The organism is Streptomyces sp. NPDC046866 (assembly GCF_040704625.1).
Taxonomy (GTDB): Bacteria; Actinomycetota; Actinomycetes; order Streptomycetales; family Streptomycetaceae; genus Streptomyces.
In genome coordinates this window covers 342620-395952 of the sequence record NZ_JBEYXN010000004.1, presented here as the reverse complement: position 1 = coordinate 395952, position 53333 = coordinate 342620, and the positions used below count along the sequence as shown (strand labels likewise).

Below are 53333 nucleotides of genomic sequence, written 5' to 3'. Positions count from 1 at the left end.
CTCTTTCCCTCCCCGACGCTCTTCCGATCTGGAGGCCGGCGCAGCCGGATGCCGGCGCAGCCGGATGCCGGCGCAGCCGGATGCCGGCGCAGCCGGATGCCGGCGCAGCCGGATGCCGTGGGGCGCTGCCCCACACCCCGCGCCTCAAACGCCGGCGGGGCTGGATCTGCCCGCCCCCCGCTTCGATGGCAAAGCCACCGCTGCGCAATCCGGCCGCCTCGCGAGCCCGCCGACGGTCTCGGGGCCGGCACTTCCGGCCCCGTCGGCGGGGCGGGGCGGGGCCCCGGGGTTACTGCGGGGGTGTGACGACCGTGGCCGTGGCCGTCGGGCTGGTGGACGGGGACTGGGACGGGGACGGCGACGTCGACGGGGTCGTCGGGTGGGACGGGCTCGCCGGGCCCGACGGCACGGTCGGCGTCGAGCCGGTCGGGGACGACGCCCCCGACGACGGCCGGCGGGAGGGGCCGCCGGGCGAGGGGGTCGTGCCGGGTGCCTGCCCCGGCTCGGCGGCCTCGGACGGCTCCGCGGACCCCGCCCCCGGCTGCGGAGCAGAATCGTTCCCGCCCCCCGGCACGCCCGGCACGGCCGCCTCCCCCGACGCGTCCGGCGCAGCCGGCGCCGGCGTCGACGAGGTCGCGGGCCCGCTGCCGGCCCCCTCGGAGTCCGAGGAGGACATCGCCAGCCCGATCACCGTGCCCAGCACCGCCACCGTCAGCGCACCGGCCACCGCCAGCAGCACCGGCTTGCGGCGCTGCTGCTGCTGCCACGCCGGGGCAGAGGCCGGGGCCGGGGCCGGGCCGGCCGCAGGGGTCGGCTTCGGGTCGAGGGGGAACGCATCCTCGAACACCTCCGACAGCGAGCTCGGCGCCACGGCCCGCCGGATCACCGGCACGGCGGTGGTGGCCGCCTCGGAGCCGGCCGGAGCCACGGGCAGCGGGGTCGTGGCCCCCTCGGCCGCGGCCTTCACGGGAGCCGCCTTCACGGGAGCCGCCTTCACCGGAGCGGGCTTCACCGGAGCGGGCTTCAGGGGCGCCGCCTTCGCCGGAGCCGGCTTCGCCGGAGCCCCCTCCGCCGGCGCCGCCAACCGCAGCGGCGGGGACGCCGGCGCCCCGGCGGCCTCCCGGTCCGTGACCAGCGCCAGCGCCCTGCGCCCGGCCACGGTGCCCCGCTTGTCCGCCAGCGCCCCCTTCAGCCCGATGGACGCCTCCAGCTCGGCCCGCGCCCGACCCAGCCGCCCCTCGCACAGCGCCAGCACGCCGAGCTCGTGGTGGAAGTACGCCTGCTCCGCGACCTCCCCCGCCTTGCGCGCTGCCTCGGCCCCCGCCCGCAGCACCCGCCCCCAGGCCTCCCACTGCCGCGAGGCGGCGAACGCGGGTGCGGCGGTGCGGGCCAGCAGCACGGCGGCGACCACATCGGCGCCGGCGAGCGCAGCGAGCACCGCGTCGGCCTCGGCCGCGATCCGCTCGGGGGTGACGGAGGCGTGTCCGGTCCACCAGGCGTAGTGGCGGGCGGCCGTACGGGCCTCCTCGGCGGCGGTGTCCCCGTATCCGGCCTCCTCCAGCTGGCGGGCGACCCCGGCGGCGAGCCGGTAGCGCGGCCCGACGGGGGTGATGAGTCCGGCGGCGAGCAGTTCGGCGACGGCCGCATCGGCGTGGGTGTCGCCGACCAGGGCCGGCAGGTGCGCGGGGTGCGGCAGCTCGCCGCCGAGCGCGCACGCGATCCGCAGGGCGGCCCGCGCCGACTCGCTGACCCGGGCGGCGAGCAGCTCGGCCGGGGCGGCGCCCTCGGCGAGGGTCGGCATCGGCGTCGGGGCGGCGTCGCGCGGCCGCTCCTCGAAGACGCCGGGCTCGTCCTCGTCCTCGTCGTGGTGCGCGGCGGCGGCCCGGTTGAGCTCATCGCGCCGGCGCAGCAGCGCGGCCGCCTGGACGAAGCGCAGCGGCAGCCCGTCGGAGGCGAAGCGGAGGTCCTCCGCCCAGGCGGTCTCCTCGTCGGTCAGCGGCCGTCCCAGGCGGGCTTCGAGCAGTTCCCGGCAGTCGGCCCGGCCGAGGCCGCCGAGGACGACCTCGTCCAGGGCGGCGTCGTCGGGGCCGCGGCCGTCCTCGGCCGTGCCGGCCAGCACGTAGGCGCACTCGGGGGTGGCCCGCAGCAGCTCGTCGAGGGCGGCGGGGCCGAGTTCGAGGTCGTCGAGGAGCACGATCGCGCCGATGTCCCGTACGCGGGCGAGGAGTTCGATCCGGTCGGGCCGTTCCGAGGAGGCCTCGAAGACGGTGCCGTACAGCGTGTGCAGCAGCTCGCCGGGCTGCTGGTGCCCGTGGCCGCTGAGGCGGACGACGCCGTCGGGCGCGAGGCCGGCGCAGTCCGCGGCGACCGCGTCGAGGAGGGCGGTGCGGCCGGAGCCGGCCGGGCCGGTGAGCCGTACGGAGCGGCCGCGGCTCAGGAGCCGTACGAGGCGGGCGCGTTCCTCGTCGCGCGCGAGCAGCGGCGTCCGGGGGGCGCCCGCGGAGCCGGGCAGAGCGGGCGGCCGGAGGGCGGCCTCGGCGGCCCGGCGCGAGGCCGCGTCGCGCTTGGCGGGACGGGCGGCGCCGGTACCGGGGCGGCGGGGGGCGATCTCGCTGCCGTCGACGGGGTTGACGGTGAGGGTGTAGTCCCCTGCGGTGAGGGTGGCGATCCGGGCCACGGGGGTGGAGGCGGATGCCGGGTGCGGCCCGCCGGCCGCCGTGGACTGCTCCACCGGTTCGGCCTGCCCCTGTGTGCGGTCCATGACCAAGTCCCCCGATCGCGTCGTGCGCCGTTGCCGTGTTGCCCCGGCCTTCGCACATTCCGCTGTCGCTACCGGTCCGGTTTCCGCCCGACCCTAGACGGTGGCCGGCCGTGCACGGAACCGCAGGGGGGCGTCCACCACCGGACCGTTACGTTTCCGCAGGAAATGCGGAGGACTGCTGTTCAGACCCTCGGGAGGGATTCCGCTTCCAGGCCGCCCTCGATGGCGAGGATGCGGTGGAGCCGGGTGGCGACGAGCAGCCGCTGCATCTGCGGGGGCACTCCGCGCAGGACGAGGCGGCGGCCGGCCCGGCCGGCCCGCCGGTGTGCGCCCATGATCACCCCGAGGCCGGTGGCGTCCCAGGAGTCGAGCCCGGTGAGGTCGAGCACGAGGTCGCCGTGGCCGTGATCGAGGGCGCTGTGGAGGGCCGTACGGGCGTCCGCCGCGCTGCGCACGTCGAGGCGGCCCCCGACAGCGAGTTCGGCGTGGTCGCCCCTGATGTGCATATCCGCTCCCGGCAGTCCTTGCGTCGTATGGGCCGTGTGGTCCGTGTGGCCTCTGTGGTCCGTCTGTTCCGTCCGGGCCGTCTGATCCGTCTGATCCGTCTGATCCGTCTGATCCGACCGGTCCGTGGTCGGCAACTTTCACTGCAACTGACTGCCGCGCGGGCAGTGAAGTTGCCGACCGTGAGCGAACCGATACCTAATTCACCCGAGGGGATGGATGGGCGAACTGGCGATCGGGCCCGGCGCCCCGGTGGCGGCCCCGGCCGAAGCCGCGGCCGCGATGCCTCAGTGCTTGTAGAAGCCCTGGCCGGTCTTGCGGCCGAAGTCGCCCGCGTCGACCATGCGGCGCATCAGCTCCGGCGGCGCGAACTTCTCGTCCTGGGACTCGGTGTAGATGTTGCTGGTGGCGTGCAGCAGGATGTCGACGCCGGTCAGGTCGGCGGTGGCCAGCGGCCCCATCGCGTGGCCGAAGCCGAGCTTGCAGGCGATGTCGATGTCCTCGGCGGAGGCGACGCCCGATTCGTACAGCTTCGCGGCTTCCACGACGAGCGCGGAGATCAGACGGGTCGTCACGAACCCGGCGACGTCGCGGTTGACGACGATGCAGGTCTTGCCGACCGACTCGGCGAACGCGCGCGTCGCGGCGAGGGTCTCGTCGCTGGTCTTGTAGCCGCGGACGAGCTCGCACAGCTGCATCATCGGGACGGGCGAGAAGAAGTGGGCGCCGACGACGCGCTCCGGACGCTCCGTCACGGCCGCGATCTTGGTGATCGGGATGGCGGAGGTGTTGGACGCCAGGATCGCGTCCTCGCGTACGAGCTTGTCCAGAGAGCGGAAGATCTCGTGCTTGACCTCGAGCTTCTCGAAGACGGCCTCGACGACGATGTCGACGTCGGCGACCGCGTCCAGGTCGGTCGTGGTCGTGATGCGGGCGAGGGCGGCCTCGGCGTCCTCGGCCGTCATCTTCCCCTTGGAGACGAACTTGTCGTACGAGGCCTTGATGCCGTCGGTGCCCCGGGTCAGCGCGGCGTCGGTGACGTCGCGCAGCACCACGTCCCACCCCGCCTGCGCGGAGACCTGAGCGATTCCGGAACCCATCAGCCCCGCACCGATGACGGCGAGCTTCCCAGCCACTGCACACCCCTCGTTCTTGAAACGGCTCAGTCTCGTAGCCTCTCGGCCGGAGACTAGCGGTCGTGAGGGGCACTGTGACCGGGAAGTAACACGCGTCACGTCTCAGATGACGGACATCACACCGGGACGGCCCACCGCCCGGCGCCCGCCGCGGAGTTCACCCGCCGTCACTCCCCGCCACCGCGGGCCCTGCCGAGGACACGCTCCTCCAGCTGACGCAGCCGGCCGGCCTCGCGCTCCGCGGCGGGCACATGGCACAGGTCCAGGGCCATCCGGCCGCGGGCGACGAGGTAGTGCACGTCCTCGTGGTCCGAGGCGGTCAGGGCCGGGTCCGCGCACAGCCGGCGGGAGACCACCGACAGCGTGATGTGTGCGTGGAACAGTGCCTCCTGCTCCTCCCACCCCGGCCGCTCGGCGGCCGGCTCCCGGGCCACGAGGTCCTTGAGGTAGTCGCGCACCTGCGCGTCCTCCTCGGCGGGCCGCACGACCCCCGGGGCGTACGGCGCGTCCGCCAGTTCCACCGCCCGGATCCGCAGCCAGAGCGCCTCATCGGAGTCCGCCGCACAGGGCTCGCCCCGCTCCAGCGCCTCGTGGACGGCGCGGGCCCGTGCCAGCACCTCGGCGTGCTCGGCGGAGTCCCGGGGATGGCGCGCGGCGAGGAAACCGGCGGTCACATCGACCCACTTGGCCGTCTCGGCCCGCTGCCAGAGGGTGAAGATGTCGGTCAAAGGTGCGTTTCTCCCGCTTCCGGGCCGGACGTCGGCCCCCGGCCGGAACGATAGGCCGGGGCGGCGCAGGACCGCGCGGAATTTTTCCGGCGGGGCTCATTACGCTGGCCGCATGGTGAACCTCACGCGCATCTACACCCGCACCGGCGACAAGGGCACGACCGCGCTCGGCGACATGAGCCGCACGGCCAAGACCGACCTGCGCATTTCGGCCTATGCCGATGCCAACGAGGCCAATGCGGCCATCGGCACGGCGATCGCCCTCGGCAGCCTGCCGGAGGACGTCGTGAAGGTGCTCGTCCGGGTGCAGAACGACCTGTTCGACGTGGGCGCCGACCTGTGCACCCCGGTGGTCGAGAACCCCGAGTACCCGCCGCTGCGCGTCGAGCAGTTCTACGTCGACAAGCTGGAGGCGGACTGCGACCGCTTCAACGCGGAGCTGGAGAAGCTGCGCAGCTTCATCCTGCCCGGCGGCACCCCCGGCGCGGCCCTGCTGCACCAGGCGTGCACCGTGGTCCGGCGGGCCGAGCGCTCCACCTGGGCGGCGCTGGAGGTGCACGGCGAGGTGATGAACCCGCTGACCGCCACCTACCTCAACCGCCTCTCCGACCTGCTGTTCATCCTGGCCCGTACGGCCAACAAGGAGATCGGGGACGTGCTCTGGGTCCCGGGCGGCGAGCGCGGCTAGGAACGGCGCCCCCTCCCGGCCAGGGGTGCTTCCGCAGGACCGCCTTCCGAGGAGGCCGCGTCCGCGCTCCCGCCCGCCCCGGCCGGGGCCTTGCGGGGCCAGATCGTGTAGGTGACGGCCACGACGGTGTGGATGGCCAGCGCGCGCAGCGCGCCGAGCTCCCAGCCCCGCAGTCCGGAGGTGTCCGCGGCGTCGCCCACGTACCGGATGGCGCCCTCCAGCAGCCCTAGGGCGACGGCCGCGGCGACCAACGTCCGGATCCACAGCTTCCACTCGTGCCGGGCCCGCTCCTTGCCGTACGTGGGGCCGGGCGGCTTCGGCCCGCCGGCCAGCCGGTGCGCGGCGTGCCGGTCGAGCCACTTCACCGTGTAGTGGCCGTATCCGACGGTGTAGCCGATGTAGAGGGCGGCCAAGCCGTGGGTCCAGCTCGGCTCGCCGCCGTTCTTCAGGTCCCAGGTGGTGACCGCGAGCAGCACCAGCTCCAGCAGCGGTTCGCACAGCAGCAGCGCTGCGCCCAGCCGGGGCATGTGCGCGAGGTAGCGCAGCGCCAGTCCGGCGGCCAGCAGCACCCAGAAGCCGATCTCGCAGGCGATGATCAGGGCGACGAGCACGAGGGCTCTCCCTTCCGCTCGGTTCGCAGCGGTTCGCATGACGGGTTTCCCCAAGCCTCCCGTCCGATCCGCTCCGCCTCGTCGTCGCCGGTGACGAACCGCGGCTGCATCCTTCGGTGTACTGCGGACCGCCCGGCAGTCAGCCCCGGCGGCGAGGCCCGCACCCGCTCGACCGTGTTGGATGGAGCCGTGACCGAGGCCGCGCCCACCCCGAACCGCCCGAACCCCCCGGACCCCCGCTTCCCGCGCCCGCACCGCGACGACGTGCTCCTCGCGGTGGTCAGCGTGCTCGCCGGCGTACTGCTGTGGTCCCTGGGCGTCTACAGCACGAACAACCGGCACTTCTTCCCCGCCTGGGCGGCCCTGGTGCCTCTGCTCGCCATCGGGCCGATGGAGCTGCTGCGGCGCAGCGCGCCCGGCCTCACGCTGGCCGTCGGCACCGCCGCGGTGATCGCCGACCAGTTCACGGTGGGCAACCTGGGCACCGTCATCATCTTCACCGACCTGATGTACGCGGCCGTCGTCTACGGCAAACCGACCATGGCCCGGCGGCTGCCGATCAGCACGGGCCTGGTCACGGTCGTCGTCACCGTCGCCTCCGTGGCCTGGTTGCGCACCCCGCAGGCCCTGATGATCGGCGTCATCACCGGCATCGTCAGCTTCGGCCCGGCCCTGACCGGCGCCACCCTGCGCAACCAGCGCGAGGCCGCCGAGGCCGCTCGGCTGCGCGCCGAGCAGACCGCGCTGCTGGCCGAGATGGACCGTACGCAGGCCGTGGCCTCCGAACGGGCCCGGATGGCCCGCGAGCTGCACGACATGGTCGCCAACCACCTGTCCGCGATCGCCATCCACTCCACCGCGGCGCTCTCCATCGACTCCCCCGCGACCAGCCGCGAGGCCCTCGGGGTGATCCGCGAGAACAGCGTGCAGGGGCTGGCCGACATGCGCCGGCTGATCGGGCTGCTGCGGGCGGCGGGCGCGGAGCAGGAGGCGGTCGCCACTCCCTCCCTCGACGGGCTCGACGCCCTCCTGGAACAGGCCCGGACCAACGGCACGGCGAGCGGGCTGGACTTCGTCCTGCACGACGGGCGCCCGCCCGGGCAGCCGCTGCCCGCGCCGGTGGAGCTGGCGGCGTACCGGATCGTGCAGGAATCCTTGACCAACGCCCTCAAGCACGCCGCCCCGGGCACCGTACGGGTCCGGGTCTCCCGGGCCGACGGCCTGCTGACCGTGGGCGTGGACTCCCCGTACGGCGGGCAGCAGCCGGGGCCGCGCGCCCCGGGCTCGGGGGCCGGGCTGATCGGCATGCGGGAGCGTACGGAGCTGCTCGGCGGGGAGTTCACGGCGGGCCCGGCGGGCCCGCTCTGGCAGGTGCGGGCGGTCCTGCCCGCGGAGGAGAAGGCGGTGGCCGGATGACGATCCGGGTGGTGGTGGCCGAGGACCAGAGCGCGGTACGGGCCGGGCTCGTGCTGATCCTGCGCAGCGCCGGCGACATCGAGGTCGCGGGCGAGGCGGCGGACGGCCAGGAGGCGGTGCGCCTGGCCCGGGAGCTGAGGCCGGACCTCGTCCTCATGGACGTGCAGATGCCGCGGCTCGACGGGGTGTCGGCGACGCGGCAGGTGGTGGCCGAGCAGCTGGCCGACGTCCTGGTGCTGACCACCTTCGACCTGGACGAGTACGTGTTCGGCGCGCTGCGCGCGGGGGCGGCGGGCTTCCTGCTGAAGAACGCGGAGGCCGCCGAGCTGATCGAGGCGGTGCGGACGGTCGCGCGCGGCGAGGGGCTGATCGCCCCGGCGGTGACCCGGCGGCTGATCGCGGAGTTCGCGGCTCCGCAGACCGTACGGGAGCCGGTGGCGCCGCAGACGGCCGCCGCGGTGGCCTCGCTGACGCGCCGGGAGCGGGAGGTGCTGGGCTGCCTGGGCGAGGGGCTGTCGAACGCGGAGATCGCGGTCCGGCTGGAGATGGCGGAGGCGACGGTGAAGACGCACGTCAGCAGGCTGCTGGGCAAGCTGGGGCTGCGCAGCCGGGTGCAGGCGGCGGTGCTGGCGCAGGAGCTCGTCCTGTAGCCGCACACGGGAGACCGGCGCGGAGTCCGTACCGGAACCGCGCCGGAGCGGTCCTGGAGCACACCACTGCCTCAGGTCTGGACCTCTTGACGCTTGGTCCAGACCTTTCTACGCTCACCGCTACTGTGGTGAGCATGCCATGACAAGCATGCTCACGGGCGGCGCAGGTCCCACCCCCATGTCGTGGTCGGCCCCACGGCCGCGACGGACCTCCGGAGGAGCACCCTTGAGCACAGCACCCCCACCCCGCACGCGTCTGTTCAGGAGGCTCGCCGCCGCCGCGGCCGCCTTCGCCCTGCCCGCCGCCGGCCTCGTGGCCCTGGCCGGCCCCGCACAGGCCGCCGGATCGGCGACGGCGACGTACACGAAGGTCTCCGACTGGGGCTCCGGCTTCGAGGGCAAGTGGACGGTGAAGAACACCGGCACGACCACCCTCACGAGCTGGACCGTGGAATGGGACTACCCCGCCGGCACCGCGGTCACCTCCGCCTGGGACGCCGACGTGACCGGCTCGGGCACCCACTGGACCGGAAAGAACAAGTCCTACAACGGCACCCTCGCCCCCGGCGCCACCGTCAGCTTCGGCTTCAACGGCACCGGCTCCGGCGCCCCCGCCGGGTGCAAGATCAACGGAGCGCCCTGCGAGGGCGGCACCACCCCCGCCGACAACCCGCCGTCCGCCCCCGGCACCCCCACCGCGAGCGGGGTCACCGAGACCTCCCTGACCCTCGGCTGGAGCGCCGCCACCGACGACAAGGGAGTGAAGAACTACGACGTCTTCCGCGGCGGCGTCAAGATCGCTACGGTCACCGGGACGAGCTACACCGACACCGGCCTGACCAAGGCCACCACGTACGGCTACAGCGTGACCGCCCGCGACACCGCCGACCAGACCGGCCCGGCCTCCGGCACCCTGTCGGTCACCACGGCCGGCGGCGGCACCACACCCCCCGACCCGGGCGGCAGGGTCAAGCTCGGCTACTTCACCGACTGGGGCGTCTACCAGCGCAACTACCACGTGAAGAACCTGGTGACCTCCGGCTCGGCCGCGAAGATCACCCACATCAACTACGCCTTCGGCAACGTCCAGGGCGGCAAGTGCACCGTCGGCGACGCCTACGCCGACTACGACAAGGCCTACACCGCCGACCAGAGCGTCGACGGCAAGGCCGACACCTGGGACCAGCCGCTGCGCGGCAACTTCAACCAGCTGCGCAAGCTCAAGGCCCAGTACCCGAACCTGAAGGTCCTGTGGTCCTTCGGCGGCTGGACCTGGTCCGGCGGCTTCGGCCAGGCCGCCGCGAACCCCGCCGCCTTCGCCGACTCCTGCTACAGCCTGGTCGAGGACCCGCGCTGGGCCGACGTCTTCGACGGCATCGACATCGACTGGGAGTACCCGAACGCCTGCGGACTGTCCTGCGACACCAGCGGCGCCGCCTCCCTGAAGAACCTGCTCTCCGCCCTGCGCGCCAAGTTCGGCGGCAGCAACCTGGTCACGGCCGCCATCTCCGCCGACGGCTCCAACGGCGGCAAGCTCGACCTCGCCGACTACGCCGGCGCCGCCCAGTACGTCGACTTCTACAACGTCATGACCTACGACTTCTTCGGCGCCTGGGACGCCAAGGGCCCCACCGCCCCGCACTCCCCCCTCACCTCCTACGCGGGCATCCCGATCGCCGGCTTCAACTCCGAGGCCGCCATCACCAAGCTCAAGGGCAAGGGCATCGCCGCGTCCAAGCTCAACCTGGGCATCGGCTTCTACGGCCGCGGCTGGACCGGCGTCACCCAGGACGCCCCCGGCGGCACCGCCACCGGACCGGCGCCGGGCACGTACGAGCAGGGCATCGAGGACTACAAGGTGCTGAAGGGCAGCTGCCCCGCCACCGCCACGATCGCCGGCACCGCGTACGGCCGGTGCGGCAGCAACTGGTGGAGCTACGACACCCCCGCGACCATCGCCGGCAAGATGGGCTGGACCAAGAGCCAGGGCCTCAGGGGCGCCTTCTTCTGGGAGTTCAGCGGCGACACCGCGAACGGCGAACTCGCGAACGCGATCCACACCGGGCTCCAGTGACCCCCACGCACTGAACCGGTGGACGACGAAGCCGGGGAGACGGGGTCCGCCCCCCGTCTCCCCGGCTTCTCACCTGTACGGCCGGCCGGCCTACGGCCTCAGGCCACATTCACCCGCTGGCCGGGCGGCGCCGCCTCCAGCCACGCCAGGAACCCGGTCAGCGCGTCCTCGCTCATCGCCAGCTCCAGGCGTGTCCCCTGGTGGAGACAGCCGAGCACGACGGCGTCGGACAGCAGGGCCAGCTCCTCCTCGCCCTCCGGGGCGCGGCGGGCGACCACCTCGATCGAGGCGCGCTCCAGCAGCCGGCGCGGCCGGGGCGAGTACGAGAAGACGCGGAACCACTCGATGCGGTCACCGCTGTAGCGGGCGACCCCGTACACCCAGCCCTTGCCGGAGACGTCGGGCTCCTCGGAGACGCCCCAGCGCAGGCTGCAGTCGAAGGTGCCGCCGGAGCGCTGGATGAGTCTGCGGCGCAGGCCGAACACGAACAGCCCGATCACCACCAGGGCTACGACCAGGCCGCTCACAAGCAGAGCGAGGAGCATCTTCACCGACCTCCTCGCTCATCGACAAACCGCAGACGACTGTGTCCCCCACCGGACGGATCCCGTGGCGGACCTACATCGCCTCAGCCGCGACCCGTCCCGGGAAATTCCGGAACGGACCGCGGCTGAGGTTTCAAACCTGTTCGGTTACGGGGCTCAGTGCCCCGCGACCGCGCGCAGCCGGACATCCGCGCGACGCTCGGCGGCCGCGTCGGCCTCCGCCTTCGCGCGCTCCAGTGCCCGCTCCGCACGCTGGACGTCGATCTCGTCCGCGAGCTCGGCGATCTCGGCCAGCAGGGACAGCTTGTTGTCCGCGAACGAGATGAATCCGCCGTGCACCGCGGCGACGACCGTGCCGCCCTCGCTGGTACGGATGGTCACCGGGCCCGATTCCAGCACACCGAGAAGCGGCTGGTGACCGGGCATGACGCCGATGTCGCCGGACGTGGTGCGGGCGACGACCAGGGTGGCCTCGCCGGACCAGACATTGCGGTCCGCCGCGACCAGCTCGACGTGCAGCTCAGCAGCCAAGGTGGCTCCTCGGGTCACCACCCGGCGGGTCAGCCGGGTGTTGGGTCAAATTCTAATGGGCGTGGGGAGAGGGACGGGACACACCCGTCCCTCTCCGGGGGAATCCAGCGAACCGGGAGCGCTCCGGGAGGAGCGCGCCGGATCAGGAGACGCCCAGCTCCTTGGCGTTGGCCTTCAGGTCCTCGATGCCACCGCACATGAAGAACGCCTGCTCGGGGAAGTGGTCGTACTCACCGTCGCAGATCGCGTTGAACGCGGCGATCGACTCGTCGAGCGGAACGTCCGAACCGTCCACGCCGGTGAACTGCTTGGCGACGTGGGTGTTCTGCGACAGGAAGCGCTCGACACGACGGGCACGGTGGACAACGAGCTTGTCCTCCTCGCCCAGCTCGTCGATACCGAGGATCGCGATGATGTCCTGGAGGTCCTTGTACTTCTGGAGGATCCCCTTGACGCGCATCGCGGCGTTGTAGTGGTCCTGCGCGATGTAGCGCGGGTCCAGGATCCGGGACGTGGAGTCCAGCGGGTCCACGGCCGGGTAGATGCCCTTCTCGGAGATCGGACGGGACAGAACCGTCGTCGCGTCGAGGTGGGCGAAGGTGGTCGCCGGCGCCGGGTCGGTGAGGTCGTCGGCGGGGACGTAGATCGCCTGCATGGAGGTGATCGAGTGACCACGGGTCGAGGTGATGCGCTCCTGGAGGAGACCCATCTCGTCGGCCAGGTTCGGCTGGTAACCCACCGCGGAGGGCATGCGGCCGAGCAGGGTCGACACCTCGGAACCGGCCTGGGTGTACCGGAAGATGTTGTCGATGAAGAACAGCACGTCCTGCTTCTGCACATCGCGGAAGTACTCCGCCATGGTCAGACCGGCCAGGGCGACGCGCAGACGGGTGCCCGGGGGCTCGTCCATCTGGCCGAAGACCAGCGCGGTCTTGTCCAGAACGCCGGAGTCCGACATCTCCTCGATGAGGTCGTTGCCCTCACGGGTGCGCTCACCGACGCCCGCGAACACCGACACACCGTCGTGGTTGTTGGCGACGCGGTAGATCATTTCCTGGATCAGAACGGTCTTGCCGACACCGGCACCACCGAACAGACCGATCTTTCCACCCTTGACGTACGGGGTGAGGAGGTCGATGACCTTGACGCCGGTCTCGAACATCTCGGTCTTCGACTCGAGCTCGTCGAAGTTCGGGGCCTTGCGGTGGATCGCCCAGCGCTCGGTCACCTCGGAGTTGGCCTCCGGGTAGTTGAGCACCTCACCCAGGGTGTTGAAGACCTTGCCCTTGGTGAAGTCGCCGACCGGGACGGTGATGCCCGCACCCGTGTCGGTCACCGCGGCCTGGCGGACCAGGCCGTCGGTGGGCTGCATCGAGATCGTGCGGACCAGGCCGTCACCCAGGTGCTGGGCGACCTCGAGGGTCAGCGTCTTGAGCGCGCCCTCCTCGGCCGGGTCGGCGACCTGGACGGTCAGCGCGTTGTAGATGTCGGGCATCGCGTCGACGGGGAACTCCACGTCGACGACCGGGCCGATGACCCGGGCGACGCGGCCCGTGGCGGCGGCCGTCTCAACAGAGGTCGTCATTACTTGTCACTCCCCGCGGTCGCGTCGGCCATGGCGCTCGCGCCACCGACGATCTCGCTGATTTCCTGGGTGATTTCGGCCTGGCGGGCCGCGTTGGCAAGCCGGGAGAGGCTCTTGATGAGCTCACCGGCGTTGTCGGTCGCCGACTTCATCGCGCGGCGGCGGGCGGCGTGCTCGGAGGCAGCGGCCTGCAGCAGTGCGTTGTAGATACGGCTCTCGACGTAGCGCGGCAGCAGGGCGTCGAGGACGTCCTCCGCCGACGGCTCGAACTCGAACAGCGGAAGGATCTCGCCCTTCGCGCCGGTCTCCTCCGCAGCCTGGTCGAGGCTGAGCGGCAGCATCCGGCTGTCCACCGCGTTCTGCGTCATCATCGACACGAATTCCGTGAAGACGATGTGCAGCTCGTCGACACCGCCCTCGGCCGTCTCCAGCTGGATGGCCTCGATCAGCGGCGCCGCGACGCGCTTGGCGTCGGCGTACTCCGGCCTGTCGGTGAAGCCGGTCCACGAGCCCGCGATCTTGCGCTCACGGAACCCGAAGTACGCGACACCCTTGCGGCCGACGATGTACGTGTCGACCTCCTTGCCCTCGCTGCGCAGCCGCTCGGTGAGCCGGTCGGCCTGCTTGATGGCGTTCGAGGAGTAGCCGCCGGCCAGACCGCGGTCGCTCGTGATGAGCAGGACCGCGGCGCGGACCGGCGCCTCGACCTCGGTGGTCAGGGCGTGCTTGGTGTTCGAACCGGTCGCCACCGCCGTCACCGCACGGGTGAGCTCGGTCGCGTACGGCATGGAGGCCGCCACCTTGCGCTGCGCCTTGACGATGCGCGAGGCGGAGATCATCTCCATCGCCTTGGTGATCTTCTTGGTCGCCGTGATGGCACGGATGCGACGCTTGTAGACCCGGAGCTGCGCTCCCATGAGTCAGGTCCCTTCCGTCGTCACTTGGAGACGTTGACGGCCGGTGCGTCCTCGCCCAGAAGCTTGCCGTCCGAGGTCTCGAACTGCCGCTTGAAGCCGGCGATGGCGTCGGCGATCGCGGTCAGGGTGTCGTCGGACATCTTGCCGCCCTCGGCGATCGAGGTGAGGAGGTCCTTGCGCTCGCGGCGCAGGTGCTCCAGCAGCTCCGACTCGAAGCGGCGGATGTCGGCGACCGGGACGTCGTCCATCTTGCCGGTGGTGCCGGCCCAGACGGAGACGACCTGCTCCTCGACCGGCATCGGCTGGTACTGGCCCTGCTTCAGCAGCTCGGTCATGCGCTTGCCGCGCTCCAGCGCGGCCTTCGACGCGGCGTCCAGGTCGGAACCGAAGGCGGCGAACGCCTCCAGCTCGCGGTACTGGGCCAGGTCGACGCGCAGACGGCCGGAGACCTGCTTCATGGCCTTGTGCTGCGCGGAACCACCGACGCGGGAGACCGAGATACCGACGTTCAGGGCCGGGCGCTGGCCGGCGTTGAACAGGTCGGACTCCAGGAAGCACTGGCCGTCGGTGATGGAGATGACGTTGGTCGGGATGAACGCCGAGACGTCGTTGGCCTTGGTCTCGACGATCGGCAGACCGGTCATCGAGCCGGCGCCCATGTCGTCGGAGAGCTTGGCGCAGCGCTCCAGCAGACGCGAGTGCAGGTAGAAGACGTCACCCGGGTAGGCCTCGCGGCCCGGCGGGCGGCGCAGCAGCAGCGACACGGCGCGGTAGGCGTCGGCCTGCTTCGACAGGTCGTCGAAGATGATCAGGACGTGCTTGCCGGCGTACATCCAGTGCTGGCCGATGGCGGAACCGGTGTACGGCGCCAGGTACTTGAAGCCGGCCGGGTCGGACGCCGGGGCGGCGACGATCGTCGTGTACTCGAGCGCGCCGGCCTCTTCGAGGGCGCCGCGGACCGACGCGATGGTCGAGCCCTTCTGGCCGATGGCGACGTAGATGCAGCGGACCTGCTTGTTCACGTCGCCCGAGCGCCAGTTGTCGCGCTGGTTGATGATCGTGTCGACGGCCAGAGCGGTCTTGCCGGTCTGACGGTCACCAATGATCAGCTGACGCTGGCCGCGGCCGATCGGCACCATCGCGTCGACGGCCTTGTAGCCGGTCTGCATGGGCTCGTGGACCGACTTGCGGACCATGACGCCGGGGGCCTGCAGCTCGAGGGCGCGGCGGCCTTCGGTCGCGATCTCGCCGAGACCGTCGATCGGGTTGCCGAGCGGGTCGACAACGCGGCCGAGGTAGCCCTCGCCGACGCCGACGGAGAGGACCTCGCCGGTGCGCTGCACCGACTGGCCCTCCTCGATGCCGCTGAACTCGCCGAGGACGATCGCACCGATCTCGCGCTCCTCGAGGTTGAGGGCGAGGCCGAGGGTGCCGTCCTCGAACTTCAGCAGCTCGTTCGCCATGGCGGAGGGCAGACCCTCCACCTTCGCGATGCCGTCGCCGGCAAGGCTGACCGTGCCGACCTCCTCGCGCGAGGCCGCGTCCGGCTTGTACGACTGGACGAAGTTCTCCAGTGCGTCCCGGATCTCCTCCGGCCGGATCGTGAGCTCCGCCATCTGGGTTCCCTGCTCTCCTTGTTGGGCCTGAAGCTTCTTAGGGGTCTGGGGGTGACCCCCAGGAATCTTCTGCAAGTTCTGCACGGCCCAACCGGGCCGCTAGGAATGCTTTGTTCTGTTGCCGGCCGGTCAGCCGGCCATGCGGCGGGACGCCTCGGAGAGGCGCTCCGCGATGCTGCCGTCGATGACCTCGTCGCCGACCCGCACCACGATCCCGCCGAGGACCGCGGGGTCCACGTCCAGGTTCAGGTGCATCTCACGGCCGTACAGCTTGGCCAGCACCGCGCCCAGGCGGTTGCGCTGGGCATCGCTGAGCGGAACCGCGGAGGTCACGGTGGCGACCATGCGGTTGCGGCGCTCGGCGGCGAGCTTGGACAGGGCCTCGAGGCCCCCTTCCAGGCTACGTCCCCGCGGGTGCGTGACGAGACGCGCGATCAGGCGCTCGGTCGCGGCGTCGGCCTTGCCGTCGAGCAGGCTGTGCACCAGCGTGCCCTTGGCGGAGGCGGAAGCCTTCCGGTCGGTCAGCGCGGCGCGCAGGTCGGTGCTGGTGGCGAGGATCCGGCCGAACCGGAAGACCTCGTCCTCGACGCTGTCGAGAGCACCGCTCTGCTGGGCCGCCGTGAGGTCGGCGGTGTCCGCCAGCTCCTCCAGGGCGTCCACCAGGTCGCGGGACTGCGACCAGCGGGAGCGGACCATGCCCGCCACCAGGTCGAGGGTCTCCCCGCCGACCTGGCCGCCCAGCAGGCGCTGCGCCAGCTCGGCCTTGGCCTCGGCGGGCTGCGCCGGGTCGGTGAGGACCCGGCGCAGCGAGACCTCACGGTCGAGCAGCGCGGTGACGGCAGCCAGCTCACCGGCGAGCTTCGCCGCGTCGACGGACGTGTTGTCCGTCAGCGCGTCGAGGCGCTCGCGCGCGGAGGCCAGTGCCTCGCGGCTCGCTCCGTTCATCGGGCCGCCTCGGCCTTCTCCTCAAGCTCGCTGAGGAAGCGGTCGATGGTGCGGCTCTGTCGCGCGGCGTCCTCGAGGGACTCCCCGACGAGCTTGCCGGCGAGGTCGGTGGCGAGCTTGCCCACGTCCTGTCGCAGCGCCTGAGAGGCGGCCTTGCGGTCGGCAGCGATCTGGGCGTGGCCGGCAGCGATGATCTCCTCACGCTGCCGCTGGCCCTCTGCGCGCAGTTCTTCCTTGAGCGCAGTGCCCTGCTCCAGCGCTTCCTGGCGCAGACGCGCGGCCTCGTGCCGGGCCTCGGCGAGCTGGGCCTTGTACTGCTCCAGCACGCTCTGAGCCTCGGTCTGAGCGGCCTCGGCCTTCTCGATACCGCCCTCGATCTGCTCGCGGCGCTCGTCCAGAACCTTGTTGATGTTCGGGAGGAGCTTCTTCGCGAGGAAACCGAAGACGATGACGAAGGCGATCAGACCGATGACGAGCTCGGGGATCGGCGGGACGAGCGGGTTTTCCGTCTCGGCCGCGAGAACCAGGAGGTTCACATCAGTGCCTTTCGTCTAATCGGACTAGTGGTCGGCTCGTCTTAGTAGACGAACGGCATGACCAGACCGATGAGGGCGAGCGCCTCACAGAAGGCGAAGCCGAGGATCTGGTTGGCGCGGATCAGACCGGCAGCCTCGGGCTGGCGGGCGAGGGCCTGCGTACCGTTACCGAAGATGATGCCGACGCCGACGCCCGGGCCGATGGCCGCGAGGCCGTAACCGATGGAGCTGAGGGAACCGGTGACGCCTTCGGCGGCAGCAAGGATCTGGGACATGCCAGTTCTTCCTTCTCTTTCACGGACCGGTGGGGGTTGGCCACCGGACGACAGGGGGATGGGGGTGGGCGGTCTGGCTCAGTGGTGCTCGGCGAGCGCGCCCTGGATGAAGCTGCAGGCCAGGAGGACGAAGACGTACGCCTGGACAGCCTGGATGAAGAGCTCGAAGGCGGTCATCACGATGACCATGACGAACGAGACGCCGGCGTAGGCGATGCCGATCCCGTTCAGCAGGTACCAGCTGGCGATCGTGAAGAGCAGCAGCAGCGTGTGACCGGCGAACATGTTCGCGAAGAGTCGGACCGCGTGGGTGAACGGGCGCACCAGGACGTTCGAGAAGAACTCGATGACCATGACCAGCGGGAGCACCGGGCCGAGCGACTTGTCGTAGCCGGTCAGGTTCTTCAGACCGCCGACGAAGCCGTGGCGCTTGAACGTCACCGACATCCAGATGAAGTACACGATCGCGGCCAGGATCGCCGGGTACGCGATGATCGCGGTCACCGGGAACTGGGCCACGGGGACGATCGACCAGACGTTCAGGATCCACACGAAGAAGAACAGCGAGACCATGAAGGGGACGTACTTCTCGCCCTCCTTCTTGCCGAGCGTCTCGTAGACGATGCCGCGGCGAACGAAGTCGTAGCCGCTCTCGGCGATCATCTGCAGCTTGCCGGGTACGACCTTCGGCTTGCCGAAGGCGGCCCAGAAGAAGGCCACGATGATGATCGAGCCCAGGAGGGCCAGCAGCATCGGCTTGTTGAAGTACGGGCTCGTCAGGCCGGCTTCGCCCCACAGCGGCTCGAAGAGGAACGAGTGCAGGCCCGGACCGGGGAAGCCACATCCGTCGAAGATGTGACAGTCGGTCTCGAAAGCGAGGACCTGCGTCGGGTCAGCACTCACCGCGGGCTCCTTCAGCGTGGCGCATAGGTACGGCAACCTCATCGTGTCGGCGCGGCGTACGGCCGCGGTTCGGCACTGGACTGGTGTAACGGGTGTGGGGGCGGCGATCAGGCATCGAGCCTCGCGATGGAACAGGCGTCAGCTCAGATGCCCGCGCCCGCAATGCCGCAGTTGGAACCGGACGATAGCAGCATCTCGAACGCTCACTTATCCCGGCCCTACCCCTCACGACTTCGGCCCCGGATTTTCGGGCTTGTCGCCCTTCGTCGAGTCCGGTTCGACATACAGGATCTTGGCCTTCATGTGCGTACGCGTCTGTGCGCCGATCCACACGAGGGTGGTGGCGACGAGCGTGATCGCGAAGGCCTTGGGGTTGAACAGCGTCGTGTTCTTGAACACGGCGACGAAGATGAAAAGCAGCAGCAGCTGGGCCGTGTAGAGCATCAGCCCCATGGCCTGAAACAGCTGCGGCAGGGACTTGGCGGTGCGCTGGAGCACGAAGAGCCCGAGCCCCATGAACACGATCACGATGAGCGTGGCGACGGCGGCGCCGATCGCGCCCTTGCCGCCCGCGAGCACACCGCTGACGGCCGCGGCGACGGCGCCGGCGGCAGCAGTGGGCACGACGATGGGCAGCAGGGATCGGGCGTCATCAGACCGCATGGCGCTTGGCTCCGCATGATGGTGGGGGCACGGACTCGTACGGGACTCGTACGGGACGAGCGTAAGCCCGGTCCGAGAGGGAACCTCGGGCCAATGGACCGTCGCACTACGGTCCTTCGGCTCTGTCGCCGGGTCTAGTGAACGGTATCACAAACTATTTGATGAGAGCTTTACCTGGGTGGTGTGCTCACTGTCACACATGAGAGCTAACCCGCCCGTGTGTGCAGGACAGCCCGGCATCTCGTGTGCTAAAGGGACGGCATGTCGGACTTGCGCCGTCGGCGTCAGCGCGCCGATCCGGCCTTACGCCGGTCGGGGAAGCGCGAACGGGGGCCCACGGCAGTCGCTCCGTTGACGCCGGAGACACCGACGGTGACGGGCCTCGCGGGCTCCGGCTCCCGCGCCGAGGCGTCCTGCGCCGCGGCCTCCGCGGCCCGCTCGGCGTGCCGGTAGCGCGGCGGGACGAGGAACTCCGCCCAGCGCGGCGCACGCGGCGTGAACCGCGGCAGGAGCAGCAGGACCAGGCCCACGGCGCTCAGCAGGGCGATCGCCAGCACGATCCACATCGAGGCGGAGTGCACGGAATAGGCCACCGCGCCGAAGGCGATCAGCCCCGACCAGAAGTACATGATCAGCACGGCCCGGCTGTGCGAATGCCCGAGTTCCAGCAGCCGGTGGTGCAGGTGTCCGCGGTCGGCCGCGAACGGCGACTGGCCCTTCCAGGTGCGCCGCACGATGGCCAGAATCAGGTCGGCCATCGGGATGGCGATGATCGTCAGCGGCAGCAGCAGCGGGATGAAGACCGGGAGCATCGCGTGCGTCGCGTTGCGCTCACCGCCGGCGAAGAGGGCCATCGTGTCCGGGTCGACCTGCCCGGTGATCGAGATGGCGCCCGCGGCGAGGACCAGGCCGATGAGCATCGAGCCGGAGTCGCCCATGAAGATCCGGGCGGGATGCATGTTGTGCGGCAGGAAGCCCAGGCACATGCCCATCAGGATCGCGGCGAACAGGGTCGCGGGCGCGGCCGGCTCGATGCCGTAGCCGTACCAGATGCGGTAGGCGTACAGGAAGAACGCCGCCGCGGCGATGCAGACCATGCCGGCGGCCAGGCCGTCGAGGCCGTCGACGAAGTTCACCGCGTTGATGGTGATCACCACCAGCGCCACGGTGAGCAGGTTGCCCTGCCACTGGGTGAGCGCGACCGTCCCGATGCCCGGGACGGGGATCCACAGGACGGTCAGACCCTGCATGACCATCACACCGGCGGCGATCATCTGGGCGCCGAGCTTGATCAGCGCGTCGATCTCGAACTTGTCGTCGAGCACGCCGATCAGCCAGATCAGGGCCGCCCCCGACAGCAGGGCCCGCGGTTCGTTCGACAGCTCGAAGACGCCGTTGAGGTTCTTCAGGTGGTCTGCGACCAGGAGCCCCGCGCACAGCCCGCCGAACATGGCAATGCCGCCGAGCCGCGGAGTGGGCTCGCGGTGCACGTCGCGGGCGCGGATCTCCGGCATCGCGCCGGCCGCGATCGCGAACTTCCGCACCGGTCCGGTCAGCAGGTAGGTCACCGCGACCGTGACGCAAAGCGTCAGCAGATATTCACGCACGGGCTGCCCCAGATGTATCGCCGGCCATCTCAGCCCCACACATTAGCTGCGATGTCCCCCTGCCCGAGGACGCGAGGGGCCCCTTGAACGGTTGCGGTAAACCCCTTTCATCCTGCTTGTTCCGGATACGGCGCAAAGGCCCGTGCCAGCTCGGAGGCCTCCGCACGGGTCCGCCCCGGCTCGCCCTGCAGCGCGGAGGCGAACAGGGCCGCGATGCGGGCCATCTCCGGCTCCCGCATGCCCTGCGTGGTGACGGCCGCCGTGCCCAGCCGGATGCCCCGCTGGTCCCCGTACGGCAGTGCGCAGGTGTCCAGCACGATTCCCGCCGCGGCGAGCCGCCCGCGGGCCGTCGGGCCGTCGATCCCGAGCGGCGCCGGATCGGCGGTGATCAGATGGGTGTCGGTCCCCCCGGTCGTCACGGCGAACCCCTGCGCGGCCAGCGCGTCCGCGAGCGCCCTGGCATTGGCGACCACCCGGTGGGCGTAGGTGGTGAACGCCGGCCGGGCGGCCTCGCCGAAGGCCACCGCCTTCGCGGCGATGGTGTGCATCTGGGCGCCGCCCTGCGTGAACGGGAACACCGCCCGGTCGATCCGCTCGGCGAACTCCCCGCCGCACAGCACCATGCCTCCGCGCGGCCCGCGCAGCACCTTGTGCGTGGTCGCGCACACGATGTCGGCGTACGGGACGGGGCTGGGCGCGGCCCCGCCCGCGACGAGCCCGATCGGGTGTGCGGCATCCGCGATGAGGTACGCGCCGACCTCGTCGGCGATCTCCCGGAACACCGAGTACTCGGGGTGCCGCGGGTAGGAGATCGACCCGCACACGATCGCCTTCGGCCGGTGCGCCCGCGCGAGGTCCTGCACCTGCCGGTAGTCGATCAGACCGGTCTCGGCGTCGACCCCGTACCCGACGAAGTCGAACCAGCGTCCCGAGAAGTTGGCCGGTGAGCCGTGGGTGAGGTGCCCGCCGTACGCCAGCCCCATCGCCAGCACCGTGTCGCCGGGCCGCAGCAGCGCCGCGTACGCCGCCAGGACGGCCGCGGAACCCGAGTGCGGCTGCACGTTGGCGTGCTCGACCCCGAACAGCGCGCGCGCCCGCTCCACCGCGGTCTGCTCGGCGAGGTCGGCGTACTCGCAGCCGCCGTGGTAGCGGCGGCCCGGATAGCCCTCGGCGTACTTGTTCGCGAGGGTGGAGCCGAGGGCCGCCAGGACGGCGGGCGAGGTGAAGTTCTCGGCGGCGATGAGCTGCAGCGAGGCGGCCTGCCGCTGCGCCTCCCCGGCGAGCACGTCGGCCATCTGCGGATCCTGCTGCCGCAGGACGTCCGCGGCCTGGGTCATGACGCTCATGGCGCGACTCCCGCGCAGTGGGGTACCGGTACCAGCCACTGTAGGCCGCACCGGCCCGTCCCGCCCTGCGACGTGCCACGGCCCACGACGCGCCGTGCCCCGACGGCGCCTGCGGCGGCCCGCGGGCACCGCCGGCACAAGAAGGCTCCGCGCAGCTCCGCCCAGCGGGAAGGGGGCGTCAGCGCGACGCCGTGACCCCCGTCAGGGCGGTGACGACGGGATCCAGCGCCTGGCTGATCTCGTCGCCGATCGACCGGAAGAACGTGATCGGCGCCCCGTACGGATCGTGCACCTCATCCGCATCCGCAGACGGCGCCAGCAGCCACCCCCGCAGCGCAGCGGCGGCCCGCACCAGCGCCCGGGCCCGCTCCGCCACCCCGTCGTCCAGCGGCGGCAGCGTGGCCGGATCTATCGCCCGTACCAGCCGCGTGAACTCCTTCAGCGTGAAGGTCCGCAGCCCGGCAGAGTGCCCCATCGAGATCACCTGCGCCCGGTGGTCGCGGGTGGCGGTCAGCACCAGGTCGGCCCGTATGACGTGCTCGTCGAGCAGCTCCCGCCCGGTGAACCCGGAGGCGTCCGCGCCGAAGTCGGCCAGCACGGCCGCCGCGTTGGCCTCCATCGGCGCACCCTCGTGGCCCCACGTGCCCGCGCTCTCCACGATCAGGCTGCTCGCGGGTATGTCGCCGAGCCGGCGGGCCAGCGCATGCCGGGTCAGCCGCTCGGTGATGGGCGAGCGGCACACGTTGCCGGTGCTGACGTGGAGGATGCGAAAGGTGTCGCCCCCGGCCACCGCTTCGGCCGGAAGGGGTTCGCTTGCTATGCCACGCCCCCGAGGGCTCACGGGGCCACCTCGAGGTCGGGTACGACCTCCCGCAGCTGCTCGGCGGTCAGCGCCCCCGCACGCAGCAGGACGGGAACCTTCCCGGTGACGTCGACGATCGACGACGGCTGGATCCCCGGCGTCGGGCCGGCGTCGAGGTACACCGACACCGAGTCGCCGAGCATCGCCCGCGCGGCGTCGCAGTCCTCGGGCGCCGGGTGGCCGCTCAGGTTGGCGGAGGACACGGCCATCGGGCCGACCTCGGTCAGCAGCTCGATCGCGACGGGGTGCAGCGGCATGCGCACGGCGACGGTGCCCCGGGTCTCCCCCAGGTCCCAGGCCAGCGACGGCTGGTGCTTGGCCACCAGCGTCAGCGCACCCGGCCAGAAGGCGTCGACGAGCTCCCACGCCTGCTCGGAGAAGTCGGTGACCAGCCCGTGCAGGGTGTTCGGGGAGCCGATCAGCACCGGGGTGGGCATGTTGCGGCCGCGCCCCTTGGCGGCGAGCAGGTCGCCGACCGCCTCGGCGCTGAAGGCGTCGGCGCCGATCCCGTACAGCGTGTCGGTCGGCAGCACGACGAGTTCGCCGCGGCGGACGGCGGATGCCGCTTCACGCAGACCCGTCTTGCGGTCCGTCGCGTCGTTGCAGTCGTATCGCCGTGCCATCAGCGGGCCTCCTCGTGGTGCAGGTGGGTGGCGGGAAGGGGGGCGCTCACGGCAGGGCCTTGCGGGCCGTGGCGAAGCGCGGGCGGTTGTTGAGGTCGGGGTGGTCGGCGGCGTCGGCCCAGCCCCGCTCCTCCGCGAAGATCCACGGGACCTGGCCGCCCTGCGTGTCGGCGTGCTCGATGACGACGATGCCGCCGGGCCGCAGCAGCCGGTGCGCGGTGCGCTCGATGCCGCGGATGGTGTCGAGGCCGTCCTCACCGGAGAACAGGGCCATCTCCGGGTCGTGGTCGCGGGCCTCGGGGGCGACGTACTCCCATTCCGTGAGCGGGATGTACGGCGGGTTGGAGATGACCAGGTCGACCTGGCCGTCCAGCTCGGGCAGCGCCTCCAGCGCGTCGCCCTGGTGGACGGTGACCCGCGAGCCCTCGGCGTTCTTGCGGGTCCAGCGCAGCGCGTCCTCGGACAGCTCGACGGCGTGCACGCGCGAGCGCGGCACCTCCTGCGCCATGGCCAGCGCGATCGCCCCGGACCCGGTGCACAGGTCGACGATCAGCGGCTCGACGACGTCCATCGCCCGGACGGCCTGTATGGCCCAGTCCACCACCGACTCGGTCTCGGGGCGGGGCACGAACACCCCGGGCCCGACCTGGAGCTCCAGGTACCGGAAGAAGGCCCGGCCGGTGATGTGCTGGAGCGGCTCGCGCGCCTCGCGGCGGGCGACGGCCTCCCAGTAGCGGGCGTCGAAGTCGGCGTCCTTGACGTGGTGCAGTTCCCCCCGCTTGACGCCGTGGACGAAGGCCGCGAGCTCCTCCGCGTCGAAACGCGGTGAGGGAACGCCTGCGGCGGCCAGCCGCTGGGTGGCCTGGGCCACCTCGGCAAGCAGCAAGTTCACGCTGGTCCTCCGGGCTGCTGTCGTACGAGGGGGTGACGGGGGGAGGTCAGGTCAGTTCTGGTTCGCGGCCGCGAGCTTCGCGGCCGAGTCCGTGTCGACGCACGCCTGGATGACCGCGTCGAGGTCGCCGTCGAGCACCTGGTCCAAGTTGTACGCCTTGAAGCCGGTCCGGTGGTCCGAGATCCGGTTTTCCGGGAAGTTGTACGTACGGATCTTCTCGGAGCGGTCCACGGTGCGCACCTGGCTGCGGCGGGCGTCCGCGGCCTCCTGCTCGGCGGCCTCCTGCGCCGCGGCCAGCAGGCGCGAACGCAGGATGCGCATGGCCTGCTCCTTGTTCTGGAGCTGGCTCTTCTCGTTCTGGCAGGAGGCGACCACGCCGGTCGGCAGGTGCGTGATGCGCACGGCCGAGTCGGTGGTGTTGACGGACTGGCCGCCGGGGCCCGACGAGCGGTACACGTCGATGCGCAGGTCGTTGGGGTTGATCTCGACCTCGACCTCCTCGGCCTCCGGGGTGACGAGCACGCCGGCGGCGGAGGTGTGGATGCGGCCCTGGGACTCGGTGGCCGGCACGCGCTGGACGCGGTGCACGCCGCCCTCGTACTTCATGCGCGCCCACACGCCCTGGCCGGGCTCGGTCGCGCCGTTGCCGCCCTTGGTGCGCACCGAGACCTGGACGTCCTTGTAGCCGCCGAGCTCGGACTCGGTGGAGTCGATGATCTCGGTCTTCCAGCCCACGCGCTCGGCGTAGCGCAGGTACATGCGCAGCAGGTCGCCGGCGAACAGCGCGGACTCGTCGCCGCCCGCGCCCGCCTTGATCTCCAGCAGCACGTCCTTGTCATCGCTGGGGTCGCGCGGGACGAGCAGCAGGCGGAGCTTCTCGGTGAGCTCCTCGCGGTGCGCGCTGAGCTCCTTGACCTCGGCGGCGAAGTCGGGGTCGTCGGCCGCGAACTCCTTCGCGGTCTCGATGTCGTCCGCGGACTGCTTCCACGCCCGGTAGGTCGCGATGATCGGGGTCAGCTCCGCGTAGCGCTTGTTGAGCTTGCGCGCGTTGGCCTGATCGGCGAAGACCGAAGGGTCGGCGAGCTTCTTCTCGAGGTCGGCGTGTTCGCCGACCAGTTCCTCGACCGCCTCGAACATCGGGGGCTCCTGGGGTGAAAAGTACGAAAAAGGGCTGCGGGACGACAAAGGCGCCGGCCCGGCCGCCCCCGCATGAGCGGGGTGCAGCCGGGGTCCGGCGCCGTGGGCTCGCTACTTCGAGCCGGCAGCCTTGCCGAAGCGGGCCTCGAAGCGGGCGACACGGCCACCGGTGTCGAGGATCTTCTGCTTGCCCGTGTAGAACGGGTGGCACTCGGAGCAGACCTCGGCACGGATGGTGCCCTCGGTCAGGGTGCTACGGGTGGTGAACGACGCGCCGCAGGTGCAGCTGACCGCGGTCTCGACGTACTCGGGGTGAACATCGCGCTTCAAGGTGTCTCCTAGATTCGGGAGGGCGCCGGGTCGCAGGGGCCGAATTGCGCACTGCGTGAACCGGGGCCGACAGACCAGTCTGCCAGGACCGGGCTGCCTGACAAAATTCCGGGAACGCCCTCCTCAACGAGCGGGGTCGGGCATCTATTCCGGGCCCCGACAGAACGCCTGTGACCAGGCCTTTCACCGCGGGGGCGGGTCAGCGCACGATCTCCCCCGCCGAGCTCTTGTCGCCGGCGGACCGCGCCGTGGCCTCGGCGGGGACCGGCTGCTCGGCCAGCAGCGCGTCCCAGACCATCTTGGACTCCTTGGTGAGCGGCACGACCCGGTCGGGGTCCAGCGGGTCCGCGGCCACCGGCAGCGTGATCATCTGCATGTTCTGGGCGTCGATGCCCTGCAGGCTCTGGGCGAAGCCGAGCAGGGACTTCACGTCGCCGAGCGACTTGTCCGTGGTCAGGGACTTGGTGCCGGTGTCGGCGAGGTCCATCAGCCGCTTGGGGTTGTCGAAGATGCCGATGCCCTTGACCTGCTTGATCAGCGCCTTCATGAACGCCTGCTGGAGCTGTATTCGGCCCAGGTCGCTGCCGTCGCCGACGCTCTTGCGGGTGCGGACCAGGCCCAGGGACTGCTCGCCGTTGAGGTGGTTCTTGCCGGCGGGCAGGTCGAGGTGGCTGGAGCCGTCCTTGATGGGCTTGGTCGTGGTCACCTCCACGCCGCCGAGGTTGTCGATGATCTTCTTGAAGCCCGTGAAGTCGACCTCGATGTAGTGGTCCATGCGGATCCCCGACATCTTCTCGACGGTCTTGACCACGCAGGCCGCCCCGCCGATGGTGAACGCCTCGTTGAACTGCTCGCGCTGGCGCCCCTTGTCCGTCTTGCCGTTGGGCAGGGTGCACGGCGGCCGGCTGACCATGGTGTCGCGCGGGATCGAGATGACGCTGGCCTTCTTGTGGCCGTCGTACAGGTGGATGATCATCGCCGTGTCGGAGCGGGCCGAGCCGCCGTCGTCGCGGCCGTACTCGGAATTGGCGCCGCCGCGGGAGTCGGAGCCGAGGACCAGGATGTCCATCGAGCCGTTGTCCACGTTCTGCGGGCGGTCCTTGCCGAGCGCACCGTCGATGTCGACCGTCTTCAGGTTCCCGTTCAGCTTGAAGTAGAACCAGCCGAGGCCCGCACCGCCGAGCAGGACCACGCCCGCCGCGCTCCACGCGACGATCGTCAGCGCCTTGCGGCTCTTCGCGGGCTTCCGCCGGCGCCGGGCCGCGGCACGCCCGCCGCCGCCCCTGCTGTCCTCGCTCATGCTCTCCTCAGTCCTGGACATACGGTTTCCGGCCATCCGGCCCGACCTCCCCCGCTCCCCCTCGCCCCCCTGACACAGACGGGGGAACACCCTCCAGGGTTCCACGGGCCTGCGGCGGGCCCCGACCGGGGTGGCCGGGCGGCCTGGGCCGCACGGCCCCGCGCGCCGCACACCGGCCGCCCGCACCGCCCGGGCCGGGGGCTTTCCCCCGGAAGGACGCACGCGGCCGCCCCGCGGTTCACCACGGGCCGGGTGTGGCGGAACCCGCACGCGCCGGGCCCGGGCGGGCGGAAAACGCGGGACCGCCCCCGCCGCGGCTGCGGTGGGGGCGGTCCCGGTGTGGGCCGTACGACGGCTCCGGACGCGAAGGACGTCAGTCGTCGTTCTTGCCGGCCGGCGTCGTCTTGGCGATCTGCATCAGGAACTCGGCGTTCGACTTGGTCTGCTTCATCTTGTCGAGCAGGAGCTCGATGGCCTGCTGCGAGTCGAGCGCGTGCAGCACCCGGCGCAGCTTCCAGACGATGGAGAGCTCCTCGCTGTTGAGCAGGATCTCCTCCTTGCGCGTACCCGACGGGTCGACGTCGACGGCCGGGAAGATGCGCTTGTCGGCGAGCTTGCGGTCGAGCTTGAGCTCCATGTTGCCGGTGCCCTTGAACTCCTCGAAGATCACCTCGTCCATGCGCGAGCCGGTGTCGACCAGCGCGGTGGCCAGGATGGTCAGCGAGCCGCCGTCCTCGATGTTGCGCGCGGCACCGAAGAAGCGCTTCGGCGGGTACAGCGCGGTCGAGTCGACACCACCGGACAGGATGCGGCCGGAGGCGGGCGCCGCGAGGTTGTACGCGCGGCCCAGGCGGGTGATGGAGTCCAGCAGGACGACCACGTCGTGACCCAGCTCGACGAGGCGCTTGGCGCGCTCGATGGCCAGCTCGGCGACGGTGGTGTGGTCCTCGGCCGGGCGGTCGAAGGTCGAGGAGATGACCTCGCCCTTGACCGACCGCTGCATGTCGGTGACCTCTTCCGGACGCTCGTCGACCAGGACGACCATCAGGTGGCACTCGGGGTTGTTCGTGGTGATCGCGTTGGCGATCGCCTGCATGATCATGGTCTTGCCGGTCTTCGGCGGGGCCACGATCAGGCCGCGCTGGCCCTTGCCGATCGGCGACACCAGGTCGATGATGCGCGTCGTCAGCACGCCCGGGTCGGTCTCCAGGCGGAGCCGGTCCTGCGGGTAGAGCGGGGTCAGCTTCTGGAACTCCGGGCGGCCGCGGCCGGATTCGGGCGCCATGCCGTTGACGGAGTCCAGGCGCACCAGCGCGTTGAACTTCTCGCGGCGCTCGCCGTCCTTGGGCTGGCGCACGGCACCGGTGATGTGGTCGCCCTTGCGCAGACCCGCCTTGCGGACCTGGGCGAGGGAGACGTACACGTCGTTCGGGCCGGGCAGGTAGCCCGAGGTGCGGATGAACGCGTAGTTGTCGAGGATGTCGAGGATGCCCGCGACGGGGATCAGCACGTCGTCGTCGGCGACCTGCGGCTCGCCCGGGGCGAACTCGTCGCGGCCGCGACGGCCGCGGCGGTCGCGGTAGCGGCCGCGACGGCCGCGACGGCCGCCCTCGTCGTCGAAGTCGTCCTGCGGGCCGCTGTCCTGCCGGCCCTGCTGGCCCTGCTGGCCCTGGCCGCGGCCGCCCTGCTGGCGGTCGCGCTCCCCACGGCCGCCGCCCTGGCCGCCCTGGGTGCCCTGGCCCTGCTCGTCGGCCTTGGTGCCCCGCTCGCGGCGGTCGCGCTGGCGCTCCCCGCGGTCGCGGCGGTCGCGGCGGCTGCGGGCCTCGCCCTCTTGGCCGGCCTGGGCGGGCGCGGAGACGGCGGTGGCGGCCTCGGCCTTGGCCTCGGCGGGCGCGGGGGCGGTGGCGGTGTCGGCCTTGGCCTCGACCACGACGGTGGCGGCCGGGGCCGCGGCCTCCGGGCTGCCGGAGGGGGCCGTGGCGCGGCGGCGGCGGCGCTCGGCCGCCGGGGCGTCGGCGCCGGCCGGCTGGCCCGGGATCTCGATCTGCGCGGGCGCGGCGGCCTTCTCGGCGGGCGCCTCGGCGGCGGCCTCGCCCGTGCGGGCCTTGCTGGTGGCCCGGCGCTTCGGCTTGGTCTCGGCGGCGTCCGCGGCGGGGGCCGCGGCCTTGGGGGCACTGCCGCCCGCCTGCGCCTCCTTGATGACCTCGATCAGCTGGCTCTTGCGCATCCGCGCGGTGCCCCTGATACCGAGGCCCGACGCGACCTGCTGCAGCTCGGCCAGGACCATGCCCTCGAGGCCGGTGCCGGAGCGGCGACGCCTGCTGGCAGTGCCTGCCGCGGCGGCCGCGGCGGGGGCGCTGGTGTCGACAGAGGTGTCGGCAGCGCCCATCAGATCGGTGGTGTCGCTCACGAAGGGTCCTTCCCTGGAGCGGACGTCGGCCTGTCTGGCTCGGCGACCGGTTGTGCTGTCCGACAGCGGGCCATGACTTGGTGGGTCGTGGACCGCAGCCGGGGCGGTGGTCCGCCGATAGAGATACGGCGGAGAGAAACGTGCATGAGTGGTTCCGGCGAGAGGCCCCCGAGCTGGAAGCGTGGGATGTTCACGCCGATTCCGGAGCGTGCTCGAGACTGCTGGCGACGATCAAAGCAGTCGGGGAGGCTCCCGGAAGAAAGGTGGTCCCGGATGGGGACACTGAGCACCGAGCCATGGCGGCTTCGGCTGCGCACTTGAGAGTAACACTACCGGATCCAACAGATATTCCCCCTCTCAATCACCGGCAATCGCGCCATCCGCGCGGGCGGCCTGCCCTGACCACCCGCCCCTGGCGGCTTCGCCCCTTAGGACTGGCCGCCCTGGGTGGCCAGCGGAAGGACGCTCGCGCCCGCGGCGTCGAGGGCGAGCCGGTTGGCCGCCCACCCCTCGCCGGCGAGCTGCGCGACCTTGTCGGCCGCGTCGTTGTCGGCCAGCGCGAGGACCGTGGGTCCCGCGCCGGAGATGACCGCGGGGATGCCGTCCGCCCGCAGTCGGTTGACGAGTGCCACGCTCTCGGGCATCGCCGGGGACCGGTACTCCTGGTGGAGCCGGTCTTCGGTGGCCGGCAGCAGCAACTCGGGACGCCTGGTCAGGGCTTCGACGAGCAGCGCCGCACGGCCGGCGTTGGCGGCGGCGTCCACGTGCGGGACGGTGCGCGGCAGCAGGCCGCGCGCGGTCTCCGTCAGGACGGGCTTGGACGGCACGAAGACCACCGGAACGATGGAACGGGACGGCTCCATGCGGATCGCCCTGCCGCTGCCGCCCTCCATCCAGGCCAGGGTGAAGCCGCCGAGCAGGCAGGCGGCGACGTTGTCGGGGTGGCCCTCGATCTCGGTGGCCAGTTCCAGCAGGGCTGTGTCGTCGAGCCGGGCCTCGCCGCCTATGGTCACGGCGCGGGCGGCGACGATGCCGGCGCAGATGGCGGCGGAGGAGGAGCCGAGGCCGCGGCCGTGCGGGATGCGGTTGGCGCAGACGACCTCGAGGCCGCGCGGCTGGCCGCCCAGCAGGTCGAAGGCGGTGCGCATGGAGCGTACGAGCAGGTGGCTCTCGTCGCGCGCCAGGGTCTCGGCGCCCTCGCCGGCGATGTCGATGTTCAGGCCGGAGTCGGCCACCCGGACGACGACGTCGTCGTAGAGCCCCAGGGCCAGGCCGAAGGCGTCGAAGCCCGGGCCGAGGTTGGCACTGCTGGCGGGGACGCGCACCCGTACGGCGGCGGCGCGGAACGCTGGACCGGCCATCGTCCGATGACACTCCTTGTGACTGTGCGAGACGAGATGTTCGCTGGCTCGCTGTGAATGTACTGGAGAACGTACGACACCCGAAGGCCCCCTGGGCAGCACCACGGTCATATGCGCGGTGGCGGATGTCCGTACAGCGTATCGAAGGAAGGTTCTCCCGCGACATAGGGCGCACGGGAGGCGCACGGTGCGTGTCGCGGTCTTCGACCCGAATTCTGCTGGTTCTTGACGGGGTGCGGGCCTTGCGGCCGGGTTCCGGATGGCTCCGGAACCCGGCCCGGGGCGCGGGTTTGCCGCCGGATTCCCGTCAGGCTCCCGCCCGTCTCCCGGCGGGCTCCTGCCGGGCTCTCGGCAGGCTCTCGGCGGTCTCTCGGCGAGCTCTCGGCAGGCTCTCGGCGGGCTCTCCCCGCCCTCCCGCCGGGCTCTCCCGCCGGGGTCAGACCAGGCCGAGGCGGACGGCCGCGGCCTCCGCGTCCACCGGCACGGTGACCGGCTGCGGGGCTCCGGCGACCGCCCAGTCGGGGTCCTTGAGGCCGTTGCCGGTGACGGTGCACACGATCCTCTGGCCGGGGTCGACCAGGCCCAGCTCGGCGGCCTTGAGCAGGCCGGCCACGGACGCGGCCGAGGCGGGCTCGACGAAGACGCCCTCCTGCGCGGCCAACAGCCGGTAGGCCGCGAGGATCTGGCGGTCCGTCACCTCGTCGATGAAACCGCCCGACTCCTCGCGCGCGGCGAGCGCGTACTCCCACGAGGCCGGGTTGCCGATGCGGATCGCCGTGGCGATCGTCTGCGGCTCCTTGACGACCTCGCCGCGCACGATGGGCGCGGAGCCGGAGGCCTGGAAACCCCACACGCGGGGCGTACGGGAGGCCAGGCCGTCGGCCTTGTACTCCTTGAAGCCCTTCCAGTACGCCGTGATGTTGCCGGCGTTGCCGACGGGCAGCACGTGGATGTCGGGGGCGTCGCCGAGCGCGTCCACGATTTCGAACGCAGCCGTCTTCTGGCCCTCGATGCGCACCGGGTTGACGGAATTGACCAGCGCCACCGGGTAGTTGTCGGACAGCGCACGGGCGAGGTCCAGGCAGTCGTCGAAGTTGCCGTCCACCTGGAGGATCTTCGCGCCGTGCACGAGGGCCTGGCCCATCTTGCCGAGCGCGATCTTGCCGCGGGGCACGAGGACGGCCGAGACCATCCCGGCGCGCACCGCGTACGCGGCCGCCGAGGCCGAGGTGTTGCCGGTGGAGGCGCAGATGACCGCCTTGGCGCCCTCCTCCTTGGCCCTGGTGATCGCCATGGTCATGCCGCGGTCCTTGAAGGACCCCGTGGGGTTCGCGCCCTCGACCTTGAGGTGCACCTCGCAGCCGGTGCGCTCGGAGAGCACCTGCGCGGGCACGAGGGGAGTGCCGCCCTCGCGGAGCGTGACCACCGGCGTCGTGTCCGTGACCGGCAGGCGGTCCCGGTACTCCTCGATGATGCCGCGCCACTGGTGGGTGCGATTGCTGCTCATGGGTCCTTACTCCCCTTCAACGCGCATGATGCTGGCGACACCGCGGACGGTGTCCAGCTTCCGCAGCGCCTCGACGGTCCCGGAGAGGGCGGCGTCGGGCGCGCGGTGAGTGACGACGACGAGGGAGGCCTCGCCGTCCTTTCCCTGCTGCCGGACGGTGTCGATCGACACTCCGTGCTCCGCGAAGCAGGTCGCCACCTGGGCGAGGACACCCGGCTTGTCGGCCACATCGAGGCTGATGTGGTACCGGGTGACGACGTCGCCCATGGGGCTGACCGGCAGCTGGGTGTACGCCGACTCGCCGGGCCCCGTTGCCTCGGCGAGCTTGTTGCGGCAGACGGCGACGAGGTCGCCCAGGACCGCCGAGGCGGTCGGCGAACCGCCCGCGCCGGGCCCGTAGAACATGAGCCGCCCGGCGGCCTCCGCCTCGACGAAGACCGCGTTGTACGCCTCGCGGACGGAGGCGAGCGGGTGGCTGAGCGGGATCATCGCGGGGTGCACGCGCGCGGTGACGGACTCGCCGTCGGCGGCCCGCTCCAGGATCGCGAGGAGCTTGATGGTGCAGCCCATGCGCTTGGCGGAGGCGAAGTCCGCGGCGCTGACCTCGGTCATGCCCTCGCGGTAGACGTCGTCGAGGCGGACGCGGGTGTGGAAGGCGATGCCCGCCAGGATGGCGGCCTTGGCGGCCGCGTCGTAGCCCTCGACGTCGGCGGTCGGGTCGGCCTCGGCGTAGCCGAGGGCGGTCGCCTCGTCGAGCGCCTCCTGGTAGCCCGCGCCGGTGGCGTCCATCTTGTCGAGGATGAAGTTCGTCGTCCCGTTGACGATGCCCATCACCCGGTTGATCTTGTCGCCGGCCAGGGATTCGCGCAGCGGGCGCACGAGCGGGATGGCGCCGGCGACGGCGGCCTCGTAGTACAGGTCCAGCCCGGCCTGCTCGGCCGCCGCGTGCAGGGCGGCGCCGTCCTGGGCGAGGAGCGCCTTGTTCGCCGAGACCACGGAGATGCCGTGCTCGAAGGCGGTGGTGATGAGGGTGCGGGCCGGCTCGATGCCGCCGATCACCTCGATGGCCACGTCGATGTCGCCGCGTTTGAGCAGGGCGGTCGCATCGGTGGTGACGAGGGCCGGGTCGATGCCCTGGCGGACCTTGGAGGGACGGCGCACGGCGACGCCGGCCAGTTCGACGGGCGCGCCGATCCTGGCCGTCAGATCGTCGGCGTGCGTCGTCATGATGCGCGCCACCTCTGAGCCGACCACTCCACAGCCCAGCAGCGCCACCTTCAGCGGACGCGTACGCATCATTCGACCTACGCCTTTCGATCTTCCATCGGCACCTGGCGTACGGGGGTGCACGCCAGGCCTGAACCAGTCTCACTCAATGGACAGGAGTTTCCATCCTCGGTCCATTGAGTGAGACAGCTATTTCATCATCCGAGGTCGAGACGCAGGAGATCTTCCTCCGTCTCGCGTCGGACGATCACACGGGCCGCCCCGTCGCGCACGGCGACGACGGGCGGGCGCAGCGCGTGGTTGTAGTTGCTGGCCATGGAGCGGCAGTACGCCCCGGTGGCCGGTACGGCGAGCAGGTCGCCCGGGGCCAGGTCGGCCGGCAGGTAGGCGTCCTTGACCACGATGTCGCCGCTCTCGCAGTGCTTGCCGACGACCCGCACGAGCATCGGCTCGGCGTCCGAGGTGCGCGAGACCAGGGTGACGGCGTACTCGGCGTCGTAGAGGGCGGTGCGGATGTTGTCGGACATGCCGCCGTCCACGGACACGTACGTCCGCAGCCCCTCCAGCGGCTTGATCGTCCCGACCTCGTAGAGGGTGAACGCGGTCGGCCCGACGATGGCCCGGCCGGGCTCCACGGAGATGCGCGGCGCGCGCAGGCCGGCGGCCTCGCACTCGCGGGCCACGATCTCCTTGAGCGCCTTGGCGATCTCGTGGGGCTCGCGCGGGTCGTCGGCGGAGGTGTAGGCGATGCCGAGGCCGCCGCCGAGGTCGATCTCGGGCAGCTCGACGCCGTGCTCGTCGCGTACGGCGGCCAGCAGCTGCACCACGCGCCGGGCGGACACCTCGAAGCCGGCCATGTCGAAGATCTGCGAGCCGATGTGGGAGTGGACCCCGAGGAGGTCGAGGGAGTCGTGGCCGAGGGCGCGGCGCACCGCCTCGGCGGCCGACCCGTCGGCGACGGCGATCCCGAACTTCTGGTCCTCGTGGGCGGTGGCGATGAACTCGTGGGTGTGCGCCTCGACGCCGACCGTCACCCGGATCTGCACGGGCTGGCGCACGCCCAGCTCACGGGCGATGTGGGCGACGCGGGCGATCTCCTGGAAGGAGTCGAGCACGATCCGCCCGACACCGGCCTCGATGGCCCGCCGGATCTCGGCGGCGGACTTGTTGTTGCCGTGGAAGGCGATGCGCTCGGCGGGCATCCCGGCGGCCAGCGCCGTCGCCAGCTCGCCGCCCGAGCACACGTCGAGGTTGAGCCCCTCCTCCTTCAGCCAGCGCACGACGGCCTTGGAGAGGAAGGCCTTGCCCGCGTAGAACACGTCCGCCTCCGGGCCGAAGGCGTGCGCCCAGGCCCGGCAGCGGGCCCGGAAGTCGTCCTCGTCGAGGAAGTAGGCGGGGGTCCCGAACTCCTCGGCGAGCCGGGTGACCTCGATGCCCCCGACGGTGACGACGCCGTCGCCGTTGCGCTCGACGGTCCGCGCCCACACCTTCTCGTCGAGGGCGTTGAGGTCGGCGGGCGGCGGGGAGTAGTGCCCCTCGGGCAGGACGTCGGCGTGGCGGGGCCCGGCGGGGTGCGCGGAACGGCTCATCGGTATCTCTCTTCGCGGATCACATGCAGTCGGTGGCATCTATGCCGAGCAGGGCCAGGCCGCCGGCCAGCACCGTCCCGGCGGCTTCGGCAAGAGCGAGCCGGGCGCGGTGGGCGGCCGAGGGTTTCTCGTCCCCGTGGGGCAGCACGCAGTACTGGAAGTCGAGCAGCGCATCGGCCAGCTCGACGAGGTGCCGGACGAGCCGCTCGGGCGCCCGGTGGTGCGCGGCGGCTTCGAGCACGAGCGGCTGCTCGGCGAGCACCCGCACCAGCACCCGGCCTTCGGGCCCGACGGCGCCGGGCTCCGGCCCGAACCCGAACAACCGGGCGTTGCGCAGGAGCGCCCGGGCCCGGTCGTGGGCGTACCGCACCCGGAAGAACTCGTTGGACTCGTCCTGCACGAGCAGCCACGGCCCGAAGGAAGGCGTCTCCTGCGCGGGCACGCGCAGGACGGCCCACAGCACGGCGTCGAGCCCGTAGGCGGCGACGACATCCCGGTCCCGCCGGGCAACGGGCGCCACGGCGAGCCCCTCGCCGAGATCCTCGCGCCCGTCGTGAACGCGGCCGATCCGCCGGACGGCGGCCCGCACGGCGAAGGCCCGCAGCGATGCGCCGCCCGGGACGGCCTGCGGCCGGGGGGCGGGGTAACGCCCCGCCCGGGCCCGCACCTCGCCGACCACGTCCTCGACGGACCGCTCGGCCAGCACGAAATTGAGAAAGCCCGCCCCGGTGACCTCCACCCGGGCGATCCCCGGTTCCCGGCCGAGCCGGGAGGCCAGCAGCCGGGCCACCTCGGCCGGCGGCGCACCGGCGGCCTTGCCGACCTGGAAGGCGACGGGAGTGGCGTACTCCCCCACCCCGCCGGGCCGGGTCCGCTCGACGACGACCCGCGCCGGCACCGCCGCCCCGGCGGGCAGCTCCCCGTCCTCCACGGCGCAGCGCACGGCGCGTACGACGGTACGGGTGAGGTCGGCGGGGGTCACATCCCAAGCCTAGGGGAGAAGCCCTCCCCCACCGCGAATGGTTTCGCCATGTGAACAGCGGGAGCGTCGGCGGACTGCCGGCGGTTCAGCCGCGCCCCCGACCGGCGGGCGCGCCCTTGCGCTCGTTGCGGTCCCGCCGCTCGACCAGCCGGCGCACGACCCGTACCAGCTCGGCGGGCTCGAAGGGCTTGGCCACGAACGCCTCGACCCCGGCCTCGACCCCCGCCTCGACCTCGTGCTGCGTACAGGCGCTCACGATGGCCACGGGCAGGTGCCGGGTCCGCGGATCGGCCTTGAGCCGCGCCGCCGCCCTGAACCCGTCCAGCCGCGGCATGACCACGTCCAGCGTGATCACATCGGGCGCCACCTCGTGCACGACGTCCAGACACTCGGCACCATCGCTCGCGGTCACCACCTCGAAGCCCTCCAGCTCGAGATTGACCTTGATCAGCTGCCGGATGACCTTGTTGTCGTCGACAACAAGCACCCGGCCCGTGGCGCCTGGCACAACTCGAGAGTAGGTCCGCCTAAGCTCCCGCGTCCGGGTTTTCGCCACTTCCACCCCGTCCGAGCGACCCGCTCCCTCGTCCCCCGGAAACGGTTTCTGATCACCCCGCCGGAGCTGGTAGTGTTCAACCCGTCGCCGCACAGCGAACGACACGCCCCCGTAGCTCAGGGGATAGAGCAACGGCCTCCGGAGCCGTGTGCGCAGGTTCGAATCCTGCCGGGGGCACTCCAGCCAGACCAGCACCGCAAGGCCGCTGACCTGCGAGAGCGCCAAGCATGAAGGCCTGGACCCAGTCCCACTGAGTCCAGGTCTTCGTCGTTGTTGCGCACTGATCGCGACAGCCAACGAGGACTGCGATGCCCGCGCGTCGCCAGTGTCCCAGGGGGAGACCGAAAGCCGGCCTCACACGGCTTCCGTCAGGTTGACGGTGCCCTCGGCGAGCTCACCTTCGAACGCCGAAACAAGCGGCCTCACCAGCCGACGTGTGCCGTCCGCTGTCCCACCACGGGATGCAGACTGGCACACGCCTCACGGGGTGGGCCAGTCTGTCGCGTTGCGGGTCCGGGGCGGATTCCCCTCCGGGTTCCTCGTCCTCCGCGGAGGACGCATCGATGAGGGGCGGGGTGGGGTAGGCGGCGCGGCCGTACCGTTCGGTGGGCGTCGCGGCCGGGCCCGCGTGCGGGGAGCGGGCCGGTAGCGTACTCCGGGAGCCGGCAGGCGGCCCCGGAACGGAGCAGGCAGCCCCCAATGCGCATGCACTACGAGCCCGATGACGACGATTTCGAGGCAGCCCGTGACGTGCTCGTCGGGCGGCTGGAACGGTGGGCCGCGCAGGTCGACGGCTCCGCCGCAGTGGACACCTTCGCCGTGGCCTCCGCGCTCGACTACCGGCACGGTGCCACCGTCGACGGGCGGCTGGGGCTGTGGGAGCCGCGGCACGTCGAGGCGTTCCTGCTCGACTGGGTGCCCCGCACGGTGACGGTCCTGCCGGGTGAGGAGCTGCCCGGGGCGCCGGATGCACTGCGGCTGCTGCTGCGCTACCTGCACGCCGCCGGGCTGGCGGATCCGCGCGGGACGGCCTTGGACACCCTGCTCGGCGCCGTCGACGACGCGGCGGCCGGCTTCCCGCGGGCGATGGCCGACCGGACCCGCTGGGGGCTCGCGAAGTTCTGGACCGCCCTCGCCGCCGAACAAGGCGTCGACCTGGGGAGTCCGGCGGCGCTGGCCCGCTTCAGCGAACGCGCCCGGCGCGGGGAGGTCCCGTACGACGATGACGTACTGCAGGCCATCGCCGCACGGCACATGGCCGAGCCTCCCGGCGCGCTGCGCGCCGAGCCGCAGTTGCCCGTCGTCCTTCCGCCGCCGCAGACGCTGAGGGCCGAGGCGGGGCAGGTGCCGCTGCTCGGCATGCTGCGGGGCCTCGCCGAGTGGGCGGGCCGCGAGGGCCGGCCGGTCACAGCCACGGGCCGGCTGAAGACCGCTGACGCGCGCGGCCTCGCCGAGCGGCTCGGCACCGGGGACGCCCCGCCCGCCGCCGTGCGCTCCGCCGACGACCTGCCACGCCTGAGCCTGGTCTTCGAACTGGCCAGGGCGGCCCGCCTGGTACGGGTCGTCAAGGGGCGCGTGCACGCGGTCGGGAAGGCCGCCGGGGACCTGCGGGACCCGCTCGCCCTGTGGCGGCGCGCGTTCGACGCCGTGTTCGGAATGCGGCGGCAGCTGCTCGGTGCGAAGAGCAGCGGGCACGCCGAGTCGATGCTCTTCGACGCGTACGAGGACATCCTCCCCGATGTCCTCAACACCCTCTACAGCCTGCCCCACCCCATGCCGTGGCCCCGACTGCGCGACTCCGTCGACCACGCCTACCGCGTCCGGTTCCAACTCGGCGGCGCCGCGCATCCCGTGTGGTTCGACCACGCCCATCGCGATCTTCGCCTGGTGCTGGCCCTGCTGGAGGAACTCGGTGCCGTCGAAAGGTCGGTGGGCCTGGCGGACCCCGTCTACCGGTCGCTCCCGCTCCCCGCCGGCGCCGCGGACCCGGTGCCGGACACCGTCGAACCGTGCGACGGCCCCGTGGAACTGATCCGCCTGACCGCCCTGGGTACCTGGGCGGTACGCGCGCGCCTGCTCGACGCGGGCCGCGACGCCCCCCTCGTGGGGGAACTCGTCCACGCCCCCGCCGCCGGTCTCCTCGGCACCCTGTCCGAGCACTACGACACCGAATCGGCCCGCCTCGAACTGGAAGGGTGGGTCCAGTGCCACGGCGGCCCCGAGCGAGCCTTCCCCTTCCTCCTGGACGCCGTCCGCGCCATGCCCTACCGCACCCGTGGGCAGGCCATGCTCGAAACCCTCTCCGCCGCGCTGCCCGAGGGTGAAGGCGACCGGCTCACCATGGCCCTGCGCCACGACCCCCAGCTGGCACCGCTCGCCATCGGTGTGCTCGTCACGCGGGGCCTGCTCGCCCCCGAGGAGCTGTCCGAGGCCGAGAGTCTGGTCATGGTTGCGGAGGAGATGCTCCAGTTCCTGGAGGTCGCCGGCCCGGAAGGCTTCGGCGACGCCATCCGTGCACAGGGGGCCGACTTCCGCGAGGCCCTCGACGTGGCCCTGACCGCCTCGCACCCCGACCACGACGCGCTCCGGGAACTGCGCGAGGTCACGACCCGGCTGCCACGCACACCCGCGGCACCCGCCGGACGGCGATCGGGCACGACGGCCCGGCGGCGTGCGCGCGGCGCAAAGCGGCGGAGCGGACGCCGCTGAAAGGCGAGCAGTACCACGTCGAACTGCAGATCTGCAGGACAGCCTTCCGTCGCGCGGCGCCGGGCAGGGGTGGGCCGGAGTTCAGGGCGGGAGGTGGGTGGTGAGCCAGGATGTTGCGAGAGTGGAGACTTCGTCGAGGGCGCCCGGTTCTTCGAAGAGGTGGGTGGCGCCTTCGATGATCTCGAGGGAGTTCTCGCAGCGGAGTCGGGCCTGGGCCTCGCGGTTGAGGGTGAGGACGAGGGTGTCGTCGCCGCCGACGATCAGGAGGGTGGGGGCCCGGACCGCGGCCAGGTTCGACGCCAGGTCCGGGCGGCCGCCCCGGGAGACCACCGCGTAGACCGGGGACGCCGGGTCCGCCGCTGCCGTGAGGGCCGCGGCCGCGCCCGTGCTCGCGCCGAAGTACGCCAGGGGCAGCTCCGTGCGGGCGCCCAGCCAGGTGGTGGCGCGGGCCAGGCGGTCGGCCAGGGTCGGGATGTCGAAGACGTGCGCCCGGTGGCCCTCCTCGGCCGGGGTGAGCAGGTCGAAGAGCAGCGTGCCCAGGCCCGCCCGCTGCAGGGCCCCGGCCACCTCGCGGTTGCGCGGGCTGTGGCGGCTGCTGCCCGAGCCGTGGGCGAAGAGAACCACCGCGCGGGCGTCCGGCGGGAGGGTCAGCTCGCCCGGCAGCGGCAGGCCCCCGGCGTCCACCGTCACCTCCTGCGGCAGCGGCTGCGCCGGGCGGGCGGATGCCGCGAGGAGGGCGAGGACCTCCTCGTCCGGGGTCTGGGAGAAGTCGCGGTACCACTGGCCGACCGAGGAGAAGGCGGGGGGCGTCGAGAGGCAGACCACCTCGTCGGCCGCCTGCGCCATACGGGCCACCGCATCCGGCGGGGCCACCGGGGCCGCCATCACCACCCGGGCCGCGCCCTGCGCCCGTACGACCCGGCAGGCCGCGGCCGCCGTGGCACCGGTGGCGATGCCGTCGTCGACCACGATCGCGGTGCGGCCCTCCAGCGGGATCCGCGGCCGGCCGGCCCTGAAGCGGTGCGCCTGGCGCTCCAGCTCCCCCGTCTCGGCCTCCTCCACCCGGGCGACGTCCTGCGGGCTGATCCGGCCGCGGCGGACGATGTCGTCGCTGATCACCCGTACCCCGCCCTCGCCGATGGCGCCGAAGGCCAGCTCCCGCTGGTACGGGACGCCCAGCTTGCGTACGACGATCACGTCGAGCGGGGAGCCCAGGGCCCGGGCGACGTGGGCGGCGACCGGCACCCCGCCGCGGGGCAGACCCAGCACCACGGGGTGCTCGGGTGCGTACTCCCGGAGCGCCTCGGCCAGTCGTCGTCCCGCGTCGTCGCGGTCGGTGAACAGCACGTCCTCGCGTCTTCCCGGTGTTCGGCTCCGTCTCGGCGGTGCCGTCCTTCTTCGAAAGAACCTCATCCCGGGGCTGCGCGCAACTGCGTCCCGCCGCCGCCGTGGTCTCGTCGTACGAGGGCGCCCGTCCGGGTCTGTGCGTTTTGGGGGATGGGGAGCGGTCAGAAGCGTGCATAGGTTGGCAGTGAGGCCACATCGTGCCGTTGACCAGGTGCTTTGTGGCGGGCTCTGACGACGAGGATGGGGCAGCGCATGCGTGAACTGGTGGAGACGGCACAGCAGTGGGCGGCCGAGGGGCGGGCGGGGTTCCTGGCGCGCCCGGTGGCCGAGCAGGGCTTCGGGCCGCGGGACCCCGCCGGGGCCCTGCTGCTGGACACCCGGGGGAACTGCGTCGGCTCCCTGTACCGGGGCGTCTTCGACGCCGAGCTGGTCGCGGAGGCCGGGGCCTGGACGCCGGGGGCCTCCGCCCGCGTGTGCGAGGTGTCGGTCGGCGCCGACGAGGCCGCCGGCGCGAAGCTGACCTGCGGCGGCCGCGCCGAGATCCTGCTCCAGCCGCTGGCGGCGGTGCCGGCCGAGTGGTGGCAGCTGCTGGCCGAAGGGGTGGGCGTGGCCCTGGTGACCCGGCTCAACGAGGACGCCGACCACGGGGTCAGCGAGGTCGTACGGGCCCTCGACGAGCCCACGAACGACGCCGAGCGGCGCGCCGGCGAGCTGCTGGCCACCCGCCGGCCGGGCCGGGACGCGCTGTACGGGCAGTCCGGGCTGGTGTTCGTGGAGGCGTACCCGTCCGCGCCCCACCTCGTCATCGGCGGCGGCGGCGAGCTCGCGGAGATCATCGCTCGGCAGGCGGAACTGCTGGAGTGGGGCGCCGAGTTCGTCGCGGACGCCGCGGAGGCCGAGAAGCTGCTGGCGGCACGGCGGGACGCGGCCTGCCTGGTGATGCTCAGCCACGATCCGGAGTTCGACGTGCCGACGCTGCGGGCCGCGCTCGCGCTGGGCATCCCGTACGTCGGCGCCCTGGGCTCCCGCAAGACGACGGCGCGCCGGCGCGAGGGGCTGGAGGCGGCCGGGGCCACCGAGGCCGAGCTGGCGCGCGTCCACGGGCCGATCGGGCTGGACCTCGGCGCCCGTACGCCGGCCGAGACGGCCCTCGCGATCTGCGCCGAGATCCTGGCGGTGCTGGGCGGCCACGAGGTACGGGCGCTGCGGGACTCGGACGGGCCGCTGCGGTAGGGCCTGCGGTGGGGGCGGTTTCGCCGCCTGGCCGGCCGGCCCTCGGCCGCCCCCGGCCGGTCGGGCTCCGGACCGGCCGTCGGGCTCCGGACCGGCCGTCGGGGCTCGGCGGGCGGCTCTCAGCCCTTCATATAGGAAGATTCTTCTCTTATCGCGCGATGGCGGCGAAAAGTGGGTAGACAGTCTGTATGGACACGACCCTGAGCTACATCGCGGTCGACGCGACCATCAGTGACATCGCCTGGTTCTTCGTCGTCGGGATCCTCATCGCCGGATTCCTGCTCGCCGGCTTCAAGCTCGGCCAGCGGGTCCGGGCCAAGGAGCCGCCGCCGCCCGACGCCGAGAGCCAGCCGCACCTCCCCGACGGCGGAGCGGTCCACGAGGTCCGCGAGGAGCGCGACCCGGTGGAATTCCCCGAGGGCGGCCTGCGGCCGCACGAGATGCAGGGCTACGGAAACTTCGGCTCCACCACCTCCAGCCACCCCGACGAGGTACGCGGCCAGCGGGAGTCCGGCTTCAAGCGTCCCGAGGGGCCCGGCCCGCACCCGCAGCCCGGCGCGCCGCCGGACGCGGGACGCGGGGCGCACGCCTGACGCCGACCACCTTCCGAACGCAGCTGACCTGCGCCGTTCGCGGCGCAGGTCAGCTGCGTGTGGTCGAGGGGCGTCCCGCGTCGTGTTCCAAGTGTCAAAGCTCCGTGCGCAGCCTGAGCACCTCCGGCGGCGGGTGCCGCGTCGAGGTGTGCCGCACCTCCGCCGTCAGCGGCGGGTCCAGCGGGCAGTAGGGGGTCTCCCCGAGCCCCACCGCGCTGACCGTGGGCCGAGCGCCGGCCGCGCCCGCGCCCGGCTGCGCCCCGGCTTCCGCCCGCGCCTGAAGCTCCGCGACCAGCTCCGCCCGCAGCCCGGCCGGCAGGGGGCTCGACAGCAGCGGCGTCTGGTCCCCGACCGGCAGCACCAGCACCAGGGCCTGCGGGCGGCGCGGGGTCCCGGTGTAGCCGACGACCGCCGCGTCGCGGACCTCGGTGTGCCGCAGCTTCTGCCAGCCGCGCCGGCCCGCCGGGTACGCCTGGTCCAGCCGTTTGACGACCAGCCCCTCGATGCCGCTGGCGGGCAGCGTCTCGTACCAGGTGGCGGCCAGCTCCGGATCGGTGGTCATGGGGACCGGCTGCAGCGGCGGCCCGAGCGGGAGCAGCAGGTCCACGAGGAGGGCCCGGCGGCGCTCGTACGGGCGCCCGCGCACGTCGAGCCCGGCCAGCTCGAGCACGTCGAAGGCCGCGTACGAGGCCGGCAGGCTCTGGGCGAGCACGGCGGCCCGCGCGGCGGTCGCGGCGGCGCGGCGCTGGACGAGGGCGAAGTCGGTGCGGCCGGCGTTCCAGACGACCACCTCGCCGTCGAGGACGGTGTCGGCGGGCAGCTGCCGGGCCGCCGCGGCCAGGTCGGGGAACGCGCTGGTCACGATGCGGCCGGAGCGCGCCTGGAGCACCACGTCGACAGCGGTGCGGACGACGACGAGCCGGTGGCCGTCGAACTTCGGCTCGTACGCCAGGCCCGCCGCGCGCGGCAGGGTCCGTACGGAGGCGGCGAGGGCGACGCGGATCATGGCCGGACCTTGGGGTGCGCGGGGAGCGGGTGGGCCCGGTCGGGGTCGGTCAGCGGGGCGAAGAGGTCGCCGTGCAGCTCCAGCCGGGGCGGGATGTCGTCGGCGAGGAAGACCAGGTCGGCGGGGGTGCGGCAGGCCTCGACCTCGTCCCAGGAGACGGGCGCGGAGACGGCCGGCCGGGCCCGCGCGCGCAGCGTGTACGGGGCGGCGGTGGTCTTGGCGGCGGCGTTCTGGCTGTGGTCGACGAAGACCTTGCCGGGGCGCAGCGCCTTGGCCATGCGGTGCACGACGAGGTCGGGGAGGGCGCGCTCGGCTTCCTGGGCGAGGGCCTTGGCGTACGCGGACACGCGCGCGGAGGGGGTCGGCTCCAGGGGTACGGAAAGGTGCAGGCCCTTGGCGCCGGAGGTCTTGGGGTAGGCGTCGAGGCCGTCGGCGGCGAGGCGTTCGCGCAGCCAGAGCGCGGCGGCGCAGCATTCGACGACGGTGGCGGGCGGGCCGGGGTCGAGGTCGAGGATCATGCGGTCGGCGACGGCCGGGCTGCCGGCGGGCCACTGGTGGACGTGGAACTCGACCACCAGATTGGCGGCCCACATCAGGGAGGGCAGGTCGGACACGACCACCTGGACGGCCGAAGGGTCGTCGGATCGGGGCACGGGGGCGGTTTTCACCCAGGCGGGTGTACCGGGCGGCGGGTTCTTCGTGAAGAAGAGCTGGCCGTCCGGGCCGTCGGGATAGCGCAGGAACGACAGCGGCCGGTTGTGGATGTGGGGCAGCAGCGAGCCCGCGACGGTGGCGTAGTAGTGCAGCACCTCGCCCTTGGTGAAGCCGGACTCGGGGTAGAGGACCTTGTCCAGGTTGCTGAGCGAGATGCGACGCCCCTCCACCATGGTGATCGGCGTCATACGATGAGACTGCCACGAAACGGGAGGAACCGTGCGATCCATCTGGAACGGGGCCATCTCCTTCGGCCTGGTCAGCATTCCCATCAAGCTGGTGAACGCCACGGAGAGCCACTCGATCTCCTTCCGGCAGATCCACCTCGAGGACGGCGGGCGCATCCGCTACCGCAAGGTGTGCGAGCTGGACGGCGAGGAGGTGCCGGGCGCCGAGATCGGCAAGGGTTACGAGGAGCCGGACGGTTCGATCATCCCGATCACGGACGAGGACCTGGCGCAGCTGCCGATCGCGACGGCCAAGACGATCGAGATCGTGTCGTTCGTCCCGGCCGACGAGATCGACCCGCTGCAGATGGACGCCGCGTACTACCTCGCCGCGAACGGGGCGACGGCCGCCAAGCCGTACACGCTGCTGCGGGAGGCGCTCAAGCGCAGCCACCGGGTCGCGATCGCCAAGTACGCCCTGCGGGGGCGGGAGCGGCTGGGCATGCTGCGGGTGGTCGACGACGTGATCGCCATGCACGGGCTGCTGTGGCCGGACGAGATCCGGGTGCCGGAGGGGGTGGCCCCGGAGGGGACGGTGCAGGTACGGGAGGCGGAGCTGGACCTGGCGGACGCCCTGATGGCGACGCTGGGCGAGGTGGAGATGGCGTCGCTGCGGGACGAGTACCGCGAGGCGGTCGAGGCGATGATCGAAGCCAAGGCGGGCGGGGCGTTCGAACCGCCGGCGGAGGCGGCGGTGGAGCCGGCCGGGGGCAAGGTCATCGACCTGATGGCGGCCCTGGAGAAGAGCGTCCGGGCCGCGAAGGCGTCGCGCGGGGCGGGGTCGGAGGCAGGCGGGGGCGGGGACGATACGGGCGCGGCCGAGGCGGGCGGAGCCGGTAGGGGCGAAGCCGGTAGGGGCGAGGCGGAGGTGAGACCGATCCGCCGCAAGAGCGCGGCCGCGGCGCCGAAGGCGGTGGGCGGCAAGAAGTCCACGGCATCGACGGCGGCGAAGAAGAAGACGGCGGCGGCGTCCGGCGGCGGTACGACGAGGAAGTCGACGTCGTCCGCGACGAAGACGGCGTCGTCGACCGCCCGGAAGTCCGCCACGAAGTCCACGGCAAAGACGGCGAAGGCAGCACAGACGGGGAAGACGGCGAAAACGGCAAAGACGGCCACCGCCGCCGCCACGAAGAAGGCAGCACCCCGCAAGCGGACGTCGGCGTAGGGCCGGCGCCGGCCGATCTGCGGTGTGGGTGTTTCCCCTTGCCGGCCGGGGACTGAGGGGTGAGGCGGGGCGGAGCCCTGCGCCCTCGCGGGTGGGCCGGTGGGGAGAGATGGCGGCGGGCGGCGGGAAGCTGCCCCGGGGCGGGACCGGGCTGACCTGTCGGGCGGGGGCTTGGATGACGGGGTCACGGTCGACCGGCGTCGGAGGGTGTCCGGGGGCGTCCCGGCCGCCCATTGTCCTTTCGGTTCGCGCCGGCCCGTCAAGGGCGCTCCCTTCGGTCGCGTCGCTTCGCGATGGCCTTCGGCCACCCTTGACAGACCGACACGACCCGAAATGCCAAAGAGCTGCCGGGAAGCCCCCGAAGGATGGCCAGGGGGTCAAGTCCAGCCTTCTCCCTCGTCAGAGACCTCCCTCTCCCGCCCCAGGTGCAGAATCCTTCCTTCCCGGATTCCCGCCCCTCCCCGGCACCGGGCATGCGGGAAGCCAAGCCCCAGAACCGCCAAAGCGGCCATCGCCGGAGCCGAGGGACCGCACCCTGCACCAGGCATCACCACAATGGGTGCCCGGACCGGGGAGACGCATCAGATCGCTACGCGCTTCTCTCTTCTCGGCGTCCGGCGGCCGTCTGTGGCTGGTAGCGCATCAGATCGCTACGTGCCCCTCTCTTCTGGGCGTCCGACGCCCGTCTGCAGCCGGGAGCGCGACAGATCGCGACGTGGCTCGTCATTCTCAGCGTCGGACGACCGTCCGTGGCTGATAGACGACACGGATCGCTGCGCGCTGTCGTCAGAGTGGAGGCTGACGGCCGTCATGGGTGAGTGCGAGCGCTCAAGCGACCCATTTGGACCGATTTGGCGGCGGAGCGGAGACGGAAGGGGGGCCAGACGGAGTCTGACGTCAGGAAAGTCGTCATTTGGCTACCGGAGGCGCCTTTCGCAGCCTACAGAGGGTCGAAGAATCCTTTCTGTAAGCCGACCGCCCCCACCCGGCCAGGCATCCGGCCATATGGCTGCGCCTACCGCCACGACGGCCGTCCGACGCCGAGAATTCCCGGGCCATGTAGCGATCTGAGGCGCTCCCGGCCACGGACGGCCGTCGGACGCTGAGACGTGCCGGGCCACGTAGCGATCTGTTGCGCTACCAGCCACAGGCGGCCGTCGGACGCTGAGAAGAGAGAAGCGCGTAGCGATTTGACGCGTCTCCCTGCTCCCGGTGGGCTTTTTGCGGGTCTGGGGGATCGGCTTCCCGGATGCCCGGGGGTGGGGAGGGGTGGTGGTCCTGGGAGGAAGGATTCTGCACATCGGGACCCGGACCTGCCCTCTCTGACGAGGGAGAAGGCTGGACATGACCCCCTGGCCATCCTTCGGGGGCTTCCCGGCAGCTCTTTGGCATTTCGGGTCGTGTCGGCCTGTCAAGGGTGGAGCGTAGCGACATCGCGAAGCGACGCGACCGAAGGGAGCGCCCTTGATAGGCCGGCGCGAACCGAAAGGACAATGGGCGGCCGGGACGCCCCCGGACACCCTCCGACGCCGGTCGACCGTGACCCGTCATCCAAGCCCCCGCCCGGCAAGTCGGTTCCGTCCTCGGATCGCTGCCCCCTGGGCCCGACCCCGGCCCCGGCCCCGGCCCCGATCGTCTCCTCCCCGCCTCCCCACGCCGTCCCGCTCGGCCCCCGCCCCCCCTACCCCGCCCCCTACCCCGCCCGCCACGTCCGCACGTCGCGGGCCTGGGTGTGCAGGGCTTCCACGTCCGGGGGTTTGAGTGTCGTCGGGGTCGTGGCCAGGGTGGTGGCGGCGGTGTTCGGGTCCAGGATGCGGATGTCGCGCACCGTCGGAGCGATGTCGATGCGGGACGCGTCGACCAGGGCCAGGGCCGGGGTGACCGGGGCGGTCAGGGCGCGGCTCGCCGCTGCCGCCGCGCGGCGGATCCAGCGCGGGTCGGGGCGGGGTTCGCTCCGGCCCACGGTGAGCAGCAGGTCGCCGACGGCGGCGCGCTGGCGTCTGCCCGGCAGGCTGCGGATGGCCAGGATCCCGGCCGGGCCGATCAGCAGGTGGTCGAGGATTCCGAGGCCGCGGAGCGGCACGCAGTGGACGACGCGCCAACCGTCCGGTTCGAGGGCGTCGAGGAGGTCGCCCATCCGCTGCTGGGCGGTGAGCTCGTGGCGCATCCGGTGTCGGGCCCTGGCGCCCGCGGAGCCGTGGAGGAGTTCGCCGAGGAGGTTTTCGCCGGGCCGGTTGGGGGCGAGGTCCTCGTCGGGCGGGAGCGTCAGGCGGCGCAGGTCGGCGGCGGTGGGGACGGGCGGCGGGCCGACCGTCCAGGTGCCGGTCAGGTACGGGCGCAGCGCCGTCAGCACCGCTTCGCGGTGCTGGTCGGCGAGCACGCTGATCCGGTTGGTCTGCCGGTCGTACCAGGCCACGGCCTGGCCGTCGGGCAGGTTCACGTACAGCCGGCCGCGGCCGGGGCGGCCGCTCGGCGTCACTGTGAGTCCACGCATGGACCTCACCCCCCGCCGTACATGGGAGCAGCCCTGGCGGCTCGCGGCAATCCCCCGGTGGAGTTCTCGGTGGTGTAACGGCTTTTACGGGACTCTGCAGGGTTTCTGTTACATGCCCATCGCGGTACCGCAACGGCCGGCTCCTACGTTGGTTGCTCCTGATACGCCGCCGGACCGCCGAAGGACTTCACGTGAGCACCCTCAGCCGTCGCACCCTCGTTCGCACCGCCGCCGTGGCGGCCTGTGCCGGTGGTCTGCTGGCGCTGCCCGCGGCCGCGGCCCTGGCCGACGGTGTGCCGGCCGCCTCGGCGGCGCACTCCGTGCCGCGGACCCTGGTCAAGACGCTGGCCCTGGCGGACGGGGTGTCCCGGGCGAACGTCTACCGTGCGGGCAGCGGCTTCCAGGCCGACATCCTGGGTGCGGACGGGTCCAGGGCCGCCACCCTGACCAGCCGTGACGGTGTCCCGGGCGTCGGCGGCACCGGTGAGCTGCACGCTGCGCTCCAGCCTGACGGGCGACTGTCGTCCTGGGTCGGCGAAGCGGCCGTCCACAGCGGTACGCCCGGGGGCGACGGCTACAAGACGGGGACGCGGGACGGGAAGGCGGGCGTGGCTGCGGCGGCCTCGCGGACGACGGACGTGCGGACGGCTGCCGCCGGGACCGCGGGGGCGCTGCGCCTGGACACGCTGGCCGACGGGCCGGGCGGCGGTGTGCTGCTGCTCGCCGCGGGCGGTGGCATGGCGGCGCTGGGTGCGGCGGGGCTGGGCTTCGCGATGCTGCGGCGGGGGCGCACCGACGGCTGACCGCCCTCGGCCTCCCCGGCCTCCCCGGCGGCGCCGGCCCCGGGCCCTTGGCGGACGGGCCCGTCCGCGGCCAGGCGGCCGACCGCCCGGCCATGCGGGGCGGCGGCGCCCCGAGGCGCGGCGCGGGCCCGGTGCCCTGCCGGGCGGGCTTCCTGGGGCGCCGCCCCGGACCCCGCGCCTCACACGCCGGCAGGGCTGACATGGCCGACCCCCGCTTCGACATTCCGGCAGCGGCTGCCGATCCGCCCTGCGGCGCGGCGGAATGGGCACAGCTGCGCCCTGAGGGGCATCCCGGACGGGCCCCCTGAGTCGGGCCGAGGCCGGGGTCCCCCGGGTCGGCCGGGGGCCGGGATGTGCCCCGTCGGGCCGCAGGGCCGGGCAGCCGCCCCTGGGCCTCCCATGGGGCCGGGGTGCCGCCTCTCGTGGGGCCGGGCCGGGGTGCCGCCCCCGTGAGGCCAAGGCCGGCGCCCCGCCCCATAGCGCCGCGGGGCCATCGCCCTCGCCCCCTGGCTCGGGCCGGGACCCGAGAGGGGTGCCACGCGCCCGCCGGGCCGGGGCCCGGGTGCCGCCCCGGGTCGGCCGGCCGGGGGGCCCGCCCCATGCCGCCGCCCGCGCCGGGCCGGAGCCGCGGTGCCGCCCCCATGGGGTCCGGGCCGAGGTGCCCGCCCCCATGGGGTCCGGGCCGAGGCGCCGCCCCCCTGGGGCCGGAGCCGCGTTGCCGCCCCCGGAGGGGCGGGCCGGGGCCCAAGCGCGGGCCCCCGCGCGGTCGGCTACGGCTGTGGCGTCGGCTTCGTCCAGGGCCAGCGGAGTTTGGGTTTGCGGCCCCCGGGGACGTGGGTGTACTTCCAGCCCTTCTGGAGGTGGAGCCGCTTGGTGTAGCCCGACGGGACCCGTTCGTACAGCAGGACCGTCGGCGGGCCGCCGTCCCGGTCCGGGACGGGGATCTCGTACCACTTCGGCGGGTGGCCGGTCGGGCCGACGAGGATCGGGAGGACGCGGCCGTCCATGGGGCCGCCCTCGAAGGGGGTGGGTTCGCTTCTCACTCCGCCAGTGTCACAGCAGGTGCGCGGCCTCGGAGACCACCGGGATCACGCGTCGGGCCAGCACCCCGGCGGGCCCGTCGGGCGATTCCAGGGCCAGGGCGGCGCGGGCGGTGGCCGCGGTCTCCGCGTCGGTGGCGGCCGTGGCCGTCAGCAGGGCTATGAACTGGTCCACCAGCCAGTCCCGCAGCGTGCCCGCGTCGGGCTGTTTGCCCTCGTCGATCCACATCAGGGAGGCGGCTTCGACGGCCGTGATCCAGGTGCGGACCATCATCCGCAGCCGCGGGCCGGGTGAGGCCACCGACAGGTGCAGCAGGATCTGGTCGGCGGCGGCGCGCCGGATGCCGTCGACCGTGGCGGTCGTACGGGAGGTCTCCACGACGCTGCCGCCCTGCAGGAGCGCCGCGAAGCCGGTGTCGTGCTCGTCGACGAAGGCCAGGTAGTGATCCAGGGCCCGGGCGAGCCGCTGGGTCAGCGGCCCCGTCTGGGGTACGGCGAAGCACTGGTCCAGCAGGTCCGCTGCCGAGCGCAGGGCGGCCTCGTAGAGCTGCTGTTTGCCGCCCGGGAAGTAGCGGTACACCAGGGGCCGTGAGACGCCGGCCGCCTCGGCGACGTCGTCGAGCGAGACCTCCTCCGGCGCCCGGTGCGCGAACAGCGACAGGGCCGCGTCGAGGAGTTGGGCCCGCCGCTCCTCGACGCTCAGCCTGCGGTACGCGGGTACGGTCATGTCCGCAGGGTAGCCCGCCCCGCCCGGCTTCAGGCCAGGAGTCCCGAGCTCCGCCACAGCCGGCGGCCGACCCCGCGCAGGACGCCGATGTCGTCGAGGAAGTCGGTGAGGCGCTTGGCGCCGGTCTGCATGACCTCGCGGCGGTGGCCGCTGGCCTTGACCTGGGCGACGGCCTCGCGCCGGTCGAGGCCGACGTGCTCGTAGACGCGGGGGTTGACGAAGGCCACGGAGAAGACGCGGGCGGCCTCGCCGCAGCTGATGCGGGTGAGTTCCTGCTCCCAGCGCGGGGCGGTCAGCATCTGGCGGCGCAGTTCCTCGCGGGCGTAGCGGACGTGCCGGGCCTCCTCGATGACGTGGATGCGGGTGACGCCGCGGACCAGCGGCTGGATGCGCTCGTCGGGGAAGGTCAGGCGCTGCATCCAGTCGAGGATCTCCTCGCCGAGGAGGGTGCAGGCGAAGGATCCGGGGGTGGTGGAGACGGTCTTGAGGATGCGGGCGAGGTTGTGGTTGAGGCGGGAGACCGGGTAGGCGGGGGCGCCGGCCTTCTGGATCATGCGGGCGAACATCATCGAGTGGCGGCACTCGTCGGCGATCTCGGTGAGGGCGTAGCGGACGTGGTTGCTGGTCAGGGACTTGTCGTAGATGTGCCGGACCAGCAGCTGCATGAGGATGATCTCGAACCAGATGCCGAGGGAGGCGAGCGAGGCGGCCTCGTGGCGGGAGAGGTCGATGCGCTGCTCCTCGCTCATCCGCTTCCACAGGGGGGTGTCGTAGAGGGAGAGCAGCTCGGGGGGCCAGTAGTACGCGCCGTCGACGGGCGGGGCGTCCCAGTCGAGTTCCTTGTCGGGGTCGAAGGAGTGCTTGGCCGAGGATTCGAGCAGGCGTGCGGCGATCTGTTCGCGGTCCTTGAGGAGGCCGAGCGCGTCCTGGAGCACCCGGTGGTCCGGATCCGGATCCGTGCGGTCGGTCGTGGTCGTCATGGCGGGGCACCTCGCCCTGGTTGCGGGGTGGGTGGGGGTCGCCTGGGCGTCCCGGGGCGTTCCCTCCTGCGGTCACCACTTATGAGACTGCTTGTCAGCAAGACCGTCAATCCCCTGCGCGCCACTTGTTGACCCTGCGTCTAGCAACTGGCACGGTGCCAACCATCCAGTCCCGTACGGAAGTAGAAGTACACGAGGCGAGGGGGCGTCAGTGTCGACGCACGATCTCTACACCAGGGCCCCGGGCGAGGACGTCTGGCAGATCCCTGCCACCGGCGCCGCCCGGTTCGGCTGGGAGTACGCCGACGGCCGTGAGCGGCTCCTCGCCCTGTACCGGAAGGGCAAGGACAAGCAGTGGGACGGCGCCAAGCGCATCGACTGGGACCTGGAGGTGGACCCGCACGATCCGCTCGGCACCCCCGACGAAGCCCTGACCCTCCACGGCACCCGGTACTGGCCGCGGCTGACCGAGAAGGACAAGGGCGAGCTGCGCCGACACTACGCCTCCTGGAACTTCAGCCAGTTCCTGCACGGCGAGCAGGGCGCGATGGTGTGCGCCGCCCGCATCGTGGAGTCCGTGCCCGACCTCGACGCCAAGTTCTACTCCGCCACGCAGACCATGGACGAGGCCCGGCACGCCGAGGTGTTCGGACGGTTCCTGCACGAGAAGGTCGGAATGCTGTACCCGATCAACGACAGCCTGCAGGGGCTGCTCGGGGACACCCTGCGCGACGCCCGCTGGGACATGCCGTACCTCGGCATGCAGGTGCTCATCGAGGGGCTGGCGCTGGCCGCCTTCGGGATGATCCGCGACACGACCGACAAGCCGCTGCCGAAGCAGATCCTGGCGTACGTGATGCAGGACGAGGCACGGCACGTGGCGTTCGGGCGGATGGCGCTGCGCGACTACTACCGCCAGCTCACCGACGCCGAGCTGCGCGAGCGCGAGGAGTTCGTGATCGAGGGCTGCCACCTGATGCGGGACCGGCTGCGGGGGGTGGAGGTGCTGGAGAACTTCGGGATCCCGCGGCGGGAGGCCGAGGAGTTCACCGAGCGGTCCGAGTTCCTGCACCTGTTCCGCAGGCTGCTGTTCAGCCGGATCGTGCCGTGCGTCAAGGACATCGGGCTGTGGGGGCCGCGGCTGCAGAAGGCCTACCTGGACATGGGGGTCTTCGAACTGGGCGACGCCAACCTCGACCTGCTGATGAGCCAGGACGAGGAGATCGCCGAGGCCCTCGACCGCGAGCGGTTCGCGGCCGAGGAGGCGGCGCGGGCGGCGGAGGTGGCGGCCGTCATCGCCGAGGGCGGCGCGGACGGCCCGGCCTAGCTCCTGGCTCCTGACTCCTGGCTCCTGGCTCCTGGCTCCGGCTCCCGCGCCAGGGCGCGGCCCCTACTCCCCCGGCCGCGGGAAGGGCGTGCGCAGGGTGAAGGCGTAGGGGGTCGGGCCGTGTGCCCGCAGGTGGGCCAGGCGCTCCCCCGCCT

General features: G+C 72.3%; 48 protein-coding genes and 1 tRNA gene (1 of these 49 cut by a window edge). 11 read left to right on the top strand and 38 right to left on the bottom strand.

Annotated elements, in window-relative coordinates; all coding sequences use genetic code 11:
* Positions 1-289: 289 nt before the first annotated feature.
* The 4 genes from AB0953_RS10160 to AB0953_RS10145 all read right to left on the bottom strand — a co-directional run bounded on the left by AB0953_RS10160 (position 290) and on the right by AB0953_RS10145 (position 5129).
* On the bottom strand, positions 290-2761 hold the full coding sequence (locus tag AB0953_RS10160; RefSeq protein ID WP_366858929.1) for an ATP-binding protein: 2472 nt from the start codon (positions 2759-2761) through the stop codon (positions 290-292).
* A 182-nt stretch (positions 2762-2943) separates the two neighbouring features.
* On the bottom strand, positions 2944-3267 hold the full coding sequence (locus tag AB0953_RS10155; RefSeq protein ID WP_366858928.1) for an STAS domain-containing protein: 324 nt from the start codon (positions 3265-3267) through the stop codon (positions 2944-2946).
* Between the two features lie 285 nt (positions 3268-3552).
* On the bottom strand, positions 3553-4401 hold the full coding sequence (locus AB0953_RS10150) for a 3-hydroxyacyl-CoA dehydrogenase family protein (protein WP_361906846.1): 849 nt from the start codon (positions 4399-4401) through the stop codon (positions 3553-3555).
* Between the two features lie 167 nt (positions 4402-4568).
* Positions 4569-5129, bottom strand: a complete 561-nt coding sequence (locus tag AB0953_RS10145; protein WP_366858927.1) for a hypothetical protein — start codon at positions 5127-5129, stop codon at positions 4569-4571.
* 112 nt (positions 5130-5241) lie between these two features.
* Here AB0953_RS10145 and AB0953_RS10140 point away from each other — a divergent pair, with 112 nt between their 5' ends.
* On the top strand, positions 5242-5817 hold the full coding sequence (locus tag AB0953_RS10140; protein ID WP_362176516.1) for a cob(I)yrinic acid a,c-diamide adenosyltransferase: 576 nt from the start codon (positions 5242-5244) through the stop codon (positions 5815-5817).
* Here AB0953_RS10140 and AB0953_RS10135 read toward each other — a convergent pair.
* Positions 5814-6428, bottom strand: coding sequence for a hypothetical protein (locus AB0953_RS10135; RefSeq protein ID WP_366858926.1), 615 nt, complete (start codon positions 6426-6428; stop codon positions 5814-5816). The genes AB0953_RS10140 and AB0953_RS10135 overlap by 4 nt on opposite strands.
* Positions 6429-6617: 189 nt before the next feature.
* Between AB0953_RS10135 and AB0953_RS10130 the strand changes: the two genes are divergently transcribed.
* The 3 genes from AB0953_RS10130 (at position 6618) to AB0953_RS10120 (ending at position 10568) form a co-directional block, all read left to right on the top strand.
* Positions 6618-7844, top strand: coding sequence for a histidine kinase (locus tag AB0953_RS10130; protein ID WP_366858925.1), 1227 nt, complete (start codon positions 6618-6620; stop codon positions 7842-7844).
* Entirely contained in the window at positions 7841-8494 is a 654-nt protein-coding gene (locus tag AB0953_RS10125; RefSeq protein WP_366858924.1) for a response regulator transcription factor, read from the top strand. The genes AB0953_RS10130 and AB0953_RS10125 overlap by 4 nt, the downstream gene beginning before the upstream one ends.
* 178 nt (positions 8495-8672) lie before the next feature.
* Positions 8673-10568: a glycoside hydrolase family 18 chitinase gene (locus AB0953_RS10120; protein WP_366858956.1), complete on the top strand. Its 1896-nt coding sequence runs from the start codon at positions 8673-8675 to the stop codon at positions 10566-10568.
* A 98-nt stretch (positions 10569-10666) separates the two neighbouring features.
* On the opposite strand, the gene AB0953_RS10115 is transcribed toward AB0953_RS10120, so the two are convergent.
* From AB0953_RS10115 to AB0953_RS09995, 25 genes are all read right to left on the bottom strand, one after another.
* Complete coding sequence (locus tag AB0953_RS10115; RefSeq protein ID WP_366858923.1) at positions 10667-11113, bottom strand: DUF2550 domain-containing protein; 447 nt, start codon at positions 11111-11113, stop codon at positions 10667-10669.
* Between the two features lie 156 nt (positions 11114-11269).
* Positions 11270-11644 carry a F0F1 ATP synthase subunit epsilon gene (locus AB0953_RS10110; RefSeq protein WP_366858922.1) on the bottom strand — a complete coding sequence of 125 codons (375 nt, stop codon included), beginning with the start codon at positions 11642-11644 and terminating at the stop codon, positions 11270-11272.
* Between the two features lie 142 nt (positions 11645-11786).
* Positions 11787-13229: a F0F1 ATP synthase subunit beta gene (atpD, locus tag AB0953_RS10105; RefSeq protein WP_366858921.1), complete on the bottom strand. Its 1443-nt coding sequence runs from the start codon at positions 13227-13229 to the stop codon at positions 11787-11789.
* Positions 13229-14146, bottom strand: a complete 918-nt coding sequence (locus AB0953_RS10100) for a F0F1 ATP synthase subunit gamma (protein ID WP_366858920.1) — start codon at positions 14144-14146, stop codon at positions 13229-13231. The genes atpD and AB0953_RS10100 overlap by 1 nt, the downstream gene beginning before the upstream one ends.
* A 20-nt stretch (positions 14147-14166) precedes the next feature.
* Complete coding sequence (gene atpA / locus AB0953_RS10095; RefSeq protein WP_366858919.1) at positions 14167-15762, bottom strand: F0F1 ATP synthase subunit alpha; 1596 nt, start codon at positions 15760-15762, stop codon at positions 14167-14169.
* 129 nt (positions 15763-15891) lie between these two features.
* Positions 15892-16707 (bottom strand): F0F1 ATP synthase subunit delta, encoded by an 816-nt coding sequence (locus AB0953_RS10090; protein WP_366858918.1) that lies wholly within the window; start codon positions 16705-16707, stop codon positions 15892-15894.
* Entirely contained in the window at positions 16704-17243 is a 540-nt protein-coding gene (locus tag AB0953_RS10085) for a F0F1 ATP synthase subunit B (RefSeq protein ID WP_030295274.1), read from the bottom strand. Before AB0953_RS10085 ends, AB0953_RS10090 begins: the two co-directional genes overlap by 4 nt.
* Positions 17244-17284: 41 nt before the next feature.
* Entirely contained in the window at positions 17285-17518 is a 234-nt protein-coding gene (atpE, locus tag AB0953_RS10080) for an ATP synthase F0 subunit C (protein WP_355965164.1), read from the bottom strand.
* A gap of 78 nt (positions 17519-17596) precedes the next feature.
* A complete protein-coding gene (gene atpB, locus AB0953_RS10075) occupies positions 17597-18436 on the bottom strand; it encodes a F0F1 ATP synthase subunit A (protein ID WP_366858955.1) in 840 nt (279 codons plus the stop codon).
* Positions 18437-18646: 210 nt separating this feature from the next.
* Entirely contained in the window at positions 18647-19084 is a 438-nt protein-coding gene (locus AB0953_RS10070) for a hypothetical protein (RefSeq protein WP_366858917.1), read from the bottom strand.
* 284 nt (positions 19085-19368) lie between these two features.
* Complete coding sequence (locus tag AB0953_RS10065) at positions 19369-20703, bottom strand: MraY family glycosyltransferase (RefSeq protein WP_366858954.1); 1335 nt, start codon at positions 20701-20703, stop codon at positions 19369-19371.
* A 95-nt stretch (positions 20704-20798) separates the two neighbouring features.
* Complete coding sequence (gene glyA, locus AB0953_RS10060; protein ID WP_366858916.1) at positions 20799-22037, bottom strand: serine hydroxymethyltransferase; 1239 nt, start codon at positions 22035-22037, stop codon at positions 20799-20801.
* 178 nt (positions 22038-22215) lie between these two features.
* Complete coding sequence (locus AB0953_RS10055; RefSeq protein ID WP_366858953.1) at positions 22216-22857, bottom strand: protein-tyrosine-phosphatase; 642 nt, start codon at positions 22855-22857, stop codon at positions 22216-22218.
* A gap of 17 nt (positions 22858-22874) precedes the next feature.
* Entirely contained in the window at positions 22875-23522 is a 648-nt protein-coding gene (locus AB0953_RS10050; RefSeq protein WP_366858915.1) for an L-threonylcarbamoyladenylate synthase, read from the bottom strand.
* A gap of 46 nt (positions 23523-23568) precedes the next feature.
* The gene (prmC, locus tag AB0953_RS10045; protein WP_361906816.1) at positions 23569-24414 is read right to left on the bottom strand and encodes a peptide chain release factor N(5)-glutamine methyltransferase; all 846 of its coding nucleotides are present in this window, start codon (positions 24412-24414) and stop codon (positions 23569-23571) included.
* 51 nt (positions 24415-24465) lie between these two features.
* Positions 24466-25551: a peptide chain release factor 1 gene (gene prfA / locus AB0953_RS10040; RefSeq protein ID WP_366858914.1), complete on the bottom strand. Its 1086-nt coding sequence runs from the start codon at positions 25549-25551 to the stop codon at positions 24466-24468.
* 111 nt (positions 25552-25662) lie between these two features.
* Entirely contained in the window at positions 25663-25881 is a 219-nt protein-coding gene (rpmE, locus tag AB0953_RS10035) for a 50S ribosomal protein L31 (protein WP_361906812.1), read from the bottom strand.
* A 199-nt stretch (positions 25882-26080) separates the two neighbouring features.
* Positions 26081-27181, bottom strand: a complete 1101-nt coding sequence (locus tag AB0953_RS10030; RefSeq protein ID WP_366858913.1) for an LCP family protein — start codon at positions 27179-27181, stop codon at positions 26081-26083.
* A 373-nt stretch (positions 27182-27554) separates the two neighbouring features.
* Positions 27555-29591 (bottom strand): transcription termination factor Rho, encoded by a 2037-nt coding sequence (rho, locus tag AB0953_RS10025; protein WP_366858911.1) that lies wholly within the window; start codon positions 29589-29591, stop codon positions 27555-27557.
* 428 nt (positions 29592-30019) lie between these two features.
* Positions 30020-30952, bottom strand: a complete 933-nt coding sequence (gene thrB, locus AB0953_RS10020; RefSeq protein ID WP_366858910.1) for a homoserine kinase — start codon at positions 30950-30952, stop codon at positions 30020-30022.
* Between the two features lie 436 nt (positions 30953-31388).
* Complete coding sequence (gene thrC / locus AB0953_RS10015; protein ID WP_366858909.1) at positions 31389-32459, bottom strand: threonine synthase; 1071 nt, start codon at positions 32457-32459, stop codon at positions 31389-31391.
* 6 nt (positions 32460-32465) lie between these two features.
* Positions 32466-33755, bottom strand: a complete 1290-nt coding sequence (locus tag AB0953_RS10010) for a homoserine dehydrogenase (protein ID WP_366858952.1) — start codon at positions 33753-33755, stop codon at positions 32466-32468.
* A 128-nt stretch (positions 33756-33883) separates the two neighbouring features.
* Positions 33884-35275 (bottom strand): diaminopimelate decarboxylase, encoded by a 1392-nt coding sequence (gene lysA / locus AB0953_RS10005; RefSeq protein WP_366858908.1) that lies wholly within the window; start codon positions 35273-35275, stop codon positions 33884-33886.
* 19 nt (positions 35276-35294) lie between these two features.
* Positions 35295-36257, bottom strand: a complete 963-nt coding sequence (gene nrtL / locus AB0953_RS10000; protein WP_366858907.1) for an ArgS-related anticodon-binding protein NrtL — start codon at positions 36255-36257, stop codon at positions 35295-35297.
* Between the two features lie 85 nt (positions 36258-36342).
* Positions 36343-36819, bottom strand: coding sequence for a response regulator (locus AB0953_RS09995; RefSeq protein WP_366858951.1), 477 nt, complete (start codon positions 36817-36819; stop codon positions 36343-36345).
* Positions 36820-36918: 99 nt separating this feature from the next.
* On the opposite strand from AB0953_RS09995, the gene AB0953_RS09990 reads away from it, so the two are divergent.
* Positions 36919-36990: transfer RNA gene (locus AB0953_RS09990), tRNA-Arg, on the top strand.
* Positions 36991-37512: 522 nt separating this feature from the next.
* Positions 37513-39522, top strand: a complete 2010-nt coding sequence (locus tag AB0953_RS09985; RefSeq protein ID WP_366858906.1) for a hypothetical protein — start codon at positions 37513-37515, stop codon at positions 39520-39522.
* A gap of 81 nt (positions 39523-39603) precedes the next feature.
* Here the strand turns inward: AB0953_RS09985 and AB0953_RS09980 are convergent, their stop codons facing one another.
* The gene (locus AB0953_RS09980; RefSeq protein WP_366858905.1) at positions 39604-40869 is read right to left on the bottom strand and encodes an alpha/beta family hydrolase; all 1266 of its coding nucleotides are present in this window, start codon (positions 40867-40869) and stop codon (positions 39604-39606) included.
* Between the two features lie 252 nt (positions 40870-41121).
* On the opposite strand from AB0953_RS09980, the gene AB0953_RS09975 reads away from it, so the two are divergent.
* Together AB0953_RS09975 and AB0953_RS09970 are read left to right on the top strand one after the other, a co-directional pair.
* Entirely contained in the window at positions 41122-42102 is a 981-nt protein-coding gene (locus AB0953_RS09975) for an XdhC family protein (protein WP_366858904.1), read from the top strand.
* A gap of 188 nt (positions 42103-42290) precedes the next feature.
* Positions 42291-42695, top strand: coding sequence for a DUF6479 family protein (locus AB0953_RS09970; protein ID WP_366858903.1), 405 nt, complete (start codon positions 42291-42293; stop codon positions 42693-42695).
* A 94-nt stretch (positions 42696-42789) separates the two neighbouring features.
* Here AB0953_RS09970 and AB0953_RS09965 read toward each other — a convergent pair whose 3' ends face one another.
* On the bottom strand, positions 42790-43701 hold the full coding sequence (locus AB0953_RS09965; RefSeq protein ID WP_366858902.1) for an ATP-dependent DNA ligase: 912 nt from the start codon (positions 43699-43701) through the stop codon (positions 42790-42792).
* Positions 43698-44603, bottom strand: coding sequence for a non-homologous end-joining DNA ligase (gene ligD, locus AB0953_RS09960; protein WP_366858901.1), 906 nt, complete (start codon positions 44601-44603; stop codon positions 43698-43700). The genes AB0953_RS09965 and ligD overlap by 4 nt, the downstream gene beginning before the upstream one ends.
* A 31-nt stretch (positions 44604-44634) precedes the next feature.
* On the opposite strand from ligD, the gene AB0953_RS09955 reads away from it, so the two are divergent.
* The gene (locus AB0953_RS09955) at positions 44635-45807 is read left to right on the top strand and encodes a Ku protein (RefSeq protein ID WP_366858900.1); all 1173 of its coding nucleotides are present in this window, start codon (positions 44635-44637) and stop codon (positions 45805-45807) included.
* Between the two features lie 1693 nt (positions 45808-47500).
* Here the strand turns inward: AB0953_RS09955 and AB0953_RS09950 are convergent.
* Positions 47501-48301, bottom strand: coding sequence for an NERD domain-containing protein (locus AB0953_RS09950; protein ID WP_366858899.1), 801 nt, complete (start codon positions 48299-48301; stop codon positions 47501-47503).
* A 191-nt stretch (positions 48302-48492) separates the two neighbouring features.
* Between AB0953_RS09950 and AB0953_RS09945 the strand changes: the two genes are divergently transcribed.
* Positions 48493-49104 (top strand): hypothetical protein, encoded by a 612-nt coding sequence (locus tag AB0953_RS09945; protein WP_366858898.1) that lies wholly within the window; start codon positions 48493-48495, stop codon positions 49102-49104.
* Between the two features lie 770 nt (positions 49105-49874).
* On the opposite strand, the gene AB0953_RS09940 is transcribed toward AB0953_RS09945, so the two are convergent.
* From AB0953_RS09940 to AB0953_RS09930, 3 genes are read right to left on the bottom strand one after another with little or no spacing between them, the layout of a single operon-like run.
* On the bottom strand, positions 49875-50147 hold the full coding sequence (locus AB0953_RS09940; protein WP_366858897.1) for a hypothetical protein: 273 nt from the start codon (positions 50145-50147) through the stop codon (positions 49875-49877).
* A 10-nt stretch (positions 50148-50157) separates the two neighbouring features.
* Positions 50158-50871 carry a helix-turn-helix domain-containing protein gene (locus tag AB0953_RS09935; protein WP_366858896.1) on the bottom strand — a complete coding sequence of 238 codons (714 nt, stop codon included), beginning with the start codon at positions 50869-50871 and terminating at the stop codon, positions 50158-50160.
* A gap of 29 nt (positions 50872-50900) precedes the next feature.
* Entirely contained in the window at positions 50901-51851 is a 951-nt protein-coding gene (locus AB0953_RS09930) for a diiron oxygenase (RefSeq protein ID WP_366858895.1), read from the bottom strand.
* A gap of 211 nt (positions 51852-52062) precedes the next feature.
* On the opposite strand from AB0953_RS09930, the gene AB0953_RS09925 reads away from it, so the two are divergent.
* Entirely contained in the window at positions 52063-53178 is a 1116-nt protein-coding gene (locus tag AB0953_RS09925; protein ID WP_366858894.1) for a ferritin-like domain-containing protein, read from the top strand.
* A gap of 63 nt (positions 53179-53241) precedes the next feature.
* On the opposite strand, the gene AB0953_RS09920 is transcribed toward AB0953_RS09925, so the two are convergent.
* Positions 53242-53333 carry the 3' end of a DUF3291 domain-containing protein gene (locus tag AB0953_RS09920; RefSeq protein ID WP_366858893.1) on the bottom strand. It continues 358 nt past the right edge of the window, so 92 of the gene's 450 nt are visible here — the last part of the coding sequence; its start codon lies off the right edge, out of view; the stop codon is at positions 53242-53244.

Coding starts and splice junctions, on each gene's coding strand:
- AB0953_RS10160 (WP_366858929.1), bottom strand. CDS start 2,761: ATGGACCGCACACAGGGGCAGGCCGAACCGGTGGAGCAGTCCACGGCG.
- AB0953_RS10155 (WP_366858928.1), bottom strand. CDS start 3,267: ATGCACATCAGGGGCGACCACGCCGAACTCGCTGTCGGGGGCCGCCTC.
- AB0953_RS10140 (WP_362176516.1), top strand. CDS start 5,242: ATGGTGAACCTCACGCGCATCTACACCCGCACCGGCGACAAGGGCACG.
- AB0953_RS10125 (WP_366858924.1), top strand. CDS start 7,841: ATGACGATCCGGGTGGTGGTGGCCGAGGACCAGAGCGCGGTACGGGCC.
- AB0953_RS10120 (WP_366858956.1), top strand. CDS start 8,673: ATGTCGTGGTCGGCCCCACGGCCGCGACGGACCTCCGGAGGAGCACCC.
- AB0953_RS10115 (WP_366858923.1), bottom strand. CDS start 11,113: ATGCTCCTCGCTCTGCTTGTGAGCGGCCTGGTCGTAGCCCTGGTGGTG.
- atpD (WP_366858921.1), bottom strand. CDS start 13,229: ATGACGACCTCTGTTGAGACGGCCGCCGCCACGGGCCGCGTCGCCCGG.
- AB0953_RS10100 (WP_366858920.1), bottom strand. CDS start 14,146: ATGGGAGCGCAGCTCCGGGTCTACAAGCGTCGCATCCGTGCCATCACG.
- atpA (WP_366858919.1), bottom strand. CDS start 15,762: ATGGCGGAGCTCACGATCCGGCCGGAGGAGATCCGGGACGCACTGGAG.
- AB0953_RS10090 (WP_366858918.1), bottom strand. CDS start 16,707: ATGAACGGAGCGAGCCGCGAGGCACTGGCCTCCGCGCGCGAGCGCCTC.
- atpE (WP_355965164.1), bottom strand. CDS start 17,518: ATGTCCCAGATCCTTGCTGCCGCCGAAGGCGTCACCGGTTCCCTCAGC.
- AB0953_RS10070 (WP_366858917.1), bottom strand. CDS start 19,084: ATGCGGTCTGATGACGCCCGATCCCTGCTGCCCATCGTCGTGCCCACT.
- glyA (WP_366858916.1), bottom strand. CDS start 22,037: ATGAGCGTCATGACCCAGGCCGCGGACGTCCTGCGGCAGCAGGATCCG.
- AB0953_RS10050 (WP_366858915.1), bottom strand. CDS start 23,522: ATGGCACGGCGATACGACTGCAACGACGCGACGGACCGCAAGACGGGT.
- prfA (WP_366858914.1), bottom strand. CDS start 25,551: ATGTTCGAGGCGGTCGAGGAACTGGTCGGCGAACACGCCGACCTCGAG.
- AB0953_RS10030 (WP_366858913.1), bottom strand. CDS start 27,181: ATGAGCGAGGACAGCAGGGGCGGCGGCGGGCGTGCCGCGGCCCGGCGC.
- thrB (WP_366858910.1), bottom strand. CDS start 30,952: ATGGCCGGTCCAGCGTTCCGCGCCGCCGCCGTACGGGTGCGCGTCCCC.
- thrC (WP_366858909.1), bottom strand. CDS start 32,459: ATGAGCAGCAATCGCACCCACCAGTGGCGCGGCATCATCGAGGAGTAC.
- AB0953_RS10010 (WP_366858952.1), bottom strand. CDS start 33,755: ATGCGTACGCGTCCGCTGAAGGTGGCGCTGCTGGGCTGTGGAGTGGTC.
- lysA (WP_366858908.1), bottom strand. CDS start 35,275: ATGAGCCGTTCCGCGCACCCCGCCGGGCCCCGCCACGCCGACGTCCTG.
- AB0953_RS09985 (WP_366858906.1), top strand. CDS start 37,513: ATGCGCATGCACTACGAGCCCGATGACGACGATTTCGAGGCAGCCCGT.
- AB0953_RS09975 (WP_366858904.1), top strand. CDS start 41,122: ATGCGTGAACTGGTGGAGACGGCACAGCAGTGGGCGGCCGAGGGGCGG.
- AB0953_RS09970 (WP_366858903.1), top strand. CDS start 42,291: ATGGACACGACCCTGAGCTACATCGCGGTCGACGCGACCATCAGTGAC.
- AB0953_RS09965 (WP_366858902.1), bottom strand. CDS start 43,701: ATGATCCGCGTCGCCCTCGCCGCCTCCGTACGGACCCTGCCGCGCGCG.
- ligD (WP_366858901.1), bottom strand. CDS start 44,603: ATGACGCCGATCACCATGGTGGAGGGGCGTCGCATCTCGCTCAGCAAC.
- AB0953_RS09950 (WP_366858899.1), bottom strand. CDS start 48,301: ATGCGTGGACTCACAGTGACGCCGAGCGGCCGCCCCGGCCGCGGCCGG.
- AB0953_RS09935 (WP_366858896.1), bottom strand. CDS start 50,871: ATGACCGTACCCGCGTACCGCAGGCTGAGCGTCGAGGAGCGGCGGGCC.
- AB0953_RS09930 (WP_366858895.1), bottom strand. CDS start 51,851: ATGACGACCACGACCGACCGCACGGATCCGGATCCGGACCACCGGGTG.